This window comes from Bifidobacterium callitrichos, assembly GCF_008698085.1.
GTDB lineage: Bacteria > Actinomycetota > Actinomycetes > Actinomycetales > Bifidobacteriaceae > Bifidobacterium > Bifidobacterium callitrichos.
Window position 1 is genome coordinate 230,686 of sequence record NZ_RZJP01000004.1, and the last position, 57,671, is coordinate 288,356.

A 57,671-nucleotide genomic window follows, 5' to 3' on the forward strand; every position below is an offset into this window, starting at 1 on the left:
CATCGACAACGGCGAGATGACCAACGCCGCCGACGAGTCGACCACCGTCCAGCTCGTCGCCGTGCCGGCCGCCGGCGACTTGGGACGGATCGCCGATCTGCGTGTCGTCGCCGACGGCACGATGGGGGACTACCACACTGGTGATGAGATCAAGCTGGGCGATACCGCCGGTACCGGGGCCGCCGCTTCGCCGACCTTCACCGGCTCCGGCGTGATCGTTTCGCGATCCGCCGCGGCCTCGCTCGGCGTCAAGGCCGGTGACGAAATCACCCTGCGCAACGGCGATTCCGAACGCGCCAAGGCGCGCGTCTACGCCGTCAGCGAGTCCGTGATCGGTTCCGACCTGTACATGACCACCGCCTATTACAAGCAGCTGTTCGGCGCGGACGCCGGGGACGACGCGTCCGACACGGTCTCCGACGGCGTCGAACTGAATGCGATCTACGCGAACCTGAAGGATTCGGACGACGACCAGATCGACTATGCCGCCAAGCTCGGCCGCGACGCGAAGGTGCTGAGCGCCGTCAGCAACGCCAAGCTCGAGCGGAGCTTCGAGTTCAAGCTCATGGCCGCGGTCGTCGCCCTGATCGTCGGGCTCGCAGGCGGACTCGCGCTGGTCGTGCTGTTCACGCTCGCCAACACCAACGTGTCCGAACGCGTGCGCGAGATGGCCACGCTCAAGGTGCTCGGCTTCTACGATCGCGAAGTGCACACGTACGTGAACAAGGAGATGATGATCCTGACCCTCGTTGGCATCGTGGTCGGACTGCCTCTGGGGCGCTGGGTCGGAGGTCTGCTGACCGCAGCCCTCAACATGCCCGGCATGTACTTCGAGGTCCACGTGCATCCCGCGAGCTATCTGATCGCCGCCGCAGTGACCCTCGCCTTCGCACTACTGGTCCAGCTCCTCACCAACCCAGTCCTAGACCGCATCGACCCCGCCGTCTCGCTGAAAAGCATCGAATAGCGTAGTAGTAAGTAATGCTGGGTCCGGAGGGCAGGGCGGTTTGCCATGCCGGACACGCTCAAGGCCGCTCGGCCAAGCCTACGGTCCGGCACGGCAAACCGCCCTGCCCTCCTCGTTCATGCAAACGTTACGAAAGAAGCGGAAGAATCGGAATCGCGAAATATACGCTGAAACGTAACGGAATGCCGAAACGGAGCGTGAGGGCGGCGGTCCGCTGTTGCGGACCGTAAAGACTTGGCCCATTGCGCTGCGCGCAATCGTCGCAGCATAGCTGCTCCCCTCGCCTATGGACAGTCCACTGGACTGTCCATTGACGGCTCGGCCCGGAGCGTGTCCACAATAGCGGACCGCCGCCCCCACGCGGCCCCGCTGGAACAACAAAGTTCAATTTTGAGTCGCAAAGCGCAAGAGAAAAATTGAACTCGGATGTGCAAAGTTCACAGAGGCGTTACATGATAATTGAACTGAATGAACTTCTTCGTCCGGTCCGGTGCTACAGTTTGAACCTGCATTGAACACGCGAATCGAGAAGTGAGGTCGGCTGTATGAGCGATGCGAACACGCGTTCGGGCGGCATGAACGGCGTAGGTGGCACGAGCGCAGGCGCGGACGGTGCGACCCTGAAATCCGTCGAGAGCCTCGATGCGAACAATGAGATGGATCGCGGCCTCAACAATCGCCACGTCCAGTTCATCGCCATTGGCGGCACGATCGGCACCGGCCTGTTCCTCGGCTCCGGCAAGTCGATCGCCCTGACCGGACCGAGCATCGTGTTCGTGTACATCGGCGTCGGACTGGTGATGTTCATGCTGATGCGCGCGATCGGCGAGATGATGTACCGCGATCCGAGCCAGCACACGTTCATCAACTTCATCACCCGCTACCTCGGCAACGGCTGGGGCAAGTTCGCCGGATGGTCGTACTGGATCGTGCTCGTGCTCATCGGCATGACCGAGATCACGGCCGTCTCGACGTATTTCATCACGTTCTTCAACACGTTCGGCATCGACCTGAGCGCGTGGAAATGGCTGATCGAGCTGGCGTTCCTCGTCGTGCTCGCCACCATCAACCTGATCGCCGTCAAGGCGTTCGGCGAGGCCGAGTTCTGGTTCTCAATGATCAAGATCACACTGATCTGCGCGATGATCGTCACCGCCGTGGTCATGGTCGTGATCGGCTACCATTACGACTCCGTGCAGATCGTCGGCCAGAGCGCGCCGTCGCCCGCCGGTCATGCGGGTCTCGACAACCTGTTCACGAACTTCTCGATCGCGCCGAACGGCTGGCTGGCGTTCCTGATGAGCTTCCAGATGGTGTTCTTCGCGTATGAGGCGATCGAATTCGTCGGCGTGACGGTGTCGGAGACGCAGAATCCGCGCAAGGTGCTGCCGAAGGCGATCAACGAGATCATCATGCGCATCCTGATCTTCTACGTGGGCGCGCTGGTGGCGATCATGTGCATCGTGCCGTGGACCACGTTCAAACCGAACAAGGACGGCTCGTTCGCCTCCCCGTTCATCATGGTGTTCCAGTACGCGGGATTGAACTGGGCGTCCGCGCTGGTGTTCTTCGTGGTGATCACGGCCGCGTCGTCGTCGTTGAACTCGCTGCTGTACTCGGCCGGCCGTCACCTCTACCAGCTGGCGATCGAGTCGGAGTCGCCGGCGTTCCAGAAGGTAGGCGTCGTCTCGAAGCGTCGCGTGCCGGCGCGTGCGATCCTCGTGTCGGCCGCGCTGGTGCTGCTGTCGCCGGTGATCAACGCGTTCCCGCAGGTGTCGAGCGCGTTCGTGCTGTTCTCGTCCGCCTCGTCCGCGGTGATCATCTTCATCTACATTCTGACGATGGTCGCGCATCGGCGCTACCGCCGTTCGGCCGATTTCATCCCCGACGGCTTCGTGATGCCGGCCTACAAGGTGACGAACACCATTGCGATCGTGTTCTTCGTGTTCATCTATGTGACGCTGTTCCTCGCCTCGGACACGATCGGCTCCGCGATCGCCGGTCTGGTGTGGCTCGCCGTGTTCGGCGGCTACTGCCTGCTGCACGATCATTTCCAGAACCGCGATCTCAAGGCCGCGTTGGGCCGCTGAGTTCGTGGCTCTGGCGGTCGGCCGGGTGCGACTCCGATCTCGTCCGTCAGTGGGTTCCGCTGGCGGGCGATCCGCAATTGTCGGCGTGCTGCGCGCGATATGCGTGAAAGAACTGTGAAGACGCATATGTGACGCAGGGGAGGCCGGGAGTGTTGTGGTCGCGATGCGCGTGTAAAGAGGCGCGCGCACGCGTTGGATCGCCCGCCTGTTCGTGGCATGTCCGCCCGAGATGGCGTTATCGGCGGCATTGCAGTCTTTTTCTGGCGGTGGATCGACGTGTAGCCGATATCTGTATGGCCTTGGGCGTGGTGCTCATCTGCTGGTGGAAGGTCATCGACCGGCTGAATCTGTTCTGATTGCGATGTGTCGGGCTGTCTTCTTCGCATGGGACCGTTCGAACAGCGGTTCCTCGGTGCGGGTCGATGACGACTCGTGTGCGGGATCGCTTCGTCTGAACGCCGGATCGGGGTTCGGGGGACGCATAACGACACATTTCTAGGGAAGGACGTGCGATGAGGCACGAATGGCATACCACTAGGCCGAATGGCCGCGGAATCTGCGGGCCGGGAGCCTCGCGGAGACGGAGAACTTCAGGAACACGGGACACGACAAGGCCGATCTGGCCGGCAAGATCGGCACGGCCGACGCCGACGAAACGCCGTGCACTGGAATCCCTGATGTGCAGGGCGGGGACGTGTCTGACCGTCGCGGTGATGCTGCTGACCGTATTGTCGCCGGCGTCCGTAGCGGCAGCGGCCCCGGTGGCCGTCACCGGGTTCGCCTCGGTCCGCGGCGGTTCCGTCGCCGTTGCCGCGGACAGGGATGCGGCCGACACGACGATCGTCGCCGAAGGCCCGTCGTCCACCACGCTGCCGGATGGCGTGACGTGGGCGGACGTACGCGGCTACATCGACGAGCAGTTCCCCGATTCGGCCGTGTTCGCCGACGCGGTGTACGACGCGATCCGCGACTCCGGTCAGGACTACACGGATGAGCAACTCGAGCACGCACCGCAGGGCGTGCCCGATTCCGCCGCGGACGTGATCTCCTATTTCGGCATCGATGACCCGGACCACACGACGATCACCGTGTCGCGCCCGTTGGAGGACGGTGCGGTGCTGACCGGCGTCACGCTGCTCACGAACGTGGGCGTACTGAAGATCGCCGACACCGGTTCGCACAAGAGCCTGGCGTTCATCGAGGACGCATACGAGCCGGCCGGCGAAGGCGAACTGCCGTACAATACGCCGGAAGGTCCGGCGATCGAGCTGTCTCCGATCAACCTGACCGTGCTGCCGAAACGGCCGTACGAGTACAACCTGACTAGGTCGCGTAGCGGTCAGCATTTCTTTGAAACGACCGCACTCAACAACCTCTCCGTTTCGATGCTGCGCAATCCGAAAGGCAAGGACGCGTCGGTCGTCATCGACACGACGCTTACCGGGCGCGGGGCACCGGTCGACCTGACTCCCATCAGCGCGGCCGGCTCGACGGAATCGACCGAATCACCCGGCAAAACCGTGCATCCGACCGACATCACTCCGACGTTCAAGTATCGAACGGACCCTGAGACCACGCAGCATCCGACCGACCGGGTCTCCACCAAAGACAATACCGTCACGATGTCGATCCCGGCCTGCGGTGATGACGGCGAGTACACCGAGCGACTGGCGTTCAACCGGCTCTACCGCCATTTCGGCGGTACCGTTGAACAAATACAATCCCTCGACTATCACTACCGCACCAGCGTCACCTATTTGAGCGCCGTGCACATCTCCGGAGAGGCGGTGATTCTGGGCGACGTCACGGCGCGCAAGATCGACGCCACCAACCAGCAGCCGCTGCGATACGCGCGATTCCGCCTCTACGAGGACAAGGCCGCCACCAAGCCAGCGCGTCAGGCGGACCTCACCGTGGCCGGCCAGATCCAACGTGACGAGAACGGCGGCATCAGGATGAAGGAGACCGACGTCGCGGACAGTGGCGAGGACGGCGTCGTGCGGTTCGAATACCTTCAGCCGGGCGACTACTACCTCAAGGAGATCGCCCCGCCGGCCGGCTACGACCTGCCCGATCCGAATCCGGTCAAGGTCACGGTCGTCGGCACGGACGGCGACAACGCGATCACCGGCCCGTCGATCACCGGCGGGCAGGGGAGCGAGGCCGAGGTGCTCGTCGACGGCGTCACCGGTCGCGCCGACAACTTCAGGAACGCGTCCAGCTGGTACACCGCCACGAACAACATCACCCGCACCTCCAAACTCGACACGATCCGCGTGGACGACGGCGTGTACGTCAGAAACGGCGGCAAGGCCATCGCGGTCAACGATTTCACGGCGAGCGGAGAGGGTCTCAAGCCGCTCGCCGAGGCTGCCCCGATCGGCGACGACGGCAAGCCGGATCTGTCCGGAGCGTCCGCGGAGGGAAGCGGGTACACGGTCACGTTCGGCGATAAGGGCGACGAATCCGCCACCACGCAACGGTTCGAGACCACCGCCGGAGCGCAGGATGCGATCAACGCGATGATCAAGGGCAGGCAGCTCGGCTGTTCGACCGCCACGATCAGCGTCGACGCGGGATCGCGCGTGTATCATCGTGCGGCCACGGACGCCGATATCGTGACGATCGGGGACCGGCCGCTGCCGGTGTACCTGCGCATCCCCGCCTCCAAAACGCTCGAGGGCGGCGACGAGGCGTTCGAGGACGATCGATTCCGCTTCACCATCGACGGCGCCGACAGTCGCGGCGAGATCCACGAGACGGTCGGGGTCAAGTCGACCGGCACGAAACTGGGCAAGCACTACGGCGTCGTCGACTTCAGCCCGCTGACCTTCGACAAGTCCGGATCATACGAGTTCACCATCACCGAGGAGGTCGACGAATTCGATCTCGGCGTCAGCTACAACCCCGAAGGCGTGTCCTACAAGGTGTACGTCGACGTCGGGCCGAACTGGCTCGGCAAGTTCAAGATGAACGGCGAACCGGCCGATGAATCGGACGGAGACGAGGACGATAAGGAAGACAAGGACGAGGGTGAGACCTCCGACACGCTCAAGTGGTATCAGGGACTGGCCGCCACGGTGCACTACGCCAAGGTGACGTCTGGCGCCGGCGGCAAACCGGTCGTCGGCGAGAAGACCCTGCTCGGCACCTATGACTCCGAGCAGACGAACGTGGCCATCAAGGCGGAAGACGGTTCCATCACCGGGTTCACGCCGAACCCGAAGCGACCGTTCACCGGCCCGCTGATCTTCGTCTTCACGAACGTCGCCAAAACCACCACCCTGCCGAAAACCGGCGCCGGCGGCATCGTCGCCATCGCGGCGGCCGGAGTCACGCTGCTGCTCGTCGGCGCGCTGATCGTCACCCACGCATCGCGTCGCCGCGCTCGCCGATGACGCATGCATCGGCTTGCCATCGGCTCACGGCATCGCACGGCAATCGCATGAATCACATGCATGAATCACATGAGAAACCACATGAGAAACCACATGAGAAACCGCAGAATCACACAGAAAGGAACAACGATGTTCACCAACCACCAACCCACTCGCCGCACGCGTGACGTGCGGGGCGCAGAGGTATCGCCCGATCTCTCCTCCCGGTTCCGGGGAACCCACATATTCGCGTCGCGTACGGTCGCAGCGGTAATCGGCGTGCTCGCGCTGGTCGCAAGCCTATCGGTGACGCCGTCGGCGGCGCTCGCCGCCAGCTCCGGAACGGCTGCCGGCACCTTGCCGGTCGCCTCGACTGGCGCGCCGCTTTCCAAGGATTCGACCGCCGAACTGGTCGTACGCGGCGTCGAAACCGGGTCGACGAGCGTCGCGCATCGGGTCATCGAGCTGAAGCTCGACGCGAACGGCGCATCGCCCGCGGCGCCGCCCTACGCGTGGGCCGAACCGCTGCGCGAGTTCGTGCGCGACTACGACGCGAAGCACGGCGTCGATTTCATCGCGGACGACGATTCGGTCGGCGACGCCTACGCCGGACTGCAGAACGATGAGACGGGCGATCCGACAACCGCGACGGCCGGGCAGATCGCCGATTTCGCCGATCGACTCGCCAGGTTCATCTCTGAGCGGTCGGCCGGATCCAAAGGATCCGAAGGATCCGAGGGGAACGGTCTCGCCGGTCTTGAATCGCACACCGGCGTGACAAGCGCGGTGAGCGGAGGAGACGCGTCCGACGCCGTCGCGACCTTCGCCGGACTGCCGCTCGGCGGTTACCTCGTGATCACGGCCGGCGGCCCGCGCGTCCATCGGCCGGTGATCGCGAACCTCACACCGCAGTACGACGCCGAAAGCAGGCAATGGCTCGTCGCCGAACGGTTCGAGGCGGTGGCCAAGCATTCGTCACCGGGCGTCGACAAGTCGATCAACGAGCAGCGCGACGACGGACACGTGTCGGGCCGTGACGCGAAGGATTCCGGTTCGGACGTCATCGCGATCGGCGACGCCGTCACCTTCGACCTGCGCGCCGACGTGCCGGTCTTCCCGAACAATGCGATGCATCGCGATTTCACGATCGCCGACACGATGTCCGCCGGACTGACGCTCGTTGGGGAGTCGATCGAGGTGCACGGCGTCACGGCATCCGCCGAACCTGCCGGCGATGACGCGGAAACGCGTCTTACCGCCGAACAGTACAGGCTGAGCGTGGGAGCGGATGCGGGCTCCGGGGCCGACGGGCGGACGTACACGTTCCGCATCGACCTGGGCGGCACATACTACGACGGCATCCGCGGCTACGACGCGATCCACATGCGCTACCGGGCGATCGTCAACGATCGCGCCGTCGTCGGCCCGACCGGCAATCCGAACGAGGTGACGTTGGAGTATTCGAACGACCCGTATCACTCCCAGTCGCACGAAACCGACAAGGACCGCGTGACCGCCTTCTCGTACGGTCTCGAAGTCGTCAAGACCAGTGGCGATGGCAAACCGCTCTCCGGCGCGGTCTTCGCGCTCGGAGGCGATGTCGCCGACACGTACGAGGGCGTGGTCCCGCTCACCGAATCCGGACACTATCGCCTGCCGAAGCGTGACGCCGACGGCGGGATCGTCGACGAGGATCAGGGCGCACTCACCCGCGATCTGACGGTCTCCGACTCCGGACAACTGTGGATCTCCGGCCTGCGACCGGGCTCCTACACGCTCACCGAAACGCAGGCTCCCGACGGATACACCATCATCACCCAGCCGATCCCGTTCAGCATCGTCGACACCGCGACCGAAGACGATCGCACCGACGTTGAATTCACCGGCATGGTCGTCGGACAGAAGACCACCGGCTACGCGTACGGGGAGGTACGGAACTATCGCGGCGGGCTCCCGATCACCGGTGCCGCCGGCGTGATCGCATTCGGCGTCATCGGCGTTCTGCTCGCGGGCGGCGGCGTGACGCTGGCTGCGGTGATGCGCCGACGCCGCAGATGAGGCGCCGCGCATGAGACACCGCATGAGCGTGCGATCGCGCGTGCGGCGAGCCCTGCCGTCCGCGATCGCCGCCATGCTGGTCTTCGCCGGGATCGCCCTATGCGCGTACCCGGCGATCGCCGAATCAGCCGCCCGCCGCGATCAGGCGCAGATCATCGCCGGCTACGATCGAGCGTCCCGTTCGGTCTCGGACGAGCGGCGCGAACGCCTGCTCGCCGAAGCCGAACGATACAACGCCGCATTGGCGGGCGACGTTGCGTCGGGTGATGCGGCGGGGGACACTGCGGGCGGTACCGGTGATGGTGGCGCGTCCCAGTCGTCCGCCGCATCCCCGCGCTATGAGGATCTGCTTGATCCGAACGGCGACGAGGTGATGGGCGTGCTCGCGATCCCGGTCATCGACCTGAAACTGCCGGTGTTCCACGGCGTCGGCGATCGCGCGCTCGCAGCCGGAGTCGGCCACGTGCCCGCCAGCGCGCTGCCGATCGGCGGCACGGGCAATCACAGCGTGATCGCCGGGCATCGCGGGCTGCCGTCGGCCGAACTGTTCACGCGTCTCGACGAACTCGAACGCGGCGACGTGTTCACCATCACCGTGCTCGGCGACACGCACACCTACCGCGTCATCGGCATCCGCGTCGTGGACCCGGATGCCGTGGCGGTGGGCGGCGGAACCGTTGGTGGTGGCGGAGTTGCGGGCGGTGGCGGAACTGCGGGCGGTGGCGGAGTTGCGGGCGGCGGCGAGTCCGCGCTGCTTGCGTTGCAACCCGGACTGCTCGCGTCGCAACCCGGACGCGATCTGGTCACGCTCCTCACCTGCACGCCGTATGGCGTCAACACGCATCGACTGCTGGTCACCGGCGAGCGCGACCGCGATCTCGAACGCGCCGGCGTCGACCTGTCCGGTTCCGCGAGATCGCACACGATCCGCATCCCCGCTTCGCCCGATGCCTGGCTGCGCTCCGGCTGGGCGGCGGCGCTTGCCGTTGCGGTCGTGCTCGCCGGCACCGCAGTGTTCCGTGCTATTCGTGTGTTTCGCGTGTCAAGTACCGGGCGTCACCGTGCGGCCGGTGCCGATGTCGGTGCTGGTGCCGGTGCTCCGTGATCGTGTCCATCGCGCGGTCGCACTGTCCATCGCGCGGTGATTGTCCCATGAAGCGGTGTATCTCCCATCGCGCGGTGACGGAAAATGGCGGAATTCCGCCAATGTGCCAAAACGGCTCACCGCTTCATGGGCAAAACACCGCGCGATGGGTGTTGGGAGTGCGTGATGGGTGTGCGGTGGGTGACGGGTGATGGGGTGTTGGGTGACGGGTGATGGGGTGATGGGTGTTGGGTGACGGGGTGTGCGGTGGGTGACGGGTGATGGGGGTGATGAGGGCGTGATAAACGTATAAAAGCGACCTTTCGGTCGCTTTTATACGTGCGTAATTTGTATCTGCGATTGCATCGACTCATGTCATTCGCCGTTGTGTGGCTCAAAGCATACGTCTGTCAGTCGTGGTGTCAGTCATCCGCGATGTCCGATGGTGTTGTGACCCCGGTTTCTTCGATCCTCTTCGACTTGGGTTCGATCCAGCATTCCCGCGCACGGCGTTCGCAGTTCCGCGCGCATCGCCCGTCCATGGGCTGCTCTACTCACGATTCATGCAATATGTGCGATTCGGCCGACCTTTTCGACGTTCACCATTCATGGTTTGTCCCATGTCGTCCGACGTCGTGTCGCGCGTTCAGGAACGCGACGGACGCCCGGCAGGTGTCGCGTATTGCAGTGCTCCGTGGACGAGGGCCGCGGTGTAGTGCATTCCGCACATGCCCGCCTCCTCTGCCTGATGGGTGCAGCCGGCTATGCAGCAAACGTTCCGTTCCATGATCTTCTTCCCTTCCTCGGGTCCTCTTTGAGGGCTTCGGTGCCCTACATGAATCCACTATAGTCTCGGGGTGCCTCCTTGGCCAGTATTTGGACATCTTCTCGCATATTTTGTTACGTATATCACAGGAAACGCGGCAATTGGACCGGTTCGATACTGCCCTTGCGGCGTTTCGCGCTTCGATGCCGCATTTGTCCGACATTTGCTCGTCGTGGTGCGGTTTCGCGTGGCGTGGCGCGTTCGGTGGCCTCGCCTTCGTGCGATGATGGAGTCATGAGCAACGGGGATTCCGCGCTGCGTGGCGCGACGGATTATGCGAACGACGTAGATTTCGCGGGGCATCGCATCCCGCGACTCGGCATGGGCACGATGGCGCTGTCGATCGAGGGGAGACCGGATCGCGATACGGCGATCGCGACGATCCATGCCGGACTTGACGCCGGCGTGCGCTACCTGGACACCGCATGGTCGTACTACCTGCCGAGTGCGCCCGGTGTGGACGGCACCGGTGTGGACGGCGATTTCGGCTACGGCGAGATGCTGGTGCGCGATGCGCTCGCCAGCTGGGACGGGCCGCGCGACGAGGTGCTCGTCGCCACGAAGACCGGATATCGCAGGACGATCGACGTGACTGTGGCATCCGACGGCGTGTCCGATGACGTGTCCGGCGATGGCGCTACGCGAGATGAGTCTGGCGAATCCCGCCAGCGTCTGCAGGCGGCCGGCAGCCGGTACGGCTGGATGGCCGATTCGCGGCCCGAGACGATGATCCGCGACGCGAAGGAGTCCGCGCTGCATCTGGGTGTGGACGCGCTCGACCTGCTGTACTCGCACGGGCCCGATCCAGCCGTGCCGTACGAGGATCAGATCGGTGCGCTCAAGACCCTGCTCGACGAGGGTGTGATCCGCTATGCCGGTATCTCGCGCGTCGACAACACGCAGATCGACGTCGCGCGCGCGATCCTCGGGGATGGACTGATCGCCGTGCAGAACCAGTTCTCGCCGTCCCACCCCGATCCGGAGTCGACGATGGCGCATTGCGCCGAGCTCGGCCTCGACTTCGTGTGCTGGTCGCCGCTCGGCGGGTTCCTCGATCCGTTCGACGCGCGTGCCTACGATCCGTTCCGCGCTGTCGCGGCCGCGCGCGGTGTCTCGTATCAGCGCGTCGTGCTCGCATGGGAGCTGACCCGCTACGATCGACTGTTCACGATTCCGAGCGCGCGCAACCCGCACGAGATCCGCGACTCGTTCGCCGCGGTCGACCTGCGTCTGACCGACGAGGAGATGGCGACGCTGAGGTAGTGTCCGCCACGGATCGCTCTCGATGAGAGTTGTTTACGGTGTGAGATAATCTATGATGGATTGCTCTCGAAATGGAGGCGTGTATGGGGTTCGAGCAGGAGGCGTACGACGAACTGGTCGCCAAGGTGTGGTGTCACAAGTCAGATATGCAGCGGGAGGTGACGCGCGGCACCCATGGCGAGCATTTCGTCATTCGCCTGCTTGCGGTCCACGGGGCGATGACCCCCTCGCAGATCGCCGACGCCCTGCGCGTGAGCTCGGGCCGCGTGTCCACCGTGCTGTCCGCGCTGGAGAAGAAGGGCATGATCGTGCGCGAATCCGACCCCGACGACCGTCGCGTCGTGCACGTCCGCTTGACGCAGGACGGTGAGACGACTGCTCGGCGCGATATGGAGGAGATGCGTTCGGCGGTGTGCTGGATCTTCTCGCAGATGGGGGAGCGGCGCACGCGCGAGTTCGTCGATCTGTCGCGCGAGTTCATGACGTACATGTCGATCTGCCGCCCTGGCGAGCCGCGCCCCACCGCCGAGGAAGTGCGCAAGGCGTTCGAGCAGTAGGGCAGTAAGCGAGTCCATTTCTCTGGCCGCCCTTGTCGGGACACGCCGAGCATTGCGTGTAATATCTCTGGGTGTAAGTAATTTAAGACTCAGAACTATTTCGGAAGGCTGTGGGTTGGTATGCACGGTCGGAACGGTCTGGGCAGAGTCCGGGGCGGATTGCGGGATGACCACGGTCAATCCGCTCGGTCCGGCCAGCAACTCAACCCACAGCTCACAATTCAGCCCAATCCAATCCAACTCAAACCAGACAGGGGGATTCCAATGCTTCGCATCATGAAATACCTCTCCCAATCGGAGATCGCTCAGATGCTTCTTGCGCTGGTGACCATCGTCGGACAGATCTACTTCGATCTGAAGCTGCCCGACTACATGTCCGACATCACCAGGCTCGTCGAAACGCCGGGCAGCCAGATGGCCGACATCTGGATCGCCGGCGGCAAGATGCTGCTCGTCTCGCTCGGATCGGTCGCCTGCGCGATCGTCACCGGCTTCATCTCGGCGCGCGTCGCCGCCAGCTTCGGGCGTCGCCTGCGTTCGCTCGAGTTCCGCAGGGTCGAGTCGTTCGGCCCCGCCGAGATGGAGCGGTTCTCGACCGCCAGCCTCATCACCCGCTCAACCAATGACATCACGCAGATCCAGATGTTCATCACGATGGGCCTGCAGCTCATCGTCAAATCGCCGATCATGGCGGTCTGGGCCGTCGCCAAGATCTCCAGTGACGGCGTCGAATGGACGACCGCCACCGCGATCGCGGTCGTCGTGCTGCTCGTCACGATCGTCGTCCTCATGGCGATGGTCATGCCGAAGTTCAAGGCGATGCAGGCGCTGACCGACAACATCAATCTGGTCGCGCGCGAGAACCTCACCGGCCTCAAGGTCGTGCGCGCATACAACGCCGAAAACTATCAGGAGTCCAAGTTCACCAAGGCCAACAAGGAGCTCACCGACACGCAGCTGTTCACCAACCGCGCGATGGCCATCATGATGCCGCTGATGAACACCGTGATGAACGGTCTCATGCTCGCCGTCTACTGGATCGGCGCATACCTCATCGACGCGGCCGCCCTGACGGACAAGCTCACCGTGTTCTCCAACATGGTCGTCTTCTCCAGCTACTCCGTGCAGGTCATCATGAGCTTCCTGCTCATGAGCATGGTGTTCGTGCTCTGGCCGCGCGCCGATGTGTCCGCGCAGCGCGTGCTGGAGGTCATCAACACCGAGCCGATCGTCAAGGACGGCTCAGGGGTCGCGCCTGTTTCACGTGAAACAACGTTGCGCGGCGAGGTCGAGTTCCGCGACGTGAGCTTCACCTACCCCGATTCGCGTGAGCCGATGCTCGAGCACATCTCGTTCAAGGCCACGCGCGGCCAGACCGTCGCGTTCATCGGCTCGACCGGCTCCGGCAAATCGACCCTCGTCAACCTCGTCCCGCGCTTCTACGACGCGACCGAAGGCCAGGTGCTCGTCGACGGCGTTGACGTGCGCGACTACCGGATCCGCGACCTGCGCGACAAGATCGGCTACGTACCGCAGTGCTCCGTGCTGTTCAAGGGCACCGTCGCGGGGAACATCTCGTACGGCGACGAGACGCACGGCGAACCCGCCGTCGGCGGCACCGTCCGCAACGACCGCATCCGCGAGGCGGCCGACGTCGCGCAGGCCACCGAATTCGTCACCCGCATGGACGATGGCTTCGACTCGTCCATCGCGCAGGGCGGCTCGAACGTGTCCGGCGGCCAGAAGCAGCGCCTGTCCATCGCGCGCGCCGTCTACCGCAACCCGGAGATCCTCGTCTTCGACGACTCGTTCAGCGCGCTCGACTTCAAAACCGACCGCGAGGTGCGCGACGCGCTCGCGACCCACGCGAAGGACGCGACCAAGCTCATCGTCGCCCAGCGCATCGGCACGATCATGAACGCCGACCTCATCGTCGTGCTCGACGAGGGGCGCGTCGTCGGCGAAGGCACGCATCGCGAACTGCTCGAATCCTGCGAGGTCTATCGCCAGATCGCCGAATCGCAGCTCAGCCAGACCGAACTGACGGCCTGAATCGCCAGAAATCGACATTGAAAGGACTTTGACATGCCAAGAGGAATGGGACACGGCGGGCCGGGAAACGGCCCCGTCGAAAAGCCACAGGATTTCGGACAGACCATGGGCAAGCTCGTGCGCTTCTGCCGTAACTACATCCCCGTCATCATCATCGCGCTCGTGCTCGGCGCCACCGGAACGGTGTTCCAGATCATCGGACCGGACAAGCTCAAGGACATGACCAACGAGATCACCAAGGGTCTGCCTGCGATGGTCCACGGCAAACCGGTCATGGGCGTCGTCGACTTCGATGCGGTCTCGCGCATCGGCTTCACGCTCGTCGCCCTGTACGTCGGATACGCGGTGCTTGGCTACATCCAGAGCTGGCTCATGGCGAACGTCACCCAGCGCACCGCCCAGCGGCTGCGCGAATCGATCAGCGTCAAGATCAACAAGCTGCCGCTGAGCTACTTCGACAAGGTCAGCTACGGCGACGTGCTCTCGCGCATCACCAACGACGTCGACGCGATCGGCCAGACCCTCGGCCAGTCGCTCGGCTCGCTCATCACGTCGACCACGCTGTTCGTCGGCGCACTCGTCATGATGTTCTACAACAACGTGATCATGACGCTGTCCGCGATCGGCGCAAGCCTCCTCGGAATGGTGCTCATGATGACGATCATGAAGGCGTCGCAACGCTACTTCACGCGTCAGCAGATCGCACTCGGCGACGTCAACGGACACGTCGAGGAGATGTACGCCGGCCACATCATCGTCAAGGCGTACAACGGCGAGGCCGACTCGATCGAACGCTTCGAAAAGTACAACAACGATCTGTACGATTCCGGCTGGAAGTCGCAGTTCCTCTCCGGACTCATGATGCCGCTCATGACGTTCGTCGGCAACCTCGGCTACGTGGTCGTGTGCGTGGTCGGCGCCGCGCTCGCGATGAACGGAGACATCGAATTCGGCGTGATCGTCGCGTTCATGATGTACGTGCGACTGTTCACGCAGCCGCTCAGCCAGTTCGCGCAGGCGTTCCAGAACCTCCAGCGCTGTGCCGCCGCATCCGAGCGCGTCTTCGGCTTCCTCGAGGAGCCGGAGATGGCCGACGAATCGGCCAAGCCCGCGCTGCTCGGCACGAAGTACGCCGGTGGATGCGAGGTGAAGGGCGACGTCGAATTCGACCACGTGCGCTTCGAATACGAACCTGGAAAGCCGATCATCCATGACTTCTCGGCATCGGTCAAGGCCGGACAGAAGGTCGCGATCGTCGGTCCGACCGGCGCCGGCAAGACCACGATGGTGAACCTCCTCATGCGCTTCTACGAGATCGCGGGCGGACGCATCATGATCGACGGCGTCAACACCGCGAGCGTGCCACGCTGGAACGTGCACGAACAGTTCTCGATGGTGCTGCAGGACACATGGGTGTTCCACGGCACCGTGCGCGAGAACATCGCCTACGCCAAGCCCGGAGTCACGGATCAGCAGATCGAGGAGGCGTGCAAGGCGGTCGGCCTGCACCACTACATCATGTCGTTGCCTGACGGCTACGACACCGTGCTCGACGAGAACACGTCCCTGTCCGCCGGGCAGAAGCAGCTCCTGACCATCGCCCGCGCGATGGTGCAGGACGCGCCGATCCTCATCCTCGACGAGGCCACCTCCTCGGTCGACACGCGCACCGAAGAGCTCATCCAGAAGGCGATGGACGCGCTCACCGTCGGACGCACCTCGTTCGTGATCGCGCACCGCCTCTCCACCATCCGCGACGCCGACATGATCCTCGTCATGAACCACGGCGACGTGATCGAACGTGGCACCCACGAGCAGCTGCTCGAAGCCGGCGGCTTCTACGCCGACCTCTACAACAGCCAGTTCGCGCTCGCGGGCTGATGGCTGGAACCTCCGATGTCGTTCGCCGACCCATCTACAACCGTCGGCTCGCCGCACTCACGGGACTGAGTGCATAGCTCCTCGTCCCTTGAGCCCTGGCTCGGCTCCCCTTGTCAGGACATTGCCGCGAAGCAAACAGCGGAGCTGCTTGCAGGCAACGTGCGAGCCGATGGGCGAGCCGGCAATATGCGCGCGGCATGGCGCGTCCGTAATTGCGGGGACGGGCTGCCCGAGGGCCTGAGGGGTAGTTTGTCCGCGAGTCAGCCGGTGCGTGATCGAAGCGTAAGCCGGTTCTCTTCCTGCCGCTCAACGTGTTTTTCCCTGTATTTTGCGTTGAGTGGCAGCATGTCGTGCCGTGGCGTGCAGCATGACATGCGGTGCCGTGCCGTGTCGTGCCACTCAACGTCAAAATCGATGGGAATCGCGTTGAGTGGCAGCAAACCGTGCCACTCAACGCGGATTCCATGTGTTTTTGCGTTGAGTGGCAGACGTGCCTTCCATCGCGATTGGCCACTGTCGTCCAGCAGAGTGCGATGGCAATGAGAATCGTTGGAAAATAGCCGTTTTGACAGACTGTCAATATTGCTTATGTGGCGCCACGGTGGGTTGCGGAGGAAGGCCGCTGCCACTCAGTGCAAAAATCGGTCATTTTCGCGTTGAGTGGCACGTGATTCTGCCACATAATGTTCTTAAAACGATTGACGTATGTTGAGTGGCACTACCGGATGAAGAAATCGCCGGGGAATCCGGCCGATCGCACGACGGTGCGGTCGGAATTGAGAACGGCGCACTCGAACGCCGCATAATTCGGTGTTGTGGCGCACGTGGCGTTGGGTTCGGGTGGTGCGGAGGGCACCGCGATGTGTTTCGGTGTTACAGCGCGTGCGGCGTTGGACGGGGTGCCGTGCGGGGTGTTGCCGTAGGGGGTGTCGTACGGGGTGTTGTGAGGGGTGCCTTGCGAGTCGCGTTGCGACGCCGTGTATTCGGTTAGTCGCTTGTGCAGTTGGTTTGCCGGTGTGGTGAACAGGGCCGTGGCCACGCCGTCGGCGAGCGCGGTGGGGAAGTCGATGCTGATAGGGCGGTCCGCGGCGGCGTGTGCGGACATGGGCACGTACACCCATGTGGCGGCGACGTCGTTTTCGGGTAGACCGTCGACGGCGTTGAGCAGGTGATGCAGCCGGTGACCGGCCGCCTCCCAGTGGCGTCGGCTGGGGGAGCTCGCGCAGAACGCACCCGCGCCGACCTGCGCGGTGCCGACCGCGTTCTCGGTGTTCGTCGGGTCTTCGAGCGCGATGGTCAGCGGTTTGTCGGGGGATCGAACGAGCAGATCGCCGCCCGCGTCGATGACGTAGCGGGAACCCGCATCGTCGGATTGGCCGGCCTTGGTCGGGCCGCTGTCTGCGCTTGCGCCTCCGTCTGATTGAGAAAGGACGATGCCCGTGTGCTCTCCGAGGAATCGCTGTGCGATGAGGTCGACGAGATAGCCCTTGCCGCATGCGCCGAAGTCGAGCGCCACCGGGCGGCGGGTGACGAGCGTCGTGCCTCCCGGGCCGCGACGTTCCACATCCTCGCGCCAGGTCGCACGACCATGCATCGAGCCGAGGTTCCAGCCGTTTGCGGCGGCAGGCGATGCCGAAACGGTCTCTGCGGCGACTGGTGATTTGGCGGGATGCCTGTGGTCGCCGATGGCGTCTCCGGCGAGGTTGCCGCCGCCGGCGCGTTTGCCTGTGCCGGAGTCGGCTGGCGCAAGTGTGTCGGGGGAGAGGTGGAACGAGTACCGCGCGTCGTAGCCCAGTCGGATGAGGTCCTCGCCGATGCACGGGTCTATCGCGCCGTCGGTGGCGTGGGCGAGCGCGTCGTACAGGTCGAAGAGCGGGCCGGCCCAGTCGGGGAAGTCGAACGAGCCGCCGTGTGCCGCGCGGCGCATCTCATCGACGAGCGAGTGCATGCGGAATCGGGAGAGCGCCTGCTCGTACTCGTCGATGAGGATGTCGATCGCGTCGTAGTTCGAGATGCCGCGCTGTGCCGGAATCGAGGCCGAGGAGGGCGAGTCGTCGACCGCGAAACCGTCCGGGTCGAGCGGCGACTGGATCAGCAGTCCGGTACCGAGCGCGTGCGGGAACGCCATCGTATGTGGTGCAGGTGTGCTCATACGTCTCATCGTAAGGGGGTTCGGTGGCGGGAATAGGCTTCGCTTGGTGAATAATCGAAGTCGCTTGCGCAGTCGGAAGCGTCGCTTGGCACATAGACTGAGTACAAGCCGGATTGTCTGAATTGAAGAGTGTGGGAATTCCGCCATTTTCCAACGCTTCGTCCTGCGAGAGACGGCGGTCGTACTCAAGACCCCTGCCAAGTGTCGGCACGGACTGCGCAATCGCCATGTCCATTGGTCAAGTATGGTTTTCGATTGCGCAGGTGACGTAGGATGGGGCCTTGGACGCCCATGATACGATTGACACTGTGTCAATACTGAACGCTGAGCGCCGGCGCAAGGATGCGTCGATGGCATATCGAAAACTCGTCACGGAGGTGTGGTGATGATGGATGCGGTGAGGAACAATGCGGTCAGGGACCTGCCGGGCGCCAAGATCTGGGCGTTTGCGGTCGGCCAGTTCGGCTGGGCGCTGCTCGGCGGCATCATCTCGAACTGGCTCGTCTACTTCTACCAGCCGGACAATGAGACCATCGCGCAGGGCCAGACCGTGTTCGTGCCGCAGGGCCTCGCGATCCTCGGCGTCGTCACCGTAGTTGGCGGCATCACCGCGTTCGCGCGCTTCTTCGACGCGTTCGTCGACCCGGCCGTCGCCTCGCTGTCCGACCGCTGCAACGCGCGATCCGGCCGACGCATGCCGTTCCTCAAATTCGCCGCCGCCCCGCTCGCCCTCGTCACCGTGCTCGTGTTCTGGAGTCCGGTCAACGGCACCAGCTGGGCCAACGCCGCCGTCCTGTTCGTCACCGTGATCGGCTACTACATCGCGCTCACGTTCTACTGCACGCCGTACAACGCGCTGATCGCCGAACTCGGCCACGACTCGAAGCAGCAGCTCGCCATCTCCACCGCGATCTCCTTCACGTGGGTCGCCGGCACGGCGGTCGCGTACGTCGCGCCCGTCATCTGGGGCGGATTCGTCGGCTCGTTCGGACGCGTCGGCGCGATCCGTCTGACGTTCACGATCATGGCGATCGTCGCCTGCCTGTGCATGCTCGTGCCGCCGCTGACGATCAACGAGCGCGATTACGTCGACTCGAAGCCGACCTCCGAATCGACCGTCGAATCGCTCAAGCAGACCTTCTCCGACGGCGAGTTCCGCAAGTTCGTCTGCTCGGACGTGGTCTACTGGGTGGCGATCACCACGTTCCAGACCGGTCTGCCGTTCTTCGTGACGAGTCTGCTCAAACTCCCCGAGACCACGACGACCATCTACTTCGTGCTCATGACCGGCGTTTCGGTGCTGTTCTACGTGCCGGTCAACATCCTCGCGAACCGCGCCGGCAAGAAGCGCCCGCTGCTCGCCGCGTTCGTGATCTTCACCTGCGCGTTCGCGTTCGCCGGTGCGCTCGGCTCGGGCGCGGTGTCGTTCCTGCCTCCGATGGCGCAGGGGCTGATCCTGTCCGTAGTCGGCGCGATCCCGATGGCCGCGTTCGGCATCCTGCCGCAGGCGATCGTCGCGAACATCGCCGACGCGAGTTCGAAGACCACCGGTCAGGACCGTCAGGGCATGTTCTACGCGGCCCGCACGTTCGCGATGAAGATGGGGCAGTCGGTCGCGATGCTGCTGTTCACCGGCGTCTCGACGATCGGCATGGCCTCCGGTGCCGGCTACCGCATCGCCGCCGTGTGCGCGGCGGTCCTGTGTGCGATCGGCGGCGTGGTCTTCGCGTTCTACGACGAGCGCAGGGTGATGGCGGTGCTGGAGGGTTGACGGTGTCTTGCCATGCGGAACGAGGGTGAGACAGTGGTGCCCGATGTCCGCATGGTGAGACATGTCGAATCGGGAGGTAGGCCGGATTTTGGCCGTTTTCCAACGGTTCACCGTGAGTAAAACCATTGGAAAACCCCGACTACCTCGATTGCACGCAAAAATCAAGACTGTTGTTTCAAAAATTTTTCTTCTATCCTGTGGGCAGTTTTGGATTAGAGAGGAATTTCAAACATCATGTCTTCACGCGCGTTCGCTGTGCTCAAACGCGCCTCGGCCGGCCTATGCTCGTCAGCCGCGGCGCTGTTGGCCGTGCTCATGATCGCCGCGCTCGCCGTCGCCCCGTTCGGGGGATCGGCCCGGAACGGTCAGAGCGGCCCGCTGGCGATCCTCGCCCCGCGCTCCGCCTCGGCGGCCGAATCGTCGACCAGCTCCGCCACCGACTACGAGTCGTGGACCGCCGTCGCCAAGGCGATGGACAAGCAGCTCAAGTCCGGCGTCAAGGAATACAAGTCCGGCAATACCGCTGGCTCCACCTCCGACTTCATGGCCGCGTACAACTCGATCTACGTGGCCTCCAATTTCACCGCCGTCGTCAGCCAGACGATCGGCGCCGACAAGCAGGCCGCCCAGCAGCAGGCGTTCCAGGACATCCAGAACCTCTCCTACGTGCCCGGCAACGATGCGCAGATCGATGAGAAGATCACGGCCCTCACGGCCGACCTCGACGCCACCGGCCAGCAGCTCGACGCCAATGCGCAGCTCGCCAAGCCGCGCGCCTACGCCAAGGCCCTGCAGGATCAGCTCGCCAAGGAGCGCAAGGAGCTCGACGCCAAAAAGAAGAAGAACCCCGGCAAGGGCAACCGCTCCTGGACCGACGTGGCCAACGAGATGACCCCGATCCTCGACAACGCCTACAAGGCGTACGAGAAAGGCGACGGCGCCAAGGGCGCGACCCTCGTCAACAACGCCTACTACCAGTACTACGAGAAGCTCGGCTTCGAAAAGAACGTGATGAACGCCATCAGCGGCAGCCGCGTCTCCGAGGTCGAATACCAGTTCAAGATGTCCCGCAAGGCGATGAACACCGGCGCCTCCCTCAAGGAGACCAAGAAGCTCATCGACGACCTGAAGGCCATGCTGGTCAAGGACGCGGGCATCCTCGACGGCGGTGCCGCCGACAAGGAGGGCGGCTTCACCAAGTTCATCACCAGCGCCGTCGGCCAGTCGTTCATCATCCTCGTGCGCGAGGGTCTTGAGGCGCTGCTGGTCGTGGCCGCCGTGATCGCCTACCTCGTCAAGTCCGGCAACAGGAAGCTCACCAAGTGGATCTACGTCGGCGTGCTCGTCGGCCTCGCCGGTTCCGGCGTCATCGCCGTGATCTTCGGCCTGCTGTTCGGCGGCTCCGGCCCGCAGCAGGAGATCATGGAGGGCGTGTGCGCGCTCATCGCCATGTGCATGCTGCTGTGGACCAGCAACTGGATGCTCAACAAGAGCTCGGTCGAGGCATGGAACCGCTACATCAGGACCAAGACGGAAGCGGCCGTCAAGACCGCCTCCTCGCAGGTCGAATCCGGTGAGCAGATCGCGTTCGGCACGGTCGTCTCGCTCGCGATGCTGAGCTTCCTCGCCGTGTTCCGCGAGGGCGCCGAAACCGTGATCTTCTACGAGTCGATCTACTCGATGAGCCAGGATTCGAAGGGCATGTGGATCGGTGGTATCGCCGCGGCCGTCGTGCTCGTCATCATCTTCCTGATCATCCGATTCACATCGGTGAAGATCCCGATCGGACCGTTCTTCCTCGTCACGTCGATCCTCATGTCCGTGCTCGTGGTCGTCTTCGCCGGCGGCGGCGTGCACGCGCTGATCGAGGGCGACCTGCTCCCGGCCATCTACCTGCAGGGCGTGCCGACGAACGACTGGCTCGGCTTCTACCCGTACGTCGAGTGCATCGTGGCGCAGGTGCTCGCGGCCATCGCCGTGATCGCGCTGTTCGTGGTCGGCTTCGTCAAGCAGCGCAGGCTCAAGGCGTCCGCGAACGCCGGAGCCGTTGCCGCGAAGTGACCGGCCCCGTCATCCACTCCACAGACTTTCCCGAGTAATCGATAATTCAACAACCAACCAATCTGTGAACTCCAATCACAACCCCAACATAGGAGAGAACAAGAAATGATGAAGAACAAGAAGATGGCCGCCCTGCTCGGCCTGCTGCTCGCCGGCTCGATGACCTTCACGATGGCCGCCTGCGGTTCCTCCAACACCAGCACCGCCGACACGAAGTCGGACTCCTCCTCGCAGTCCTCCGATTCCTCCAGCTCGGACTCCTCCAGCTCCGATGACGCCGCCGCCTCCGACGCCGGCGCCGGCTTCGAGGAGGTCCCGGTCGGCCCGTCCGGCACCGCCGAGGAGCAGGATCAGGAGGTCGGCCCGCTGACCGTCGGCGCCGTCTACTTCCAGCCGATCGACATGGAGCCGTCCTCCATGGGCCTGAAGGCCGCGGACGCCTCCTTCCACCTCGAGGCCGACATCCACGCCAACGAGAAGGGCACCGAGCTCGGCTACGGCAAGACCGACTTCATCCCGGACCTGACCGTCAACTACACGATCATCGACAAGTCCACCGGCAAGGAAGTCGAGGGTGGCACCGCCACCTCCGGTACCTTCATGCAGATGAACGCCTCCGACGGCCCGCACTACGGCGCCAACGTCAAGCTCGACAAGGCCGGCACCTACCAGCTGAAGCTCTCGATCGAGTCCCCGGCCAAGAAGGGCTGGATGCTCCACGTCGACCCGGAGACCGGTGTCAAGGGCCACTTCTGGACCGAGCCGATCGAGGTCACCTTCGACAACTGGGAGTACACCCCGCGTCAGTGGTGATTGTCTCCGCCGCATGACAACCCAACAGAGCCCCCTCAACTTCAAGAGGGGGCTTCGGTCCGTTTGCGGCATATTAGCCAAAACCCCACAAGGAAAGGGCGCGAATGCTTGAACAATTCGTTGCGGTGATGCCGGGGACGCTGGCCCCCGCGTTGCTGATCATGTGCCTGAGCGTGATGCTCACGGTCGGCGAGGGCAAGGACAAGCCGATCAGCTCCCATTGGCGCCTGTGGGGATTCATCCTCGGCACGATCGCGGCGATCGTGTTCGCCACCCTGCGCGCCACCGCCGTCATCAACCAGCGCACCTTCGTCAACCAGCCGGTCCTCACGGTCGCCGTCGTCGTCGACCTGCTCGCGATCGCCGCGGTGATCGCCTCCCCGTGGATCGTCAAGGACTGGCGCAAACACGCGATCTGGATGCACCTCGCGAATGCGGTGTCCGCGATCGCGATCGCCCTGACCCTCTTCTACGCCCTGCCGGACGTGATCCTCCAGCTGACGATCTGGGTGGAGCCGGACGCCCCGATCTTCACCTCAGACATGCTGCTGCGCGCCCTCGGCTTCCTGCTCGGGCTCGCGATGTCGGCGATCGTCGCCCTGATCTTCCGCACGATGCGCTCGACCGCCGTGCGCATCTCGTTCACCGTCGCCTCGGTGCTGATGATGGCGATCCTGTTCATCCAGCACGCGACCGGCCTGCTGCAGATGATCCAGGCGCATTCCCTGTACTTCCCGCGATTCCTGTTCCAGCCGCTCGTCTTCTCGATCAACCACAACCAGCAGATGATCATGGTGCAGGCGCTGGTGTTCGCGATCCCGGCCGTCGCCTCGATGATCGCCGGATTCCGCATGACGACGAAGCCCGAGCCCGGCGTCAACGAGGCGACCGTGCGCCGTCACAAGGCGTTCCGTCGCCACGCGATCGCCTCGGCCGTGTGGAGCCTCGTCGCGATGATCGGCGTGACCCTGACGCTCACCGTCGGCGTGTCCGCCACCACCCAGCAGATCACCCTTTCCCCGCCGGAGGACTACTCGTTGAAGGACGGCGTCGCGACGATCACGTTCGCGCAGGTCGAGGACGGTCACCTGCATCGCTTCGAATACAAGGCGAAGGACGGCACCGAAATGCGCTTCATCATCATCAAGAAGAACGGCGGCGCGTACGGCATCGGTCTCGACGCATGCGAGAACTGCGGCGACGCCGGCTACTACGAGAAGGACGGCAAGATCATCTGCAAGAAGTGCGAGGTCGCCATCAACCTGGCGACGATCGGCTTCAAGGGCGGATGCAACCCGATACCGTTCCCGTTCAAGATGGGCGGCGGCAAGATCACGATCCAAACCGCCGATCTGGACGCGCTGAGCGCCCACTTCCAGTGATGCAGTCATTTCCAGCAGTCAGACGGGAGGCAACATCATGTTCTTTCTGCGTATGATCGCGCGGTCGTTCACGCGTCAGCTGCGTCGGCGACTGCTCATCGCCCTGACCGTGTGCCTGTCGGCCACGGTGTCGGTGGCGATGCTCGGCGTCGTCTTCGACGTGGGTGACAAGCTCAACGCCGAGCTGTCCACGTACGGCTCGAACATCACCGTCCAGCCGAAGGCCGACGCGGTGGTCTCCGACCTGTACAACACCGAGGCCGGCGCGGCGGCGGGCGACCAGTCCGACCCGACCGCGTTCCTCAAGGAGTCGGACGCGCCGAAGATCAAGACGATCTTCTGGGCGTTCAACATCACGAACTTCGCGCCGCAGCTCAACGTGCACGCCACCGTCGACGGCGTGGACGTGCCGATCGTCGGCACGTGGTTCAACAAGACCCTCAAGCTCGCATCCGGCGAGTCGACCGTGGTCGGCGTCGACGGCATGCGCTCGTGGTGGAAGCTCGACGGCGCATGGCCGAAGGACGACACCGATCAGGGCGTCATCGGCACGACCCTCGCCCAGAAGCTGGGAGTCAAGACCGGTGACACGATCACCCTCACCAAGAAGACCGCCGACGGCAAGACCAACGAGCAGAAGATCAGGCTCACCGGCGTCTACAACTCCGGCGACGACGACAACGGCTCGCTCTACATCGCCTCGTCCACCGCGCAGGTGCTCGCGAACCTGCCCGACTCGGTCGACAAGATCGAGGTCAAGGCGCTGACCACGCCGGAGAACGATCTGGCGCGCAAGGCCTCGCAGAACCCGGCCGCGTTGAGCCAGGATGAGTGGGAGACGTGGTACTGCACCGCCTACCCGAGCTCGATCGCCTACCAGATCGAGGAGGTGATTCCCGGCGCCGTCGCCAAGCAGGTGCGTCAGGTCGCCGCCCTGCAGGGCAATGTGCTGCAGAAGACGCAGGCCGTGATGATCCTGATGACCGCGCTGAGCCTCGTCGCCGCGGCGGTCGCGGTCGCGAACCTCATGGCCGCGTCGATCTCCGAACGCTCCAGCGAGCTCGCACTGCTCAAGGCGATCGGCGCGACCGACGGCGCGGTCTCCCGCCTGATGCTCGCCGAAACCGCCGCGATCTCGCTCGTCGGCGCGCTCGTCGGCGCGCTGCTCGGCTCAGGCGTCGCGCAGCTCATCGGACAGGTGGTGTTCTCCTCGGGCATCACGATGCGCCCGATGGTGTTCGTGCTCGTGTTCGTGCTGCTCGCGTTGACCGTGCTCGTCGCCGCATCCTCGTCGATCCGCTCGATTCTGAGCGTCAAGCCCGCGGAGGTGCTCCATGGACGCTGAGTCGGAGCGCGTGATGCGGGGAATCGCAAACGACATCGTGATGGAGGGAACCGACCTATGACCAATACCGGTATGTTCTTCCGCATGCTCTTCGGCGCGGTGTTCCGCCGCCGTTCGCGTGCGATCATGGCCGTCGTCGCGTCGCTGGTCGGCGCGGCCACGCTGTTCTGCCTCGCGGCGATCTGCATCGCCGTGCCGCAGCAGATGAACGATGAGATGCGCGCCTACGGCGCGAACCTCATCGTCACCCCGACCGGCGAGACGACGGATTCTGCGTCGTCCGACTCGGCTGGTTCCTCCGCCACGAAGTCGGGCATCGACGCGGCGATGGTCAAGCACACCACCGAAATGGTGCGCGCCAAGGGCTCCGCCAAGTACGCGACCTACCGCTACGAGAACGTGCGCGTCAACGCCGCGCCGTACGTGATGGCCGGCGTCGACCCCGCGCAGGTCGAGAACCTCAACCACCACTGGAACGTCGAAGGCTCCTGGCCCACCGACGGCAAGGTGCTCATCGGCCGCGACGTCGCCGACGCGCTCAACGCCAAGATCGGCGGCGGCATCACCATCGGCTACCGAGCCTCCGACAACGCCTCCTCCTCGGCCTCCTCTGACGAGGGGGCTGGCTCGGCGAATGCCGAGACTGGGGGAGAGACCTCCGGCCAGACCGGAGAGACCTCCGCCCAACCCACGCAGGACGGCCGCGTCTCCAGCGACATCATGGACACCAAGGGCACCGAATTCCGCGTCGCCGGCATCGTCGACACCGGCGGCAGCGAGGACTCGATCATCTACGCGACCAACGCCGACGTCGACAAGCTCACCGGCGTCACGCGCGGCGTCGACGTGATCGAATACTCCGCCTCCGCATCCGGCGACGACCTCGCTGCCACCGTCAAGTCGATCAACGACATGACCTCGATGCACGTCAAGGCGCAGCAGGTCACCAAGATCACCTCCTCCGACACGCGCATCATCACGATGCTGCAGACCCTGTTCTGGATCGTCTCCATCGTCGTGCTCGTCCTCACGCTCGTCGGCGTCTCCACGACGATCAGCTCGATCGTCTCCCAGCGCAGCTACGAGATCGGCCTGAGGAAGGCGCTCGGCGCATCTAGCGCCTCCATCGGCATGGAGTTCTACGTCGAAAGCGCGCTGTACGGCCTGATCGGCGGCCTCATCGGCACGGGCATCGGCTACGCGCTGGCCCGCGTGCTCACCGGCGTCGTCTTCCAGCGATCGCTGCCCGTCAACTGGCCGCTCGCGATCGGATCGGTGCTCTTCAGCGCGCTGATCGCCGTGCTCGCCTCCATCCCGCCCGTCTCGCGCGCCTCGCGCATCGACCCCGCCATCGTGCTGCGCGAGGAGTAATCGCGCACAATCCGCGTCAATCCGCGAAAAAGGAATCATCATGCTGCTTGAACTCGATCACATCTCGAAGATCTACGGCGACCTGCACGCCGTGGATGACCTGAACCTCACCGTGCCGCAGGGCGAATGGCTGGCGATCGTCGGCTCGTCCGGCTCCGGCAAGACCACGCTCATGAACATGATCGGCTGCATGGACTCGCCGTCCAAGGGCTCCGTGAAGCTGGAGGGCCGCAAGCTCGAGGACTTGAACGCCGCGCAGCTGGCCGACGTGCGCAAGAACATGATCGGACTGGTGTTCCAGAAGTTCTACCTCGTGCCGCATCTGACGGCCGTCGAGAACGTGATGGTCGCCCAGTACTACCATTCGGTCGTCGACGAGAAGCAGGCGCTCGAGGCGCTCGATCGCGTCGGACTCAAGGACCGCGCCCACCACCTGCCCGGACAGCTTTCCGGCGGCGAGCAGCAGCGCGTGTGCATCGCCCGCGCGCTCATCAACGATCCGAAGCTCATCCTCGCCGACGAGCCCACCGGCAACCTCGACGAGAAGAACGAGAAGATCGTCCTCGACCTGTTCCGTCAGCTGCACGATCAGGGCACGACGATCATCGTCGTCACGCACGACGCGCTGGTCGCCAGCTGCGCCGAACGTGAGATCATGCTGAACCACGGCGTGCTCGTCGGTGAGAAGTGGAACGATGAGAAGGCCCGCGCCGCATACGAGGCCGAGGGCGGCCGCCCGGCGTTCACCGGCTCCACCGAGGAGGGAGCCCAGCGCGAGGGCGACCTGCCGATCGGATTCGCCGATCCGACCAAGGCCGCCAAAACCGGCGGCGAGGAGTGAGAATATGAGCGATAGGAACGATAAGGCCGTCAAGGCGGTGGCCCTGACCGCCGCCACGCTGGCCCTCTTGGGCGGGGTGGCCGGCTGCGGCGAGTCGAAGGCCACGCCGATGGACGACCAGTACTCGGGCAACTCCGGTGAGACCCAGCAGTCCCAGGAGGAGCAGTCGCAGTCCAGCGGCGATGCGGGGGCGTCCGACGACTCGTCCTCGTCCGACGCCGCAAGTGGCAAGGACACCGGCAACTACAAGGACGGCACCTACTCGGTCAACGGCCAGTACGGTCCGGTGGGCGAGGACTCGATCGACGTTCACTTCACGATCAAGGACCAGAACATCGAGACGGTCGAGGTGATCGGTCACCCGTTCACGCAGATCTCCAAGCAGCATCAGACCGATTTCGCCAACGCGATCAACGGCGTCGTCGACGGCAAGCCGCTCAAGGGGCTCAAGGTCGACAAGGTCGCCGGCGCCAGCTGGACGTCCGACGCCTTCAACAAGGCCCTCGACGTGGTCCGTCAGCAGGCATCCGTCCAGTAGCGTTGCAGCGAATCGTTCTCAATAAGAAAAGTGTGAGGCTCCGCCGGGGCGCTATCGCACATCACTAGGCCGAAAACATTGGAATTGCAGGCTTTTTGGCAATGTGCGATTGTGCGATCACGTGCGATGGCCTCACACTTTTCTTATTGAGAACGATTCGCTGCAACGCTACGCGATCACCTTGGTGCTTTCGACCTTCTCCACGTACCATCGGTTGAATCTCACCAGCGGCTTCCTGAGCACAAGGCCGATCAGCAGCAGCGGCGGAACGAACAGCAGCAAGGCGCCGAGCGCCCACCAGTAATCCATCGCATAGATGCCCGCGATCGCGGCCCTCAGGGCCTTGACCGAATGCGTGATCGGCAGCAGCGGGCTGATCCGCCCGATCCACGCGGGCAGCATCTGCAGCGGATAGGCGGCGTTCGAGCCGGAGATCTGCACGATGAGCATGAGCACGCCGATCGCCTTGCCCACATTGCCGAAGCTCACCGTCATCGTGTACGTGAAGAACGAGAACACCAGCGAACTCACCCATCCGGTGAGCATGAACAGCATCGGGTGCACCGCCTGCACGTGGATGAACAGCAGCGCGCCGGCCAGCGAGAACGTGCTCTGCATCAGTGCGATCAGCCCGAACACCCCATAATGGCCGAGGAACAGCTGATGCGGCCGCGGCGCGACGCCGCCCGCCCGCTCGGCCAGCTCCTCACGCACACGGCGTGACACGCTCGTCTTGAGCGTCACCACCATGAGCAGCGCACCCACCCACAGCGGCAGGATGATGTACAGGGGAGCCAGCGCCGAACCGAAGTTGCTCACCGGGAACAGGGCCTTGCGTTTGAGCTCGACCGGTGCCGACAGCACGCCCGCCAGCTTCTCCGGATCGTTGCCGAGCACCTCCTTGACCATCGCCATATCGCCGCTGTCGAGTGCCTTCGACAGTCGCTCGTTGAACGATCCCAGCTCCTTGCCCGCCTTCGCGAGCTTGGCGGACACCGATTCCAGCGTCGTGCGCACGGTGGCGAGGTTCTTGCGCGCGCCCGACACCGTCGTTCCCAGTTCGTCGAGCGCGCCGTCGAGTTTTGCCGACGCCGTGTCGAGCGCGCCCGTCGCCTGATTGACCGACGACTCGATCTGGTCGATCTGCGTCTGGAGCGACGCGTTGAAATCGGATTTCACGCCCTCGATCGCGGCCTTCGCCTGCGCCGCCAGCTTCTTGATCTCGGCGCGACGCGCCTGCGAGTCGGCGCTGCGATCGCGCACGGTCTTGGCCGCGTCGCTCAGACGCTGCTGCAAGGTCTTCTGCAGGGCGATCGCCGTGTCGAGACGATCCAGCGTCGGGTCGAGCAGTCCCTGCAGTCGTTCGGGAAGCGCCGCCTGCACGGAGGCGATATCGGTGCGGATCGACTCGTATTCGGCGATCTGATCGCCCACGTGAGCCGCCTGCGTGTCGAGAGCGGCGGCCGTGTCCTCGGCCTGCGTGGCGGTCGAAGCGTACAGCTTGTCGGCCGCGTCGGACACCGCGCCGTAGCTCGCCGCGCTCGCCTTGAGCGCGTTCGACAGCGCGTCCGCCGCATCGTTCATCGCCCCGGACACGTCGTCGACCCCCGACTTGGCGCTCTTGAGCGTCTCACCGGCGGCGTCGGCCGAACCGCCGACTCCGGCGATCAGCTCGGCCGAATCGGCGAGCAGCGCGTCGGCCGAACCGGTCAGCGACGCGTAGTCGCCGATCATCGACGACGTGTTGCCGAGCGTCGTCGAGAACTCGCTGATATTCGCACTGAACCGGGCCAGCGCGGTCTTCGACTCCGGCTTCGACAGGTCGTCCGCCAGCGACGACGCGACCGACAGCGCGGTGCTCGTCAGCGTCTTGGCGAACATCTCGTTGATCTGCGTCGACACCTCGCTCGCGCCCTCCGTGGTGAGGTTCGGGGCGAGCGCGTTCTTCTTCTCGTTCTCGTAGTAGCTGATCTTCACGCTTTGCGCATCCGAGGAGAAGAACGTCATCATCTTGCTGCTGAAGTCCTTCGGAATGACGATCGCCGCATAGTATTTGCCCGATTTCGTCCCCTCGATCGCGTCCGATTTCGTCGTGAACGTCCAGTCGAGCTGCGAATTGGCGCGCAGCGTGTTGACGACCGTGTCGCCGATCGTGATCCTGACCGGGATTAGATCCGATTCGTAGCCCTCATCGACGCTCGCGACCGCGAACTTCAGGTTCTTCAGGTTGCTGAACGGATCCCAGCTCGCCGCGACGTTGAACCAGGTGAACAGGCCGGGAATCACCGTGAGTCCTATCACGATGATGATCGAGACGATGTTGCTCGTGATCCTGCGCACATCGCCGGTGAACAGACGCCACATGGTCCTCATCGCTCGTTCCTTTCCTCGGTGGTGTGTGTGGTGTCTTCCGCGTCTGCTGTGTCCTCGGGGCTTTCGGCGGGCGAAGTCTGCTTCTCTGCCTTCGTCTTCACGCGGGCCATCGCCTTCGCTTTGCGCGCCTGCGACCGCCTCTCCCGTGCCTGCTCGCGTCCCCGTTCGATGCCGTGGATGTACGAGCGGATCGCCTCGTCGTCCAGATTGCCCAGTTCGGTCTGGCGGCGCAGGCTATCACGGACGTACTCGATCGTGATGAGGAACGCGATGATCAGCAGCACCCAGATCAGCCAGGCGAGCATCGCCTCGAGCTTCGTGTTCGGCGTCAGCGAGAACGTGACGACGAGGATCGCCGGCACCACCAGACCCGCGATCAGTGCGCCGCGCTTCAATCGCGGATACTGCGCGGCGAACGCCGCCGCCTTGCGCTCGATGCGCTCGCGATACCCCTCATGGTTGGCGAGCACGCGCATCGCCGCGGTCACCCGGTATTCGGTGCCGGGCATGTGCACCGGTTCGCCGATGATCATGTCGCTCTCGTCGATCTGACGCGCGAACAGGCGATTCACGTTCGCCATCAACGGTCGCACGACCAGTCCCAGCACGAACGCGACGACGGCGAACAGCAGCAGTCGCCCGATCTTCGAGAACCAGTAGCCGCCGTAGAAGCCGCCGATCGTCTCACGGAACGCGTCGATCGAATACGTGAACGGGAAGAACGGGTACAGATTGCGGAAGAAGTCGGGCATCATCTCGATCGGATACAGGCCCGACGCGCCCGGGATCTGCAGGATGATCAACGCCACGCAGATGCCCTTGCCCACATGCAGGAACGTTGTCGAGAACGCGAACACGATCGACGCGTACACGAGCGAGGTGATCACGCCGGTCGCGACGAATGCGAACGGGTTCACGCTCTGCACGCCGATGATGAGATCGCCCAGCGTCGTGACCGCGCCCTGCGCCGCGGCGAACAGGCCGAACAGCAGGAAACGGGCCATATAGCCCTGTGTGATCGTCATATGCTCGATGCCCTTGTCGTCGGTCTCGAGCTTCATGATCACGGCGAGCGCGAACGCGCCCACCCACAGCGCCATGTTCGTGAACAGCGGTGCCATGCCCGAGCCGTACGCGTTGATCGGGTAGAGGATCTTCGTGTCGATCACGGTGGGGGAGAGCATGAACTTGGCGATGCGATCCGTGTCGAGCTTGCCGGAACCGTCCTTGCCGCTGCCGCCGAACAGGTCGGACAGCATGCTGGACGTGTCGAGGGCCTTCAGATCGGTGGAGGTCGTCTCGAGCTTGGTCTCCATCTGCTTGAGCGCCTGATCGGTGTGATCCAGCGAGCTGATCGTGCTCGCGGCCGCCTTGTCGAGCTGATTCAACACGACGTTCGTCTGCGAGATCAGCGCATTCTGACCGCCCAGTCCTCCGGCGATCGTGCCGGCCGTGCCCGCCAGCGTGTTGAGACCGCCGTTGAGCTTCGGCAGCGCGCCCGAGGTGATCGCCTTGCGTGCCGCCGAGTTCGCGGCGAGCGACGACTGTGTGGCCGTGTCGAAGCTCGTGGCGAGCCCCGACACCGAGGCGATGGTCGCGCCGGTGTCGGTGTTGAGCTGTTTGATGTCGGCCAGCGTCTGCGTGGTATGCCGGTTCTCGGTCTCCAGCTTCGCAATCGCCTTGGTGAGCGCCGCGCCGCCGCCGTTCGGCAGCTCAGCCGCGATGGCCTTGAGCTTCGCAATCGCCTGCGTGTTGGCGTCGTTGACGGTCTGCAGCGTCGTGATCGCATCGCCCGCCGCGCCGTTGGCGACCGTCAGACCGGCCGTCACGTGGTTGACGCCCGCGCTCGCCTGCTGCGAGGTCTGCGACAGCAGGGACGAACCGTTGTCGAGCACGGTGTTCGCGTTCATGGTGAACGTGGTGATGCGCGCCTGGGCGCCATTGATGCGGGTCGACAGATCGCCCAGTCCGGTGCTCGCCTTGCCAAGCAGCGTCTGCGTGCGGGCGAGCGCCTCGCGCGCGTCCTTCGTCTTGGCCGGGGTTTTGCCCAGCGTGGTTTTGAGCGAGCCGATGATCTTACGCGTGTTCGCGACGTCCCGCCGTGCGTCGTCGAGATCGTCGAGCACGTCCGAACGCATGGCGTCCGCCGTGCCGCCGGCCGCGTCCGTGGCCTTGTTCACCGCGTCGGAGAGCGCCTGACTCACCGTGGAGACGAACGTGCTGTTGACCTGATTGTCGACCGTGCTCGCGCCGATGTCGGTGATCTTCGGGGCGATAGCGCTCGCCTTCTCGTTGACGTAGTATTCGAGCTGCGGCTGGTCGCCGCCGGTGATCGCGCCGATCATGTCGTCGCTGAAACTCGCCGGGATGACGATCGCCGCGTACGCTTCGCCGGACTGCACGCGGTTCAGTGCCTCCGATTCGTCGGTGAACGTCCATCCGAGCTGATGGTTCGCCTTGAGCTGCGTGACGATCTGCTTGCCGAGGTTCGTCTTGCCGACGAGCGCGTTCTCGGTGCCCTTGTCGTTGTTGGCGATGACCACCTGGATGCCCTGCGTGTTGGTGTACGGGCTCCAGAATCCGATGATGTTGAACCACGCGTACAGCGGCGGGATGAAGATCAGTCCGGTGACGATCACCCATGCCGCCGGTACCCTGAGGATGCGGATGAGGTCGCGTTTCAGTATCGCGAAAACGTTGCCCATGACCTTATGTTTCCTTCTCTCGTCCGTGTGGCCGTTGTGGTCGTTCCCGTTCGGAGCCGTCGGACGTTGCCGTCCGGGCCGTGAGGAGCTTCGTGCCGGTTCTCCGCTCCATAGTGTCGTCGTGGTCGTTTTGTGATTGGACAAAGTTGACATGTTGTCAACTTTTTGGCATCCAATGACCCAAGTATCGCAACACACCATAGACCATGTGTTCGGAACAACGGGGCGGTGGTGCCGGATTGCCGTGTCGATGGGTAAAGTGTCTAATTATGGGCCGTGGTCTGTTGACGAGGACGGAGCTCGGTGACGATGTAGGTGACGGCACCTAGCGATGACGGCGATAAACACTGGCGTCACAAATTCCCGAGATCTTTCCATACTTCGGTAAAAAGTGACGGTAACTATTGCTGAGCGTCACAAATTCCCGAGCACAGGGGGGATCTCGGGAAAAAGTGACGCTGACTAATCACCAGCGTCACCTTTTCCCGGGCGTAGGGGAAACCTCGGGAATTTGTGACGCCAACATTGGGGAGGGAGGATGGGGGCTAGGGTTGAAACATGACGATCCCCGTCGAAATCGTATTCGACGGGGATCGTTGGGATTGCCGAGGTTATCAGGCAGTGATGCCGTCACCGGAGGAGGAGCCAGTGGTCAGGCCGGTGTCCGAGGAGTTGGAGCTGGAGGAACCGCTGGAGTCGGAACCGCTGGTATTGCTGTCGCTGCCACCGTTGCTGTTGCCGTCGCCACTGTTGCCACTGTTGCCGCCTTGGCCGCCGCTCGGCGGCTGACCCATCTGGCCGTTCTGGCTGTTGCCGTTGCCGTTCGTCGACGAATCGGAATCGGAGGAACCGCCGGAGGAATTGCCGCCGGGCATCTGGCCGTGACCCATGCCGCCGCCCATGCCGCCCATCTGGCTCGACTGGCCTGCTGTGGAACCGGAATCGCCCGACAGCGCGTTCACCGTGAACCCGCCGGCCACGCCGCCGAGCAGCCCGCACACCAGTGTGACGCCAGCGACGATCGCGATCGCCTTGCCGCTGATCTTCGAGACGATCGCGCCAGCGCCCGCGGCGCCCGCACCCGGCGTGCCGAACGTCCCGTTTCCATTGCCTCCGATTCCGGCGCCGCTTCCGCCGGCGAACGGATTGTCGCGATACGGCTGCTGATACGTTTGACCGTTCTGCTGTGCGACATTGCCGTGGACGGTGCCATAGACGGTACCGTTGGAGACGGGCTCACCGTTGTTGCCGGCAAGAGGGGCGTTGCCGGCAACACTCGGTGTCCCCTGGGGTGTCCCCTGGGGCTGGGCGGCATACTGCGAAGGAAGTGCGCCGGGCGTTCCCGACGGGGTGTTGGCGGCGATGCCATTGGCGGCGGCGGAGGCCTGCCTGTTCTGGTTCGACGCAACGAGCGGCACTGTCGCCGCCGTTTCGTCGGCCTTTGGGGCTGTGTTCGACGGCAGTACCGTGGTCTGCTGGTCGGGGGATTGTCCCTGCTCCTGACGGGGCTCCTGGCTGAGGTCTTGACGGGAGTCCTTGCGGGGATCGGTGATGTTGCTCATGGTTGGTCCTTTCATGGAATGCTTGGTGTTGAGTGGGGATGGAAGCGAAGCCGTGTGGTCTGGATATGGTCGGGGCGCGATCGGGGCGCGATCGGGTTGACAGTTCAGACCATGGTCCACGAGGTCGAGGTGCCGAACTGCGTGTCGTAGTCCGATCGGTCGATGAGATCGGTGGAGAGCGTCGTGTCGTCACCGGTCGCCGTATCGGGCAGCGTCGTCGAATAGTCGCCGCTCACTGTGACCGTCACCGATCCGGTGCCCCTGACCACGGTCTTGCCGCCGGCCTTGATCGTCACCGTATTGCCGTCGGAGTCGACGATCTTGCCGCCGGATGCCACGTTGAGTGCGGACACGGTCGTGTCATCGGTCACGACCCACGTCGAGGTGCCGTCCACATTCACCGTGATCGGTGCGTCACTCGTCGAATCGGAGGTCGCGCTCGCGTTCTCGGTGATCGAGGCGATGCCCGTCCACGTCGAACCTTCGAGCAGGTTCAGCGTGACCGACGAGATCGTGTCGGCCGCAACCGTGCCCTCAAGCGTCTGTCCGCGGCCGGTGAACGACACCGTCGCGCCGTTCGACCCGGCCTGGCCCCAGTTGTTCGAGTCATTGCCGGCCGCCGTGATCAGCGCCGCCTTCGACGAATCGAAGTCGAGCGTCGTGTTCGAGAGCACCACGTCGGCCGTCGTGTTCGTGAAGTAGAACATCGACCCCGATTCGATCGACGATTTCAGCGTCGAATCGGCCGCTTGGAACGTCGCGTGCTCGCCGGTCGAGGCTTCGGCGTCACCGGAGGTCGACTGGTAGATGATCACGCCGTTGGCCACCGGATCGCTCGCCGTTTTGCCGGTGATCGTGCTGGTGAGCGTGGAATCCTTGATGAGGATCGTGTTGAGCCCCTCCATGCCCGCGATCTGCGAGCCCGACGACGTGCCCGTCACGTTCGTAACCTCGACGTCGCCGGTCGAGTACAGCAGCGGCGAACCGGATCCCGCGGTCGACAGCGTGGCGTCGTTCAGGGAGATCGAACCGCCGCCGCGATCGGTCGCGACGGTCGCGGAATGGTCACCCTGCGTGTCCGCGGTGACCTCGCCGGCAAGGATCGTGCCGCCGTAGGTCGCGTCCAGCGCTCGCGAATTGTCGCCGGTCGTGGCGATCGTCGTGTCGTTCACGAGCGCGGTGCTCGAGTCGGTCGCGAACACGGCGCTCGACCCGGATGAGTCGGCGCTGAGCTTCGAGCCGGAGATCACGGTCTTCGATCCCTCGCCGACGGTCAGGGAGACGGAGTTCGTACCGTAGAAGTTGTTGTTGTCGGCGTTGTCCGAATCGCCCGACTTGGTGAGCGTGCCGTTCGCGATCGCGAGCGTGCCGCCGTTCTGTGCGAGCGCCGCGTTCTGGTCGGCGTCGGTCGCGGACGTGGTCTCGCCCTTCGATTCGACCGATTCGCCGTCGGCGGTGAGCGCGGCGGTGTACGTGCCGGAGTAGTCGTAGGTCATCGTGTTCGCGCCGCCCATGCCGGTCGGCTGTCCGGTGATCGATGCGTTCGCGCCGTTCGCGCTGCCTGCGCCGGATGACGTCGCGCGGAGCATCGCGGTGCCGGCCGCGCCGCCGCCGAATCCGACGACGAGGGCCGCTGTGGCGGCGATCGCCGCGATCCTGCCGGTCGGGGGTTGGATGGTGCGGACGCGGGTTGCGTCGTTGCGCCGCCGCTTGCCGGTCGCATGCCTGTTATCGCTCATGGTTGTTGCCTTTCGTCGGGGATCCGCGGTGTCGTCCGGCCCCGTGGTGCCGGGCCGTGACGGTGGTCTCGTCTGACCTGCTACGGCTGGCATGACGATCGCTCGTCGACTGTCCCGTCGAATCCTGTCCGCCGCGACGCTTGCGGTGCGACGGACCTCGTTCGTTGCTGGTATCAGTACACCGCCCGTTCCCGGATAGGGCCTTGGGTGACCGTGCACGGGCTCTGAAACCTTCCGACGACCTTTCCGAACGTTCCTTGAACGTTTCCTGAACGCCGAAGCCGATGTGCTCGGCTGAGCGGCAGCGCTGTGGAATCACCGATGAGTAGAGTGGACGCAACAGATCTTGCAGGAATGGAGAACCCGATGTCCACTGAGCATCGACCCGAGAATCCGAGTCGGACCGGCCTGTCCTCGGCCGCGATCGCCGATCTGGCCGCGGATGAGGTCGACGAGACCGTCGACCTCGACGCGAAGCGACTGCCGCTCATCATCCGCATCTACGGCGTGCTCGTGCTGCTCGACGGCCTGGCCACGCTGCCGATCGTCGTATTCGCCTCGATCGACGCGGTCAAGGCGATCATGCGTGGCGAGCTCGCGTTCAACGCGATGAGCCTGACCGCCGACCTGAACGCGCTCGACGCCGTGGTCCTCATCGTCTCGGCGGCCGCGATGATCGTCTTCGGCGTTCTCCTCATCAGAAACCGCCGCCGCTACGCCGCGCGATGGGCGTACGTGCTCATGCCGATCACACTCGCCGAGGGCATGCTCTCGCTCGCGCTCGAGGGACTCGGCCCCAATATCCTGCCGTCCGGCATCCGGATGATCATCCTTGTGGCCGTATCGATCGCGGCCGATCCGTCCCTGATCGAGGAGCGACGACTCCAGCGCGCCCTGAAGCGCATGGAGGATCGCGATGCCTACGAGCAGGCCGTCAGAGCCGGTACGCTCGGCCGCGACCCGTCCGGCAAGGGCTACATCTCCCTCGACTTCTTCAACATCTTCTGGCTGTTCACCGTCGCCTGCGTGTTCGGCCTCGCCATCGAAACCGTCTACCACATGGCGATGTACCACGGCGAGCTGCAGGATCGCGCGGGCCTGCTGTGGGGTCCGTTCTCGCCGATCTACGGCTGCGGCGCCGTGCTCGTCACCGTCGCGCTCAACCGATTGTGGAAATCGAATCCGTTCCTCATCTTCTGCGCGTCCGCGGTGATCGGCGGCGCATTCGAATACGCGACCAGCTGGTTCATGGAGGTCGCGTTCGGCATCACCGCGTGGGACTACACCGGCCAGTGGCTGTCGATCGACGGACGCACCTCCGGCAAGTACATGTTCTTCTGGGGACTGATCGGCGTGGCCTGGGTGCGATGGATCCTGCCGCGCCTCCTGCGCCTGATCAATCGCATCCCCTGGAAGGTCCGCTATTCGCTGACCACCGTATGCGCCATCCTCATGGTCGTCGACATCGTCTTCACCCTGATGGCGCTCGACTGCTGGTACGGGCGCATGGCCGGCCTGCCGCAGGACTCCCCGATCACGGCCTGGTTCGCGCGCAACTTCGACAACGATTTCATGTCCGCGCGATTCCAGACCATGACCCTCGACCCCTCCAAGGCCGGCCGTATGTGACGTATGTGATCAGAGCCCGTACTGCTCGCGCGCGAAGCGTTCGAGCGCCGGGATCGAGCGCTTGACCTTCTCCGTGTCGATGCAGTACGCCATGCGGAAGTATCCCGGCACGCCGAAGCTCTCCGACGGCACGAGGATCAGATCGTACTCCTTCGCCTTCATGCAGAACGCGGTCGCATCCTCCTCGAGCGCCTTCGGGAAGATGTAGAACGTGCCGCCCGGGCGCACCACGTCGAAGCCGATCGAGGTCAGCGCGTCGTACAGCAGGTTCATGTTCGTCTCGTACACGCCGAGATCGGAGGTCTCGTCGAGCACCTTCGCGACGCCCAGCTGGATCGAGCTCGGCGGGCAGTTGTGGCCGGTGCCGCGCGAGATCTGGCCCATCATCGGCACGAGCAGCTCCGCGTCCGTGGCACGCGGGTTGACCGCCACGTAGCCGATGCGCTCGCCCGGCAGGGACAGCGACTTCGACCACGAGTAGCAGGTGAGCGTGTTGTCGTAGTACTTCGCCGGGTACGGCTGCGTGGCGCCGTCGAACACGATCTCGCGGTACGGTTCGTCGCTGATCAGGAAGATGTCGTGGCCGTACTCCTCCTGCTTGACGCGCAGAAGGCCCGCGAGCTTGTCGAGCGTCGCGGCCGAGTACACGGCGCCGGACGGGTTGTTCGGCGTGTTGATGAGCACCGCCTGCACACCCGGGTTGAGCGCCGCCTCGAACGCCTCGAAGTTGATCTGGAAGTTTTCGGTGTCGGCCGGGATCACGGTCAGATGCGCGCCCGTGCCCTCCACGTACGGCTGGTATTCGGGGAAGTACGGCGCGAACGTGATGACCTCGTCGCCCGGCTTGGTCACGGCGCGCATCGCGTGCGCCAGTGCGCCCGCCGCGCCCGTGGTCGGGAAGATGTGATTGCCGGTGTAATCCATGTCGAACCGGCGATTGAGCGATTCGGCGATCGCGTCCTTCACACTCGGAATGCCCAGCGACGGCGAGTAGCCATGGATCGCGACCGGATCACCGTGCTCGTACAGGTCGACCATCGTGCGCGAGAAATCGGCCGGCGCAGGCACGCTCGGATTGCCTAGGGAGTAGTCGAACACGTTCTCGTAGCCGATCTCCTTGCCTCGTGCCGTCGCGTATTCGCTTAAGGTGCGGATGACGGATTTGCCGCCCAGCATCGCCTTGTAATGCTCGTTGATCATCGATTACTCCTTTGCCTGATGACAGTTGTCTGATGTCTGATCTGATGTCTGACATGTGACGTCCGATTCATGTGCCTTCTATTCAACCACTTCAACCGCTCGACGTGACGATTCGCTTCCGATGCTTGTCCGCGTTCCCGTGTCCATCCGTGGTCCCGTGGTCCCGTGGTCGTCCGTGGTGCGACGTATCCGACGGCAGATCCGCCGCAAACGGATTCCGCCGCGGGTAAGACGCCCCTCGCCTTAGGCCGCACACGGCGATAGACTCGGGACTGTGGGGGATCTCCGCACGCCACGTTCGCGCGGACATGTCCCCGTAAGTATTGTTGTCAGTCGACTGAAAGGCAATGCAATGGCCGAAGCTACGGCAAACATCGGTGTGATCGGATTGGCCGCGATGGGCTCGAATCTGGCGCGCAATCTGGCGCACCACGGCAATACGGTGGCCCTGTTCAACCGTCACTACTCGCGCACCGAGAAGCTGATGGAGGAGCACGGCTCCGAGGGCGCGTTCGTGCCGGCGAAGACGCTGGAGGAGTTCGCCGCGTCCCTGAAGCGCCCGCGCACCGCGATCATCATGGTCAAGGCCGGCGCCCCGACCGACGCGGTGATCGAGCAGCTCGAGGAGGTCTTCGAGCCGGGCGACATCATCGTCGACGGCGGCAACTCCTTCTTCAAGGACACGATCAAGCGTGAGAAGGCCGTGCGCGCGAAGGGCTTCCACTTCGTCGGCTGCGGCGTGTCCGGCGGTGAGGAGGGCGCGCTCAACGGCCCGTCCCTGATGCCCGGCGGCACCGTGGAATCCTGGAAGACCCTGGGCCCGATCCTCGAGTCGATCGCGGCGAAGGTCAACGGTGAGCCGTGCGTGACGCACATCGGCACCGACGGCGCCGGCCACTTCGTCAAGATGGTGCACAACGGCATCGAGTACGCCGACATGCAGGTCATCGGCGAGGCGTACGACATTCTGCGCCGTGGCCTCGGTATGGACGCCGAGGAGATCGCCGACGTGTTCGACGAGTGGAACAAGGGCGATCTCGACTCCTACCTGATCGAGATCACCGCCGAGGTGCTGCATCACAAGGATGCCGCCACCGGCAAGCCGTTCGTGGACGTGGTCGTCGACCACGCCGGCATGAAGGGCACCGGCACGTGGACCGTGCAGACCGGTCTCGAGTTCGGCTCCCCGGTCGCCTCGATCGGCGAGGCCGTGTTCGCCCGCGCCCTGTCCTCCCATGGCGAGCTGCGTGAGGCCGCCCAGCAGGAGGGTCTGGCCGGTCCGAACAAGACCATCGATCTGGACGGCGAGGATAAGGCCGCGTTCATCGAGGATGTGCGCAAGGCGCTGTTTGCGTCCAAGGTCGTCGCCTACGCCCAGGGCCTCAACGAGATCCAGGACGGTGCGAAGACCTACGGCTGGGACATCAACCTGTCCGAGGTGGCTCGCATCTGGCGTGGCGGCTGCATCATCCGCGCGCAGTTCCTGCTCGATCGCATCACCGAGGCGTTCAAGGGCGACAACCCGCCGGCCTCGCTGCTGTTCGACCCGTACTTCGAGAAGATCATCGGCGAATCGCAGGATGCGTGGCGCCGTGTGATCGTCAAGGCGATCGAGGCCGGCATCCCGACCCCGGTGTTCTCCAGCTCCCTGGCCTACTACGACGGCCTGCGCTCCAAGCGCCTGCCCACCGCCCTGACCCAGTCCCAGCGCGACCTCTTCGGCGCCCACACCTACGGCCGCGTCGACAAGCCCGGCGTCTTCCACACGCTGTGGGCCGAACCGGGCAAGCCGGAAATCGAGGAGTAGCCTCGATTCCCGGCTTGAGGACAGTCCGGTGGACTGTCCGACCGGTTCGGTGGTTGGCGGCTATGCCGCCAACCCAGCATTGGGTCTCGCCGAAGGTGAGTCCATAATTGCGGATCGAACCGGGCAAGCCGGAAATCGAGGAGTGAGGCTCCTTTTGTATAAGCGCTCGTGAATTTGTTGCGCTGAGTCGTGGTCAGCGCAACAAATTCACGAGCGCTTGCCATTCAACGCCAGAATCGCCGAAAATGACGTTGAGTGGCACAGATCTCTGCCACTCAACGCTGAGCAACGTGATTCCCCATCGTTTTCTGTGCTCAGTCACATTCAGCGTCACATATTTCCGAAAACAATCCATCCCCCGGAAATATGTGACGCTGAGTTAGTGGCAGCGTCACATATTCCCGAGGTTCCGGATTATTTCGGGAATAAGTGACGCTGAGGAGGAGAGGGATGCTGCTCAGGGGGTTTGGGGTCTCGGGGCTTGGGACCCAAAACCCCTTCGTCAGCTATACGAGTTGAACGACCGTCTCCTCGGTGGAGAACCAGATGAACTCGTCCACGCCGCCGGCGAATGACGACGGGTACTCCGGGTCGCCGCCCTTGTCCGCGCCCGCGAACACGTGCGCGAGCGATTCGGCCTTGCCGGCGCCGGCCGCGAAGAACCACGTGCGATGCGATCGCGCGATCAGCGGCGCGGACAATGAGACGCGCAGCGGCGGCATCTTCGGCGAGTGGCTCACGCCGACGGCAAGACGATCGCGCACCTCGACCTCGTGATGACCGGACGATGCCGGGAACAGCGAGGCGTAATGGCCGTCCGGTCCCATGCCGAGGATCATCAGGTCGATGACCGGTTCCGGTCCCAGCTCGCGCGTCAGCTCATCCTCATACCTGCGAGCCGCCGCGTCGAGCAACGCGTTGTTCTCGGCATCCGCGGCCGATCGCACGAACTCGTCGGTGGAGGCCGCGTCGGCCGTGACCTTCGCGATCTCGTCCGCCGGGCGCACGTCCGGCGCCATTTCGTGGATGTTTGATTCCGGCAGCCTGCCGTCGGCGATCAGCTGGTCGAGCAGCAGCCGTCGGGCCTCAAGCGCGTTGCGATCGGCGGAATCGACCGGCACGAACCGTTCGTCGCTCCACCAGAAGTGGACGCGCGACCAATCGATGGACGCCGCCAGCGGATCGGACAGCACCAGTCCGAGCGGCTGGGCGGCCGAACCGCCGGAGAGCGCGACGTCGACACGTTCGCGCCGGCTGCCGTTGGGCAGTCGCTCGGCGAGCAGATCCAGCAGCGTCAACGTGAGTCGCTGCGCGCCGGCCTGGATCATCAGATCCTTGTTCGGGTAGACGATGAGTGTGCGGTTAGCCATGGATCAACTCCTATTCCGTTCGATGACGTGCGATTCAGTGACGAATCAGATCCCATCCCTCGTTGATGACCTCGGCGTAGATCTCATCCGGGTCGATGCGACGCAGCTCCTCGGTCAGGCAGTCCTCGATCGTGCGCACCGGCACGGAGATCGGCTGCGGTGTCTGACCGGGCATCGAGATCAGCGCCTGATCCTCGTACGGGCGTTCCAGCGACACCACGCCGTCGGCGCGCGTCAGGTACACGCCAGTGACGGCTTCGGCGTCATCCACGTATTCCACGTCGACCGGCACGCCGAGCTTGAGTCGCAGCCATGCGCACAGGAGATCCATAGGCAGGAACTCCTTCGGACCGCTCACCTTCACGGCGGTGATCGGCAGGTGCGGCGGTTGGTCGAGCATCGAGGCGAGCATCGCGCGCCAGACGGTCAGTCGCGTCCACGACAGGTCGACGTCCTCGGGCGTCCAGTTGCGGCGCAGGCGTTCGATCGTCGCCTCCGGGTTGTTGGAGTGCATCGCGTCGGTGAGACGACTGCGGGCCATCGCGCCCATGAGATCCTTCGACGGGTTCGACGGGGCGGTGGTCGGCCACCACGCCACGACCGGCACGTCCGGCACGAGCAGCGGGATGACGAGCGTGTCCGGGTGATTGATGAGCCCGTTGCGGGGACGCAGGATGATGATCTCGCCCGCGCCGGCGTCCGCGCCGAAGCGCACCTGCGCGTTGAGATTCGATCCTGCGGGGCCGTCGGTCAGATCGACCGCCGGATTGTCGGTCTTCTCCATCGCCTTGACATTGTCATCGCCATTGCCGCCGTTGCCGTTGGCAGCGCTGTTGGCCGTCTTGTCCGGCACGATCGCGATCACGCGGCACGGGTGCTCGCGGCTGGCCGCGTTCGCGATGGCCAGCGCGTGCTCCAGATCGGAGTCGTCGGTGGCGATGAGCAGTGTCAGCACGCGGCCGGTCGCCGACTCGCCGCGCTCCTCGTGCAGCTGTTCGATCTTGTGGGCGATTTCGCGCGTACGCGTGTTCGGCATATCGATGATCATGGCATCCTCCAGTGGCGGCCTTCGCGCGCCAGCATCTCATCGGCCTCGGCCGGACCCCACGTGCCTGCACGGTAGGGCTGCGGCTGACCGAGCGTGGACCAGAAGTCTTCAATCGGATCGAGGATCTCCCAGCTGAGGTTCACCTCTTCGGTGGTCGGGAACAGCGGCGGATCGCCGAGCAGCACGTCGAGGATCAGTCGCTCGTAGGCCTCGGGGGAGTTCTCGGTGAAGGAACGGCCGTAGCTGAAGTCCATGTTGACGTCGCGGACCTCCATCGTGGAGCCGCCGGGGACCTTCGCGCCGAATCGCATGGTCACGCCCTCGTCCGGCTGGACGCGGATGACGATCGCGTTCTTGCCGAGCTCGCGCACGGCGGTCTGCTCGAACGGCAGGTGCGGCGCGCGCTTGAACACGACGGCGATCTCGGTGACTCGCTTGCCGAGACGCTTGCCGCAGCGCAGGTAGAACGGCACACCGGCCCAGCGGCGCGTGTCGATGTCCAATTCGATGGCGGCGTACGTCTCCGTGGTCGACTTCGGGTCGATGCCCTTCTCCTCCAGATAGCCGACGACCTCGTGCGAGCCCTGCCAGCCCTTCGCGTACTGGCCGCGGGCGGTGTGCAGCGAAAGATCCTTGGGCAGCCGCACGGCGGAGAGCACCTTGGTCTTCTCCGCCGTCAGGTCCTTGGCGGTGAAGCTCACCGGCTCCTCCATGGCGGTCAGGGCCATGAGCTGGAGCAGGTGGTTCTGGATGACGTCGCGCGCGGCGCCGATGCCGTCGTAGTAGCCGGCGCGGCCGCCGATGCCGATGTCCTCGGCCATCGTGATCTGCACGTGATCGACGTAGTTCGCGTTCCAGATCGGCTCGTACATCGAGTTGGCGAAGCGCAACGCGAGCAGGTTCTGCACGGTCTCCTTGCCGAGGTAGTGGTCGATGCGGAACACCGAACTCGGGTCGAACACCTCGGAAACGACGCGATCGAGCTCCTTGGCGCTGGCGAGGTCATGGCCGAACGGCTTCTCGATGATGACGCGTCGCCACGCGCCCTCGCTCGAGCGTGACAGTCCGGAGGCCGCCAGCTGCTTGGCGACGATCGGGAACGCGCGCGGCGGCACGGACATGTAGAACGCGTGATTGCCGCGCGTACCGCGGTCGCGGTCGAGCTCCTGCACGGTGGCGCTCAGTCGCTCGAACGCCTCCGGGTCGTCGAACGTGCCCTGCACGAAGCGGATGCCGGCGGCGAGGTTCTTCCAGGTCGACTCCTTGAACGGAGTGCGGCAGCGGGCCTTGACCGCGGTCTTGACGAATTCGATGAAATGCTCCTGCGTCCAGTCGCGTCGCGCGAAACCGGTCAGGCCGAAACTCGGCGGCAGCAGACCGCGGTTCGCGAGATCGTACACGGCCGGCAGCAGCTTCTTCTGCGCCAGATCACCCGTGACGCCGAAGATGACCAGACTGCACGGTCCGGCGATGCGGGGCAATCGCAGGTCGCGCGGATCGCGCAACGGATTGATCCATGTGGGTTCTTCACTCATGGTTCTTATCGTAGCCGCGGGCGAGGGGCTTTCGTCAAGGGCGTACCGCGCGGAATGCGTGATTTCGCGCACGCAGGATATAGACCGTGGTTATGACGCGTGTGAACGGTTCAGGTTCAGGCGTGACGCCCCGAATGCCGAGGCCGCTTCATCGGAGCGCGATCAGGGCGATGAGGTTGTTCACGCGGCGAAAGCCATAGGTCATGCGGATGGCGACCTTGATCCGATTGTTGAGCGCCTCGAGCCTTCCGTTCGAGTGGCCCGGCTCGATCGTCCTGAGGTTGTCGGGGCGGTGTCTGATCTTGCGTGAGAGTTCGACGATCTCGGGGATGTGCGAGCGGGACGCCCGGAACATCCAGTGTTTCAATTCGGCCCCGGCCTGCGCGATGGGGGTATTTGGGTAGGTTGCGCAGGAGTTCCCTGAGCTACCAAGCCCGGTAGAGCTGTTCCCCGTCGTGTTTGTTGCGTCCCCTGCTCGTTTTGTCCGCCCGTCTCGCGGGACTCAACGCGCAAATTGCGGGAAATTGCGCTGAGTCCCACGAATCCGGGGGATTCAGCGCGGTTATGGGCGATGTCGTCGCTGAGTCCCACGGCCTGAACGCCCTGCCCTGCGGCCGACTGTCGGTCGTGGAATGGAAATCGTTGGAATTCCGCCGTTTCATGGCGGTGTTGACGGGGCGTTTCCGGTCCGGTGACGGTGCGGGCGGGGGTTGTCGTGGGACTCAGCGCGAAAAACGTGGGGAATCGCGCTGAGTCCCAGGGATTTGCGGGACTCAGGGACGGAATCGGCCTTGGCTGCGCTGAGTCCCTCGCGAGACTGCCGACAACGGACCATGGGAGCGTGCGCAAATGGCGGCTCAATCCGCCAGCAGCCGAAATCCTGGTGGCGCCAGCGGCGCGGGATGCCGCCACGGTCATAGTCCCGGGCCATCCAACGTAGGCGGGATGTTCACAACGAGATGGGGCGAGCGAACATGTCGAGCCATTCATCAGGGATAGAAATGGGAAAGCCTCGAAACCGTTGGAATGATTGGCTTCGAGGCTTGTTCGTGGTGCCCCCCGTGGGATTCGAACCCACAACCCACGACTTAAAAGGACGCTGCTCTAACCGTTGAGCTAGAGGGGCAACATTGCCAAGATACACGTCGTGACACGACAATTCAAGCCATGAAGTGAAACGGCGTTGCGCAGGACACCGGCGTGGGGTCGCGTCAGTCATCTGCCTTGCCATGCTCGTGCTCGCGATCGTGATCACGGGTCAGTTCTCGTATCTCACGTTCGAGTTCCTCGATGAGCCGTTTCTGACGGGCGATGATCTCGTCTCGCGGATCGGCCGGTTGTTCGTCGGCCGGTTGTTCGTCGGCCGGTTGTTCGTCGGCTGATTCATCAGCCGATTCGCGAACGGGTCCGTCAACGGGTTCGGCGATCGGTTCGTCTATTTCGTTCGGTTCCTCATTCGGTTCCTCATTCGACTCATCCGATTCATCCGGTTCGTCCGACTCTCCCGGTTCCTCGTCCGGTTCACCCGGTCTCACACCCGGTTCACCCGGCTCCTCGCCAGGCTCGCCGGCGATCCGGGTGTCCTTCGCCGAAACGTTCTCATTCGGAACGGAATCGTCGTGATCAGCGTCGAAATCGGCCTTCGCGAAAGGGCCCCGAACGAGAATTGAAGCGGGGGGGGGTGTCATTCCGCGGGATGTCGCGCTCGCCGCCTGATCGTCCGTCGTGACATCGCCGTCGGTCGTCACACCGCCATCGGTAGTGACCTCGCCGTCGTCAGCCGCATCGCCGCCGTCGATCACGCTCGTCTGCTCCAGCTCCTGACGCTTCCACCGCGCGAAACAGCGTTCGATGCGCTTGTATCCGACCAGTTTCGGGTCGAGTCCGGCCTCGCGGAACAGCGCCGTCGGGCTTTCGCCGTGACGGTAGCGTTCGAGGCATGCGCGGCGGAAATCATCGGCGTACCTGATCCGCGTCGCACTGGCGCGCGCGACGGCCGGCAACGATTCGAGATAGGCGATCTGTTCCTGAGTGAACGTCATGATCAGTCCCCCTTATCTGTGAGATCCGTGAGATCTGCGAGCCATCCGCGTGCGTCCCCGCGCGAGGGCTGCGATTCCTCCATTGCCAAGGCCGTCGTTCTCGCGCGTACCAACCTTGCGCATATGATAGCCCTGTCGTTTGATTTCGGCCATCACATTCGTGTGAATTGCCATGAATTGCCGTCCGATGAGACATCATCCGTGAACATCCGTGAAAGGGGAACGAATCATGCACACGACCGCCTTGGCCTCCGCCATCTCCGCCATCTCCGCCATCGACCTGAGGAACGTCGATCTGTCGAATCTCGACCTGTCCGCCGTGGACCGGTTCGTGGTGTGGTATGGCACGCTGCCCCAGGAGGTGCGCACGCTGCTGAGCGTCGCCGTCGGCGCGGCCGTCGCGTACGTGATCTTCAGGATCGTCGTGAAGATCATCAAAGGGGTGATCGTGGCCGTGATCGGTGCCGTGCTGGCGTTCCTGCTGACCACCGTTCCCGGCAACATGATCCTCTCCAACGCCTACGATCGCGTCGAACAACAGGTGACCACCAGCATGCAGAGCATGCAGCACTGACCGAATACGCTGAAAGCCCGGCCGATCGGGGCCGGGCTTTCGAGAGAGGAGAAGAAAGGAGAAGAAGGAAGTTCAGTTGTTGCGGTCTGTTCGACTGCAATTCCTATATAACCGCATCTTCTTCAACACTTCATGCGCGTTTCCTGAGAGTTGTATGAGAAGCGCGATGGGACGCGATTCAGCTCACGAATACGTGTTCGTCCAGTCGCTTGAGCGCCTCCTCGACGCGCGTGAGCGGCAGCGCGAAGTTCATCCTGACCGTGTGCGATCCGCCGAACGGGCGGCCGTCCTGCCAGGCGACGCCGACGTCCCAGCCTTGTCTGAGCAGCTCGTCCATTGTCAGTCCGTGCGTCCGGCACCATCCGGAGCAGTCGAGGAACAGCATGTACGTGCCCTGCGGCCGTGCGAGCTCCACGCCTTCGATCGCGTCGAAATACTCGAATCCGGTGCGCAGGTTGTGCGACAGCACCTTGAGCAGCTCGTCGAGCCACGCCTCGCCGTCCTCCGAGTACGCGCCGATGAGCGCGTGCATCGACAGCACGTTCATATGGTTGTATCCCGTGCGTGCGCCGGACGATTCCAGCCGATCGCGCAGGTATCTGTCATAGACGATGTGATAACTGCCGATCAGTCCGGCCAGATTGAACGTCTTGCTCGGCGCGTAGAACGCGATCGTGCGATTGCGCGCATCCTCGCTCACCGACTGCGTCGGGATGTGGTGATGCGTGTCGAGGATCAGATCCGACCAGATCTCGTCGGAGATGACCACGCATTCGTTCGCGCGATACACCTCCATCGCCCGCTCGATCTCCTCGCGTTCCCACACGCGGCCGGTCGGATTGTGCGGCGAGCAGAACACGGCGATGTGGATGTTGCCGGCCTTGAGCCTGCGATCCATGTCCTCGTAGTCCATGCGCCACACGCCGTCGGCGTCGCGCTTCAACGGGCTGTGCTCGATGCGGTATCCGGCGCCCTCGATCGCATGCATGAAGCCGATGTACGTGGGGGAGTGCACGAGGATCGACTCACCCGGCGCGGCGAACGCGCGCAGCGCCGACACCAATCCACCGAGCACGCCGTTCTCGTACCCGATGTGTTCGGGCCTGAGCCCCTTCACGTCGTTGCGCCGGACCTGCCAGTCGATGATCGCGTCGAAGTACCGGTCGGTCGGCTCGAAATAGCCGAACAGCGGGTGCTCGAGTCGACGCGCGATCGCACGGGTGATGGATGGCGCGGTCGCGAAGTTCATATCCGCGACCCACATCGGAATCGCGTCGAATCCGGGCATCGGCGCTCCCGGCGCCATGCCGTCCCTCCGCCCGATGGCGTCGACGGCCAATGCGTCATGGCCGTGACGTTCGGGAACCGTCGTGAAATCGAACGTGGTGATCAAACCCTCATCACCTCATGCGTAGATGTTGCGCGGACGCATGTCGTCCGGCAGGCCCTCCAGCAGCGTCTGGACGGAACCCTCCTCGAACACGGAGCGGATGCCCGCGGCCAGCAGCGGCGCGACGGACAGCACGGTCATATTCGGCAGTCGCTTCTCCTCGGGGATCGGCACGGTGTCCATCAGCACGATCTCCTTCGCGCCGCACTTGGACAGACGCTCGACGGCCGGGCCGGAGAGCAGACCATGCGTCGCCACCAGCGTGACGGAGCGGGCGCCGGCCTCGCGCAGCGCGCGCACGGCCTCGCAGATCGTGCCGGCGGTGTCGATCATGTCGTCGACGACCACGCAGTCGCGATCGAGCACGTCGCCGATAATGCCGTGGGCGACCGCATGGTTCGGGCGCGTGATGTCGCGCGTCTTGTGGATGAACGCGAGCGGAACGCCGCCGAGCTTCGCGGCCCAGCGCTCGGACACCTTGATACGGCCGGCATCGGGGGAGACGACGGTGGTGTTCTCCAGCGGCATGTGGTTGCGCACGTAGTCGATGAGCACGGGGGTGGCGGTCAGGTGGTCGACGGGCGCGTCGAAGAAGCCCTGCTCCTGGGCGGCGTGCAGATCGACCGTCATGATGCGGTCGGCGCCGGCGGTGCGGAACAGATCGTAGATGAGACGCGCGGTGATGGGTTCACGTCCCTGATGCTTCTTGTCCTGACGCGAGTAGCCCATGAACGGCGCAACCACGGTGATCGTGCGGGCGGAGGCACGCTTGAGGGCGTCGATCATGATGAGCTGCTCCATGATCCACTTGTTGATCAGTCCGGAGTGGCATTGCAACACGAAAATGTCCGCGCCGCGCACCGGTTCGGTGAAGCGCACGTACATCTCGCCATTGGCGAAGTCATAGGCCGTGGTCTCAAGCACCTTCGTGCCGAGGCACGCGGCGACCTGATCAGCCAGCTCGGGGTATGCGCGGCCGGTGACCAGCGCCATACGTTTGTCCGGAGTGCCTTCAAGCAGCGACGACATGTTTCGTTTCCGTCCTTCGTGTTTTTCCGCGTACGTAATGTCAGTGTGCCTATATCGGGCCATCGGGTCGGCGCGATGGCGCCGGGCCCTCGAAACAGCTTCTCACCAGTGTACTAGGGGCCTTGGGAAAAGCCCGCGGGCGTTGCGCGTGTGTTCATGTCGCACCGATGCGTTATCTTGGTGAAGTTGTGTTTTGTGGCCCTCGCGGCCGCGGAACAGTAACGCGTAAGCACACTCCTGCCGCGGAAAGTCCGTGGCCGAATAGTCCGAAGGAGGTGGGTGATGTCTGCGCACAAGTACGAACTGATGTTCATCGCCGATCCTGAGCTGGATGAGCGCGGTCTGAAGAAGCTGACCGAGCAGTATCTCGAGCTCGTCACCAAGGAGGGCGCCGTTGTCGATGAGCCCGATTACTGGGGCCGTCGCAAGCTCGCCTACGAGATCGCCGGTAAGACCGAAGGCAACTACGTCGTGGTGACCTACACCGCCGAGCCCGCTGTCAGCGATGAGCTCGACCGTGTCCTCAACCTCAACGAGTCCGTGATCCGTACGAAGATCCTTCGTAAGGACGCCAAGTAAAGCGTAAAGCGTTAGCCCAGCGTTCGCGCTGGATATGGATAAGAAGGTAGCGTCATGGCAGGCGAAACCACGATCACCATCATCGGCAATCTCACCGCGGATCCCGAGCTGCGAACCATCGGTTCCGGCGCGACCGTGGCGAGCTTCACCATCGCGTCGACGCCGCGCACGTACAACCGCCAGTCCGGCCAGTTCGAGGACGGTCAGGCGCTGTTCATGCGTTGCTCCGCGTGGCGTGACCTCGCCGATCACTGCGCGCAGTCCCTGTCCAAGGGCATGCGCGTGATCGCGCAGGGTCGTTTGCAGCAGCGCTCCTATCAGGCGCAGGATGGCTCCAACCGCACCGTCGTGGAGATGACGATCGACGAGATCGGCCCCTCCCTGCGGTACGCCACCGCTCAGGTGACCCGCCAGTCGTCCGGTCAGGGCGGCTTCGTGGGTCGTCAGGGCGGCAATGGCGGATTCGCCGGTAACAACGGCGGATACGGCAACGGCGGCAACGGCGGCTATTCCGGCGGTGCCAGCTATTCCGGCGGCAACGGCTACCAGGGTGGCGGCTCCTTCGGCGGCGGTCAGCAGACCGCTGCGCAGGCCCCGTCCGCTCCGGCGCAGAGCCAGGCTCCCGCGGCCGATCCGTGGAGCAGCGACGCCGGCTCCGGCTCGAGCTTCTCGACGTTCGGCGGCTCCTCCGATTTCGGTGGCGGCTCCGACGACGATCCCGAGTTCTGATCCCGGTCCCGGTCCGGTCCGATATCCAGCCAGTCGCATTCGCGCTGGCCAATGATTCTTAACGCACAGGGCGCCATGCGTCCGAAACTTCCAAGCATCACATCGTAAATAAGGAGAACATCATGTCACGCAAGAGGCCGCAACCGCCGGTCAAGCCGTTCAAGAAGAAGCCGAACCCGCTGAAGGCCGCCAAGGTCACCGAGATCGATTACAAGGACGTCGCGCTGCTGCGCAAGTTCATTTCCGATCGCGGCAAGATCCGTTCCCGTCGTATCACCGGTGTGACCGTGCAGGAGCAGCGTGAGCTCGCGAAGGCGATCAAGAACGCCCGCGAGATGGCCCTGCTGCCGTACGCCACGTCCGGTCGCTGAGTTAGGAGCTGAAGAACATGGCTGATACCAAGGTTATTCTCACTCAGACCGTTGCCAACCTCGGTCACTCCGGTGACGTCGTCGAGGTCAAGGCCGGTTACGCCCGCAACTTCCTCATCCCGCAGGGCCTTGCCTTCGCGTGGAACAAGGGTGCCGAGGCCCAGATCGTCGCCATGAAGCGCGCCCGTCTGGCCAAGGCCGTCGCCACCCGCGAGGACGCCGTCGCCGCCAAGGCTGCCATCGAGGGCTCCGCCGTCGAGATCGCCGCCAAGGTGTCCGAGTCCGGCAAGCTGTTCGGCTCCATCTCCAAGGAAGCCATCGCGATGGCTCTGCTCGACAAGGCTCCGGTTGATCCGAAGGCCATCACCGTCGAGTCCATCAAGACCACCGGTGAGTTCCCGGCTGAGGTCCAGCTCCACCCGGAGATCTCCGCGAAGTTCTTCGTCAAGGTCGTCGCCGAGTGATTGATTCCGGCGAGTCGCTCTCACGCGCCTGTCGCGACGAGGCATCGCCGGACCCCATCAGACTGCAGGTCTGAGCTTAAGCACTGAGAACCCCGCTGCATCCGCGCGCGTTAATGCGCACGATGCAGCGGGGTTCTTGTATGTGCGCGGGGTGGTGCGGTGTGTGCGGGAGGTGGTGTGTGGTGTGGCTCGGATGACAGGAATCTCTCGCTAAGCGGACTCTAAGCAAGAGATCGTAGGTATGGCGTAATGACGATCTCTCGTTGAGCGGCTTTCAGTGAGAGATCGCTGCCGGATATAGGCGGTGACCTCTCACTGATCGGCTGTTGACGGGATATCTTCGTGAGGCTATAACGGGAACCTCTCGCCAGAAAGGTCTCTATGAGAGATCGATCTCATCTGATGGCGGTTATCTCTCGCGGGGCGGTTTCTCGGCGAGAGATTGTCGTTACGCTGTGACGGGATTCTCTCGTTAGGAGCCCTCGTTGTACCGATATGCACCGTTGAGCCGTGAATCGGATAATCGCGGACCTGCCGTGTAAATCGCGACACGCCGAAGGTTGCGCTCAGGTGAAATGCGTGTATATTAATCACCTGTTGCAAGGAACACTTCAACATCTAACCAATGCCCCTGTAGCTCAGTTGGTTAGAGCAGCTGACTCTTAATCAGCGTGTCCAGGGTTCGAATCCCTGCGGGGGCACAATTAAGGCACTGACCTGAGGTCAGTGCCTTTTTCGTTTATATACACCCCTACTATTCCTGCGAGCAGGACGGATGGCGGTGGATCCTGCGGTATCGGACGTTCCGGATGCATATGGGGCTTTGAATACGGTGGATCCTACGGCATTGGACGAAATGTGGCCCCGTTGCGGGTTCCAAACGTTCGATGCCGTAGGGTCCACCGTTCTGCGGGCTGCGGGAGTGCGTGAGACGTCCGATCCTGTAGGATCGAACGGCGCGACACGCGGGAGCGGAGGCGGGTTGCGTCAGAATCAGAGTCGTGTATATTAGTCACCTGTTGCAAGGAACACTTCAACGTCTAACCAATGCCCCTGTAGCTCAGTTGGTTAGAGCAGCTGACTCTTAATCAGCGTGTCCAGGGTTCGAATCCCTGCGGGGGCACAATCAAGGCACCGACTTCAGATCGGTGCCTTTTTCGTTGTGCGGTGTGCTCTGTCGGTATCCCAGAAATGATGACATGCATTTCTGAGAATGATTGACCTCACCCTAGCATGGGAAGGGCCTGTTGTTCGGGGCGTCCATTCAGACACATGAAAGGCACATATTGTGAAATCGTTCCGCGTAATAACAGCATTGTTGGTTCCGCTTGGGATGCTTGTGGTGACCCTTTGGCCAACAAACTTGAACTAGGACGAGCTTTTCGATGCGATGTAGGCGTTCGCTTGGTTTGGGGCCTTGCCATAGTCCTCGTATACGTCCTTCTGGCATTCAGAATGGCGCCGCATATGCGATCCGTGCTCTTGACTGCGGTGGTGAACAGCATCGCATGCGTCGTCAGCATTGTTGTGTCCTGGGCTAGACCGTACCGGCCCACTGCCGTCATTATGATCCTTCTGACCGTAATGATTGGTTCGTCCATCGCGTTGGCCATTTGTTTCCCGCACCTTCCCCTGACGGACATCTTCGTCATGGCAACTGCCATATCCACTCTTGTCGTGGCGAATCGCAGCCACCGGAAACCTGCGGAACCCAGTCGGAAGTAGCGATTGCAGCGTTTCGGAAGGGAGGGCTCGGTTCAGCCCTCGGCGTACACTTAGGTCGTTTGCCTGACGCATGTTGCGTCTCCGTCGCATTGTCGTCTTACCAATGCGCTGTACCGCAATCACGACACAAGAGGAAAAGAAGAGCAGTGGAATACTCCCTCATGACCAAATTGGCCGCCGAGTTCTTCGGCACCGCCATCCTGATGATCTTCGGCAACGGCTCCGTGGCCAACGTCGAGCTCAAGAACACCAAGGGCCATCACGCCGGTTGGCTCAACATCGCCATGGGCTACGGCTTCGGTGTGATGTTCCCGGTGCTCATGTTCGGTGCGATCTCCGGCGCGCACATCAACCCGGCTATGACCATCGCACAGGCCGTCAACGGCCTGTTCCCGTGGAGCGACGTGATGCCGTACATCGTCGCCCAGCTGCTGGGCGCCGCTCTCGGCCAGTTCATCGTCTACCTGACCTACTACCCGCACTACAAGGAGACCGAGGATGCGGACGCCATCTTCGCCACCTTCTGCACCAGCGATGCGGATGACAAGAAGGTCAACTACTTCCTCAACGAGATGTTCGGCACGCTCGTGCTGGTCTTCGGCGCGCTGTGCTGCCTGCTGGACCCGTGGGGCGAGAAGGATCCGGCCGCGGCCGCGATCGTCGTCGGCTTCATCGTGTGGGGCCTCGTGACCTCCATGGGCGGCCCGACCGGCCCTGGCCTGAACCCGGCCCGCGACCTCATGCCGCGAGTGCTGCACGCCATCCTGCCGATTCCGTCCAAGGGCTCCTCGCGTTGGGGTGAGGCGTGGATCCCGGTCGTCGCCCCGATCGTCGGCGCGATCATCGGCTGCTGGCTGTTCACCATGTTCTTCGGCTGATCGCCAGTGCGAAGATCCTGATCTCATCGCAGCAGCAATGGGAAGGGCTCCGATCCCCGTAAGTGGGACCGGAGCCCTTCCCATTGCTGCTGTATCGCCCGGCTACGCCACCCTCGCGCCCCAGATCGACTGGTTGCCTCCGATGGCGGAGAACGTCAGCGTGGGCGTGTGGTCGCGTTCGTCGGGCAGTACGGCGAACACGCCCGTATAGGTCACGCCGTCGATGGTGATGGCCATGTCGCTGGCGCAGCAGCGTACACCGGCCGGGGTCTCGCCGATCAGTCGCCATGATCCGCGGGTGACCGGGCCGTCGGTGGACCGCGGCAGGTTCGCATCCGGGGTGTCGAAGAAGTCGATCGCCTCGCCACTGGTCACCCTGCCGTCCGCCTCCAGCGTGATGGACTCCGGGCGATTGACGCCGAAATACGCGCCGTCATCGGTATGGATGCCGTTGAAGAAGGTGTGCGGGTCGTGACGCACCAGCTCGTATCGTCCGGCGCGCGCCGACGGGTGGGACGTGAGGGCGGGGCCGCAGTCGGCGTGCATCTGCGGCGCGACGGCGGCCCCGCCCTGATAGAGGAACGGCGCGGCGGTCAGCCAGCCGTCCGCGGTGGGCAGCAGCTCGCGGATGTGCGACTCGTATTCGCCGTCGTCGCGCCCGACGAAGCGCGTGTGGTAGACGAGGAACAGTCTGCCGTCGCTGCTGCGCGTGAGCACCGAATTGTGCCCTTGCGACGCCTCGATGTCGCGCTCGTGCGCGGGGGAGAATCCCCATTCGACCGAGGAGGTGAGGCGGATGCCCGTGTCCTTCTCGTGATTGTCGGGGATCTCGCCGTTGGAGATCGCCGGATTGCCGTTCTGATCGACGTACGGGCCGATGAGGTTCCGTGAGCGGAACAGCCGCACCTGATAGCCTCCGGTCCGGCCGAGCCAACCGTACGACATGAACAGGTACCACCAGCCGTCGTGCCGGACGAAATACGAGCCTTCACCCGAATTCCAGTAGCCGCCGGCCACCTTGACGCCGTAGTACGGGTCGGAGGCGTCGTGTACGAGCGGATAACGGACGCGATAGTCGCGTAGACCGGTGGCGGGGTCGAGCTTGAACATCCAGATGCCGCCGAACCATGAGCCGAAGCTCATCCACAGTTCGCCGTGCGTGCAGCGGATCGGCGCGGCGTCGATCGCGTTGATCCGCGTGTCCTTCAGCGACATGTATCGGCTCAGATCGCCGTGGGCGGCCGCCTCTCCCAGCACGCGCGGCACGTCGGTGCGATCCACGGTGTCTGGGGAGAAGCCGGAGTAGACGACCGGGCCGACGTACGTCCAGTCGCCGTCGAGCCGATCGGCCGTCAGTAGCACGATGACCGACCGGAACTCGTGCCCGTTGACCGACAGGTACATGCACCATTTGCGCATGGTCTCGTTCCAGATCACGTCCGGAGCCCACGTGTTGCTGGTCAGATCGGGGTTCTCGGGCTGCTCCGGCCAGTCCTTCCAGATATCGCCGAGCAGGGCGTACGGGTCGCGGCTCAGGTTGTTCTCGAAGGGCTCCCAGTGCACGAGATCGATGCTGCGCGCGAACTGGCGGTGCGTGCCGACGATGTAGTACGTGCCGTGGTCCTCGATGATGGCCGGATCGTGGATGAGCGCGGGCGTCGCGTTGCTCGACGGGGCGCCCGACGGGACCGTCGACGTGGCGGCCGACGTGGCGATGTGCTGTTCCTCCATGGGGATTCCTCGCTTTCGTCCCGTCCTGCTTACTTCTGTGAACCCCAGGCGCACAGGTTGTCGCCGATGACGGAGAAGGTCATCACGTCCTTGCGATCCTTGTCTCGCGGCAGCTTGTCGAATGCGCCGTGGTATTCGATGCCCTCGAGCGTGATGGTCATGTCTCCCGTGCCGTCGGACTTGTCCAGCTTCCACGTGCCGGTCTTGTCTCCGGTGACCGTGCCGTCGGCCGCGAGCGTGATGTCGACGGGCTTGTTGACGCCGCGATAGTCGGTGCTGGTCTTGTCGGTGACCTTCTTCGGTCCCTTGAACACGGTGTTCTGCGCGTGGATCACGAACTCGTAGTCGCCGGCCACGTCGTCGGCCGTGTACTTGGTGTCGGCCGCCTTGGTGCCGGTGTATTCGTACGGCGCGGCGACGAGCCATCCGTCATCGGTGCCGAGCAGCTCGTGCACGCGTACCTCGTGCTTCTCGCCGGTGCCGGAGAAGCGGCTGTGGTACACGACGTACATGGTGCCGTCATCGTCGGTGAGCAGTGAGTTGCCGCCCTGTGCGACCTCGATGTTCGCGTTGTCATTGCCGCTCCACTGGATCGAGCTCATCAGGCGAATGCCGTTCTCGCTCTGCCAGTTGTTGCCGATGGCGCGCGTGCTGATTGCGGTGTTGCCCTTCTCGTCGACGTACGGTCCGGTGAGCTTGTCGGAGCGGAACACGCGCATCTGGTATCCGCCGGTCTGCGCCAGACCGCCGTAGGAGAGGAAC

40 protein-coding genes and 3 tRNA genes (2 of these 43 only partly in view) are annotated in these 57,671 nt (G+C 63.8%); 27 read left to right on the forward strand and 16 right to left on the reverse strand.

The window, feature by feature from the left end:
* The 9 genes from EMB92_RS09715 to EMB92_RS09770 all read left to right on the forward strand — a co-directional run.
* Positions 1–967: the final stretch of an FtsX-like permease family protein gene (locus tag EMB92_RS09715; RefSeq protein ID WP_043166762.1), read on the forward strand. It extends 1,757 nt beyond the left edge of the window; the window shows 967 of its 2,724 coding nt (coding positions 1,758–2,724); the start codon falls outside the window, past its left edge; its stop codon occupies positions 965–967.
* 545 nt (positions 968–1,512) lie between these two features.
* Positions 1,513–3,057, forward strand: coding sequence for an amino acid permease (locus EMB92_RS09720; RefSeq protein ID WP_043166764.1), 1,545 nt, complete (start codon positions 1,513–1,515; stop codon positions 3,055–3,057).
* Positions 3,058–3,734: 677 nt separating this feature from the next.
* Positions 3,735–6,455 carry a SpaA isopeptide-forming pilin-related protein gene (locus tag EMB92_RS09725; protein WP_190973646.1) on the forward strand — a complete coding sequence of 907 codons (2,721 nt, stop codon included), beginning with the start codon at positions 3,735–3,737 and terminating at the stop codon, positions 6,453–6,455.
* 129 nt (positions 6,456–6,584) lie between these two features.
* A complete protein-coding gene (locus tag EMB92_RS09730; RefSeq protein WP_190973647.1) occupies positions 6,585–8,492 on the forward strand; it encodes a SpaH/EbpB family LPXTG-anchored major pilin in 1,908 nt (635 codons plus the stop codon).
* A 22-nt stretch (positions 8,493–8,514) separates the two neighbouring features.
* Positions 8,515–9,597 carry a class C sortase gene (locus EMB92_RS11535; RefSeq protein WP_190973648.1) on the forward strand — a complete coding sequence of 361 codons (1,083 nt, stop codon included), beginning with the start codon at positions 8,515–8,517 and terminating at the stop codon, positions 9,595–9,597.
* A gap of 1,039 nt (positions 9,598–10,636) precedes the next feature.
* Positions 10,637–11,665: an aldo/keto reductase gene (locus tag EMB92_RS09755; RefSeq protein ID WP_150394719.1), complete on the forward strand. Its 1,029-nt coding sequence runs from the start codon at positions 10,637–10,639 to the stop codon at positions 11,663–11,665.
* Between the two features lie 83 nt (positions 11,666–11,748).
* Positions 11,749–12,222 carry a MarR family winged helix-turn-helix transcriptional regulator gene (locus EMB92_RS09760; protein ID WP_150394720.1) on the forward strand — a complete coding sequence of 158 codons (474 nt, stop codon included), beginning with the start codon at positions 11,749–11,751 and terminating at the stop codon, positions 12,220–12,222.
* A gap of 264 nt (positions 12,223–12,486) precedes the next feature.
* Positions 12,487–14,274 (forward strand): ABC transporter ATP-binding protein, encoded by a 1,788-nt coding sequence (locus EMB92_RS09765; protein ID WP_150394721.1) that lies wholly within the window; start codon positions 12,487–12,489, stop codon positions 14,272–14,274.
* Between the two features lie 33 nt (positions 14,275–14,307).
* Positions 14,308–16,155: an ABC transporter ATP-binding protein gene (locus EMB92_RS09770; protein ID WP_150394722.1), complete on the forward strand. Its 1,848-nt coding sequence runs from the start codon at positions 14,308–14,310 to the stop codon at positions 16,153–16,155.
* Positions 16,156–16,873: 718 nt separating this feature from the next.
* On the opposite strand, the gene EMB92_RS09775 is transcribed toward EMB92_RS09770, so the two are convergent.
* Positions 16,874–18,307 (reverse strand): FAD:protein FMN transferase, encoded by a 1,434-nt coding sequence (locus EMB92_RS09775; RefSeq protein WP_190973649.1) that lies wholly within the window; start codon positions 18,305–18,307, stop codon positions 16,874–16,876.
* 385 nt (positions 18,308–18,692) lie between these two features.
* Here EMB92_RS09775 and EMB92_RS09780 point away from each other — a divergent pair, with 385 nt between their 5' ends.
* From EMB92_RS09780 to EMB92_RS09815, 8 genes are all read left to right on the forward strand, one after another.
* A complete protein-coding gene (locus EMB92_RS09780) occupies positions 18,693–20,078 on the forward strand; it encodes an MFS transporter (protein ID WP_150394724.1) in 1,386 nt (461 codons plus the stop codon).
* Between the two features lie 234 nt (positions 20,079–20,312).
* Entirely contained in the window at positions 20,313–22,139 is a 1,827-nt protein-coding gene (locus EMB92_RS09785) for an FTR1 family iron permease (protein ID WP_150394725.1), read from the forward strand.
* 105 nt (positions 22,140–22,244) lie between these two features.
* Positions 22,245–22,952 carry an iron transporter gene (locus EMB92_RS09790; protein ID WP_150394726.1) on the forward strand — a complete coding sequence of 236 codons (708 nt, stop codon included), beginning with the start codon at positions 22,245–22,247 and terminating at the stop codon, positions 22,950–22,952.
* Positions 22,953–23,056: 104 nt separating this feature from the next.
* Positions 23,057–24,334: a DUF2318 domain-containing protein gene (locus tag EMB92_RS09795; RefSeq protein ID WP_150394727.1), complete on the forward strand. Its 1,278-nt coding sequence runs from the start codon at positions 23,057–23,059 to the stop codon at positions 24,332–24,334.
* Between the two features lie 37 nt (positions 24,335–24,371).
* Positions 24,372–25,679 (forward strand): ABC transporter permease, encoded by a 1,308-nt coding sequence (locus tag EMB92_RS09800; protein ID WP_150394728.1) that lies wholly within the window; start codon positions 24,372–24,374, stop codon positions 25,677–25,679.
* A 57-nt stretch (positions 25,680–25,736) separates the two neighbouring features.
* Complete coding sequence (locus EMB92_RS09805) at positions 25,737–27,050, forward strand: ABC transporter permease (RefSeq protein WP_150394729.1); 1,314 nt, start codon at positions 25,737–25,739, stop codon at positions 27,048–27,050.
* Positions 27,051–27,090: 40 nt separating this feature from the next.
* Positions 27,091–27,891: an ABC transporter ATP-binding protein gene (locus EMB92_RS09810; protein WP_043167371.1), complete on the forward strand. Its 801-nt coding sequence runs from the start codon at positions 27,091–27,093 to the stop codon at positions 27,889–27,891.
* Between the two features lie 4 nt (positions 27,892–27,895).
* A complete protein-coding gene (locus EMB92_RS09815; protein WP_150394730.1) occupies positions 27,896–28,429 on the forward strand; it encodes an FMN-binding protein in 534 nt (177 codons plus the stop codon).
* Between the two features lie 168 nt (positions 28,430–28,597).
* Here EMB92_RS09815 and EMB92_RS09820 read toward each other — a convergent pair whose 3' ends face one another.
* The 4 genes from EMB92_RS09820 to EMB92_RS09835 all read right to left on the reverse strand — a co-directional run bounded on the left by EMB92_RS09820 (position 28,598) and on the right by EMB92_RS09835 (position 36,808).
* Complete coding sequence (locus tag EMB92_RS09820; protein WP_150394731.1) at positions 28,598–30,802, reverse strand: YhgE/Pip domain-containing protein; 2,205 nt, start codon at positions 30,800–30,802, stop codon at positions 28,598–28,600.
* Positions 30,799–33,507, reverse strand: a complete 2,709-nt coding sequence (locus EMB92_RS09825) for a YhgE/Pip domain-containing protein (protein ID WP_150394732.1) — start codon at positions 33,505–33,507, stop codon at positions 30,799–30,801. Before EMB92_RS09825 ends, EMB92_RS09820 begins: the two co-directional genes overlap by 4 nt.
* Before the next feature lie 614 nt (positions 33,508–34,121).
* Complete coding sequence (locus EMB92_RS09830; RefSeq protein WP_150394733.1) at positions 34,122–35,069, reverse strand: hypothetical protein; 948 nt, start codon at positions 35,067–35,069, stop codon at positions 34,122–34,124.
* 104 nt (positions 35,070–35,173) lie between these two features.
* A complete protein-coding gene (locus tag EMB92_RS09835; protein WP_223847689.1) occupies positions 35,174–36,808 on the reverse strand; it encodes a beta strand repeat-containing protein in 1,635 nt (544 codons plus the stop codon).
* Between the two features lie 366 nt (positions 36,809–37,174).
* Between EMB92_RS09835 and EMB92_RS09840 the strand changes: the two genes are divergently transcribed.
* Entirely contained in the window at positions 37,175–38,437 is a 1,263-nt protein-coding gene (locus EMB92_RS09840; RefSeq protein WP_081887354.1) for a putative ABC transporter permease, read from the forward strand.
* Positions 38,438–38,446: 9 nt separating this feature from the next.
* On the opposite strand, the gene EMB92_RS09845 is transcribed toward EMB92_RS09840, so the two are convergent.
* Positions 38,447–39,637: a pyridoxal phosphate-dependent aminotransferase gene (locus EMB92_RS09845; RefSeq protein ID WP_043167366.1), complete on the reverse strand. Its 1,191-nt coding sequence runs from the start codon at positions 39,635–39,637 to the stop codon at positions 38,447–38,449.
* Between the two features lie 352 nt (positions 39,638–39,989).
* Here EMB92_RS09845 and gndA point away from each other — a divergent pair, with 352 nt between their 5' ends.
* On the forward strand, positions 39,990–41,444 hold the full coding sequence (gene gndA / locus EMB92_RS09850; RefSeq protein ID WP_043167365.1) for an NADP-dependent phosphogluconate dehydrogenase: 1,455 nt from the start codon (positions 39,990–39,992) through the stop codon (positions 41,442–41,444).
* Positions 41,445–41,950: 506 nt separating this feature from the next.
* Here the strand turns inward: gndA and EMB92_RS09855 are convergent.
* From EMB92_RS09855 to EMB92_RS11950, 6 genes are all read right to left on the reverse strand, one after another.
* Positions 41,951–42,814, reverse strand: coding sequence for a 6-phosphogluconolactonase (locus tag EMB92_RS09855; RefSeq protein ID WP_150394734.1), 864 nt, complete (start codon positions 42,812–42,814; stop codon positions 41,951–41,953).
* A 34-nt stretch (positions 42,815–42,848) separates the two neighbouring features.
* Positions 42,849–43,862, reverse strand: a complete 1,014-nt coding sequence (locus tag EMB92_RS09860) for a glucose-6-phosphate dehydrogenase assembly protein OpcA (RefSeq protein ID WP_150394735.1) — start codon at positions 43,860–43,862, stop codon at positions 42,849–42,851.
* Positions 43,859–45,397, reverse strand: coding sequence for a glucose-6-phosphate dehydrogenase (gene zwf, locus EMB92_RS09865; RefSeq protein WP_107043829.1), 1,539 nt, complete (start codon positions 45,395–45,397; stop codon positions 43,859–43,861). The genes EMB92_RS09860 and zwf overlap by 4 nt, the downstream gene beginning before the upstream one ends.
* A gap of 148 nt (positions 45,398–45,545) precedes the next feature.
* Entirely contained in the window at positions 45,546–45,785 is a 240-nt protein-coding gene (locus tag EMB92_RS09870) for a transposase (protein ID WP_223847702.1), read from the reverse strand.
* A gap of 662 nt (positions 45,786–46,447) precedes the next feature.
* Positions 46,448–46,523, reverse strand: a tRNA-Lys gene (locus EMB92_RS09875).
* 85 nt (positions 46,524–46,608) lie between these two features.
* Positions 46,609–47,439 (reverse strand): hypothetical protein, encoded by an 831-nt coding sequence (locus EMB92_RS11950; protein WP_150394737.1) that lies wholly within the window; start codon positions 47,437–47,439, stop codon positions 46,609–46,611.
* Between the two features lie 229 nt (positions 47,440–47,668).
* Here EMB92_RS11950 and EMB92_RS09885 point away from each other — a divergent pair, with 229 nt between their 5' ends.
* The gene (locus EMB92_RS09885) at positions 47,669–48,013 is read left to right on the forward strand and encodes a hypothetical protein (RefSeq protein ID WP_150394738.1); all 345 of its coding nucleotides are present in this window, start codon (positions 47,669–47,671) and stop codon (positions 48,011–48,013) included.
* Between the two features lie 178 nt (positions 48,014–48,191).
* Here EMB92_RS09885 and EMB92_RS09890 read toward each other — a convergent pair whose 3' ends face one another.
* Both EMB92_RS09890 and EMB92_RS09895 read right to left on the reverse strand, forming a co-directional pair.
* On the reverse strand, positions 48,192–49,406 hold the full coding sequence (locus EMB92_RS09890; RefSeq protein ID WP_223847690.1) for a MalY/PatB family protein: 1,215 nt from the start codon (positions 49,404–49,406) through the stop codon (positions 48,192–48,194).
* Between the two features lie 12 nt (positions 49,407–49,418).
* A complete protein-coding gene (locus EMB92_RS09895) occupies positions 49,419–50,432 on the reverse strand; it encodes a ribose-phosphate diphosphokinase (RefSeq protein WP_150394739.1) in 1,014 nt (337 codons plus the stop codon).
* 282 nt (positions 50,433–50,714) lie between these two features.
* On the opposite strand from EMB92_RS09895, the gene rpsF reads away from it, so the two are divergent.
* The 7 genes from rpsF to EMB92_RS09930 all read left to right on the forward strand — a co-directional run bounded on the left by rpsF (position 50,715) and on the right by EMB92_RS09930 (position 55,178).
* Positions 50,715–51,011, forward strand: coding sequence for a 30S ribosomal protein S6 (gene rpsF / locus EMB92_RS09900; RefSeq protein WP_043167353.1), 297 nt, complete (start codon positions 50,715–50,717; stop codon positions 51,009–51,011).
* A gap of 54 nt (positions 51,012–51,065) precedes the next feature.
* A complete protein-coding gene (locus EMB92_RS09905) occupies positions 51,066–51,740 on the forward strand; it encodes a single-stranded DNA-binding protein (protein ID WP_107043823.1) in 675 nt (224 codons plus the stop codon).
* 122 nt (positions 51,741–51,862) lie between these two features.
* Positions 51,863–52,111 carry a 30S ribosomal protein S18 gene (rpsR, locus tag EMB92_RS09910; protein WP_093961239.1) on the forward strand — a complete coding sequence of 83 codons (249 nt, stop codon included), beginning with the start codon at positions 51,863–51,865 and terminating at the stop codon, positions 52,109–52,111.
* Positions 52,112–52,128: 17 nt separating this feature from the next.
* Positions 52,129–52,575 (forward strand): 50S ribosomal protein L9, encoded by a 447-nt coding sequence (gene rplI, locus EMB92_RS09915; RefSeq protein WP_107043822.1) that lies wholly within the window; start codon positions 52,129–52,131, stop codon positions 52,573–52,575.
* A 627-nt stretch (positions 52,576–53,202) separates the two neighbouring features.
* Positions 53,203–53,276 (forward strand) — tRNA-Lys (locus EMB92_RS09920).
* 348 nt (positions 53,277–53,624) lie between these two features.
* Positions 53,625–53,698, forward strand: a tRNA-Lys gene (locus EMB92_RS09925).
* 748 nt (positions 53,699–54,446) lie between these two features.
* Positions 54,447–55,178 carry an MIP/aquaporin family protein gene (locus EMB92_RS09930; RefSeq protein WP_043167238.1) on the forward strand — a complete coding sequence of 244 codons (732 nt, stop codon included), beginning with the start codon at positions 54,447–54,449 and terminating at the stop codon, positions 55,176–55,178.
* Between the two features lie 102 nt (positions 55,179–55,280).
* Here the strand turns inward: EMB92_RS09930 and EMB92_RS09935 are convergent, their stop codons facing one another.
* Together EMB92_RS09935 and EMB92_RS09940 are read right to left on the reverse strand one after the other, a co-directional pair.
* Complete coding sequence (locus EMB92_RS09935) at positions 55,281–56,909, reverse strand: glycoside hydrolase family 43 protein (protein ID WP_150394740.1); 1,629 nt, start codon at positions 56,907–56,909, stop codon at positions 55,281–55,283.
* Between the two features lie 29 nt (positions 56,910–56,938).
* Positions 56,939–57,671, reverse strand: partial view of a glycoside hydrolase family 43 protein gene (locus EMB92_RS09940; protein WP_150394741.1) — the 3' portion only. It continues 875 nt past the right edge of the window; 733 of the gene's 1,608 nt are visible here — the last part of the coding sequence; the start codon falls outside the window, past its right edge — the gene reads right to left on this strand; the stop codon is at positions 56,939–56,941.

What these genes read in the sequence shown, in the direction of transcription:
- EMB92_RS09855 (WP_150394734.1), bottom strand. Translation starts at nt 42,814, where the DNA reads ATGGCTAACCGCACACTCATCGTCTACCCGAACAAGGATCTGATGATC.
- EMB92_RS09815 (WP_150394730.1), top strand. Translation starts at nt 27,896, where the DNA reads ATGAGCGATAGGAACGATAAGGCCGTCAAGGCGGTGGCCCTGACCGCC.
- EMB92_RS09720 (WP_043166764.1), top strand. Translation starts at nt 1,513, where the DNA reads ATGAGCGATGCGAACACGCGTTCGGGCGGCATGAACGGCGTAGGTGGC.
- EMB92_RS09790 (WP_150394726.1), top strand. Translation starts at nt 22,245, where the DNA reads ATGATGAAGAACAAGAAGATGGCCGCCCTGCTCGGCCTGCTGCTCGCC.
- EMB92_RS09805 (WP_150394729.1), top strand. Translation starts at nt 25,737, where the DNA reads ATGACCAATACCGGTATGTTCTTCCGCATGCTCTTCGGCGCGGTGTTC.
- rpsR (WP_093961239.1), top strand. Translation starts at nt 51,863, where the DNA reads ATGTCACGCAAGAGGCCGCAACCGCCGGTCAAGCCGTTCAAGAAGAAG.
- EMB92_RS09780 (WP_150394724.1), top strand. Translation starts at nt 18,693, where the DNA reads ATGATGGATGCGGTGAGGAACAATGCGGTCAGGGACCTGCCGGGCGCC.
- EMB92_RS09905 (WP_107043823.1), top strand. Translation starts at nt 51,066, where the DNA reads ATGGCAGGCGAAACCACGATCACCATCATCGGCAATCTCACCGCGGAT.
- EMB92_RS09765 (WP_150394721.1), top strand. Translation starts at nt 12,487, where the DNA reads ATGCTTCGCATCATGAAATACCTCTCCCAATCGGAGATCGCTCAGATG.
- EMB92_RS09725 (WP_190973646.1), top strand. Translation starts at nt 3,735, where the DNA reads ATGTGCAGGGCGGGGACGTGTCTGACCGTCGCGGTGATGCTGCTGACC.
- EMB92_RS11535 (WP_190973648.1), top strand. Translation starts at nt 8,515, where the DNA reads ATGAGCGTGCGATCGCGCGTGCGGCGAGCCCTGCCGTCCGCGATCGCC.
- zwf (WP_107043829.1), bottom strand. Translation starts at nt 45,397, where the DNA reads ATGAGTGAAGAACCCACATGGATCAATCCGTTGCGCGATCCGCGCGAC.
- EMB92_RS09840 (WP_081887354.1), top strand. Translation starts at nt 37,175, where the DNA reads ATGTCCACTGAGCATCGACCCGAGAATCCGAGTCGGACCGGCCTGTCC.
- EMB92_RS09785 (WP_150394725.1), top strand. Translation starts at nt 20,313, where the DNA reads ATGTCTTCACGCGCGTTCGCTGTGCTCAAACGCGCCTCGGCCGGCCTA.
- EMB92_RS09895 (WP_150394739.1), bottom strand. Translation starts at nt 50,432, where the DNA reads ATGTCGTCGCTGCTTGAAGGCACTCCGGACAAACGTATGGCGCTGGTC.
- EMB92_RS09770 (WP_150394722.1), top strand. Translation starts at nt 14,308, where the DNA reads ATGCCAAGAGGAATGGGACACGGCGGGCCGGGAAACGGCCCCGTCGAA.
- EMB92_RS09810 (WP_043167371.1), top strand. Translation starts at nt 27,091, where the DNA reads ATGCTGCTTGAACTCGATCACATCTCGAAGATCTACGGCGACCTGCAC.
- EMB92_RS09795 (WP_150394727.1), top strand. Translation starts at nt 23,057, where the DNA reads ATGCTTGAACAATTCGTTGCGGTGATGCCGGGGACGCTGGCCCCCGCG.
- EMB92_RS09825 (WP_150394732.1), bottom strand. Translation starts at nt 33,507, where the DNA reads ATGGGCAACGTTTTCGCGATACTGAAACGCGACCTCATCCGCATCCTC.
- EMB92_RS09755 (WP_150394719.1), top strand. Translation starts at nt 10,637, where the DNA reads ATGAGCAACGGGGATTCCGCGCTGCGTGGCGCGACGGATTATGCGAAC.
- EMB92_RS09760 (WP_150394720.1), top strand. Translation starts at nt 11,749, where the DNA reads ATGGGGTTCGAGCAGGAGGCGTACGACGAACTGGTCGCCAAGGTGTGG.
- EMB92_RS09800 (WP_150394728.1), top strand. Translation starts at nt 24,372, where the DNA reads ATGTTCTTTCTGCGTATGATCGCGCGGTCGTTCACGCGTCAGCTGCGT.
- EMB92_RS09845 (WP_043167366.1), bottom strand. Translation starts at nt 39,637, where the DNA reads ATGATCAACGAGCATTACAAGGCGATGCTGGGCGGCAAATCCGTCATC.
- EMB92_RS09935 (WP_150394740.1), bottom strand. Translation starts at nt 56,909, where the DNA reads ATGGAGGAACAGCACATCGCCACGTCGGCCGCCACGTCGACGGTCCCG.
- EMB92_RS09775 (WP_190973649.1), bottom strand. Translation starts at nt 18,307, where the DNA reads ATGAGCACACCTGCACCACATACGATGGCGTTCCCGCACGCGCTCGGT.
- EMB92_RS09830 (WP_150394733.1), bottom strand. Translation starts at nt 35,069, where the DNA reads ATGAGCAACATCACCGATCCCCGCAAGGACTCCCGTCAAGACCTCAGC.
- rpsF (WP_043167353.1), top strand. Translation starts at nt 50,715, where the DNA reads ATGTCTGCGCACAAGTACGAACTGATGTTCATCGCCGATCCTGAGCTG.
- gndA (WP_043167365.1), top strand. Translation starts at nt 39,990, where the DNA reads ATGGCCGAAGCTACGGCAAACATCGGTGTGATCGGATTGGCCGCGATG.
- EMB92_RS11950 (WP_150394737.1), bottom strand. Translation starts at nt 47,439, where the DNA reads ATGACGTTCACTCAGGAACAGATCGCCTATCTCGAATCGTTGCCGGCC.
- EMB92_RS09860 (WP_150394735.1), bottom strand. Translation starts at nt 43,862, where the DNA reads ATGATCATCGATATGCCGAACACGCGTACGCGCGAAATCGCCCACAAG.
- EMB92_RS09835 (WP_223847689.1), bottom strand. Translation starts at nt 36,808, where the DNA reads ATGAGCGATAACAGGCATGCGACCGGCAAGCGGCGGCGCAACGACGCA.
- rplI (WP_107043822.1), top strand. Translation starts at nt 52,129, where the DNA reads ATGGCTGATACCAAGGTTATTCTCACTCAGACCGTTGCCAACCTCGGT.
- EMB92_RS09730 (WP_190973647.1), top strand. Translation starts at nt 6,585, where the DNA reads ATGTTCACCAACCACCAACCCACTCGCCGCACGCGTGACGTGCGGGGC.
- EMB92_RS09820 (WP_150394731.1), bottom strand. Translation starts at nt 30,802, where the DNA reads ATGAGGACCATGTGGCGTCTGTTCACCGGCGATGTGCGCAGGATCACG.
- EMB92_RS09885 (WP_150394738.1), top strand. Translation starts at nt 47,669, where the DNA reads ATGCACACGACCGCCTTGGCCTCCGCCATCTCCGCCATCTCCGCCATC.